Raw genomic sequence first — 57,671 nt, 5'->3', positions numbered from 1 at the left:
ACATATCCTATTGCCTCATCAGACTGTTCAAACTAAATTTCAAGCAATTCATGTTTCGATTTCTAATATTCCTTGCTGTTGGGGGAATCTTCTTTATAATCTACACCCTATTGTACATAGGAATTCTATATCTAAATGGAGACATGCATTACCTCTTCGAGGATTAAATAGATAACATAAAAAAGAAAAGGATTAAGAAGCTACTTCCTCTTTCATAAACTGCACTTCATACAGATTTTTATTTATTGCATACCGTATAGTTGAGCGATATCAGTCTCATGTTTTTTAGCAATGACCTTTCTTTTGATTTTCATACTTGGAGTTAGTTCACCTTTATCAACAGTCCATTCTTCCGGCAGCAGTACAAACTTTTTAATTTGCTCCACATGGTTGAACAGTGGGTTGTAACGGTCTATGATACTTTGGTAAAGCTTGGTAATATTCTCCGATTTTAGGGCAATTTCTTTGCCTACGTATGGGATAGAATGCTTTCGGCACCAATCGGCTAAACCGGAAAAGTTAGGGACAATCAATGCCGAGACAAATTTTTGGCCATCTCCAACCACCATGATCTGTTCAATTAGAAAACTCTCTTTCATTTTGTTTTCTATAGGTTGCGGTACCACATACTTACCACCCGAAGTCTTGAACATTTCCTTTTTGCGATCGGTGATTTTTAAATATTTCGAATCCACCATTTCTCCAATGTCACCAGTGCAGAACCAACCATCTTTCATGACTTTTTCTGTTTCTTCAGGCTTTTTAAAATAGCCTACCATAATATTGTCCCCTTTGCAGCAGATTTCACCATCTTCCATAAATTTAATCTCCACCGATTTTAAGGGCATGCCAACAGTACCTGGTCTAATATTGTTAACGCGGTTAAAGGCTAGGATGGGAGAAGTTTCCGTTAGTCCATAACCTTCTACAACTTTAATTCCTGCGGCTCCAAAGACACGTATCAACCTTTGTTGGCAAGCGCCACCACCCATAATAATGGCTTCTATATTGCCGCCAAGGGCTTCTCTCCATTTTGAATAAATGAGTTTGTCGGCTAGCTTCAATTGAAGTTTATAGGAAAGGCTGAATTTTTGGTTATATTCATAGCGATTGGCCAATTTAACGGCCCAAAAGAAGATATTTCTTTTAAACCCTCTTTGAGATTCACCTATGGAAAGGATTTTTTCATAAACCTTTTCTAGTAGCCTTGGCACGGCGCAGAACATATAAGGTTTTACTTCCCTTAGATTCTCGGCTACCTTTTCTACGCTTTCGGCAAATGAAATTTTGAAACCATTATAGGCATATACATACATGGCCATTTTTTCATAAACATGGTTCAAAGGCAAAAAGCTTAAGGCATGTTTTTCTTCTAAAATCAGTTCTTCAAACACTTCATCAGAAGTGGCTTTCATATTGGAAAAGATATTTTTATGGGAAAGCATCACACCCTTGGGGGTTCCTGTGGTCCCAGATGTGTAGATAATCGTGCACACATCGTTTTCTTGAACTTTCCCAGAGTAGCTTAAAACTTCTTCATAGATTGTGTTGGAATAAGGTTGTATCAATGGTTTCCAACTAAGATGATCGTTGGAGGTGTTGATAACATATATTTCTTTAAGCTTAGGGATTTCATGTTGGATGGAATGTAATTTTTCATAAAGTTCCATATTGTCCACAAAACAGATTTCAAGAGCAGCTTCATTAAAAATAGCACTTAACTCCTTGCTGGAAATGTTGGGGTATAATGGTACGAGAACAGCTCCTGTAAGCTGTACGGCTAAATCTACAACCAGCCAATTGGGTGAAGAAAAGCAAATCAAACCAACTTTAGATTGTTCCTCTATCGAGTCTCCATTGCCGTTGATATTTTTTTCTAACAGGGACTTTGCTAATCCGAAGGCCATTTCCTTTAGTTGGATTGGTGTATAATGGTCCCAAACACCGTCTTTTTTGTATTGTAAGAAGTTTTCTGGCAACGTTTTGATATTGTCACCTAATAAAAAATCAAACAGTCTATGTTGTTCGTTATCTGTAGTATTCATCATAGCGTAAATTTAGCGAGGTGCCCTAGTGGAAAATTCCAATTTAGATGATTATTCCACTTTGATGCAAAGTCTAATGTGGTTTAAAGGTCTTTTACATTGTTTTCCTCACATTTTTTTTAAAATCCCCATCAGCGAAACCCATAAAAAGATAAGTGATAAAAGAGATGTCAAAAATACAACAACCTTTAAAAATGATGTTGTGAAAGATGGTTTAAATGTGGTGTAATTTTAATAATACATGAATGTGAGGTGTAGGGTAGTTTATTATGGATATAAATTAAAATAAATAATCATTACATTTTCAAAATCAAAGGTCGTAAAACCCGTTGGATATCTATAGTGTCTTTTTGCGGAATCAAAAATGTTTCAAGATCTGAGCTGTGCATAATTTGTTCTGATTTATCCACAAAGCCATAACCTCTATAGGAACCGTTCTGAATGAGAATAAAACTCTTCTCTTCAGGGTGTCTCCCTGTTTGTTTGATGACGATATCTTTAGTGCTGTTCTGTATCTGCTCGATGGCCTCAGTAACCCTTTGGTTGTATTTGGTAACAGTTTCTTCTTGTCGGCAAATACCATGGCAAGTGTGTATGGCATAGTGGGAACATTCCGAAACACCTTCCTGTAAATGGCAATATTTTGGGCAGAGCTCGTAGGTTCTACATAAAGTTTCCAAATAGCTTCTACATTCCCTAATGCCATGGAATATCTGAATGGGATTGGGTGCCGATTTTAATGTGTTATAGGCTAAATGTAAAATGCCCTGACGGTCTTGATATGAAAATACAGCATAGCTTTTTGGTGGCCGTTTGGCCGCTTGGTTGTATGCCGGGAAATGATGTTTGATAGCCGCATCTTCCATTAATAGGGCAATGGTTTCGCTACCGGAAAGTTCAAAATCAATATCTGCAGTGTCTCGGCAAAGATCTAGTTCTTTTTGGCTTTTGTTGTAGAAATGTCCCAAAACCCGTTTTTTGAGGTCTTTGGCCTTTCCAACATAAATAATTTTGCCCTTTTTGTTTTTGAAATAATAAATACCGGGGGCATTGGGAATCCTATTGAAAACCTGACTAGGTAAATGAGGCGGAAGTGTCGCCTCTTTGGAGGTCTTGCGTAAAAAATCCTGAAAGACATTTTCCGATCCGTCTTGAGCCAATAACATTTCGAACAATATCACCGTGGCATCGGTATCTCCCTTGGCACGGTGCCTATTTTGGATGTCTATATTGAGGGCTCTGCATAGTTTGCCCAAACTGTAGGAAGCGTGCCCAGGCAATAGTTTTCGAGATAGGCGTATGGTACAAAGTTTTTTTCTGTTGAAATCAATGCCTAGTGTTTTAAACTCATTCCGAATGATGTTGTAATCGAAATTGACATTGTGGGCCACAAAAACACTGTCTTGGGTAAAGTTTAAAATAGTCTCGGCAATTTCGGAAAAGGTAGGTGCTTCAGCTACCATGGCGTTGTCAATCCCTGTTAATGCCGTGATGTAATCTGGGATATAGGCTTGTGGATTCACCAAAGTACTGTAACTGTCAATAATTTTGGAGCCGTCATGACGGCACATGGCAATTTCGGTGATGTTTTGACCTCCAGTGGTTTCAATATCGATAATAGTGTAGTGCATCACAAGGCTTTTTTTAGGGCTTCCAATTCCACACCCAAACTGTTGAACATTTCCAAAATACTACTAATTTTTAGTTCGTGCGGATCGTATTCTTGGGTGTTGATACTGCAGGTAAATTCCCAAAGTTCCAGGACTTCATCAATAGGCACTTCATAGGGCTGGTACTGTGGATTGTCCGAAATCAACAACAAGGTATTATTGTCTTTAATCTGGTCTTTTATCCGTTTGTACACCATTCCGTCATTTTGGGTCAACAAGATATACGAACGCCCATCCATGATATCCCGTCGGTCCTCAATAAATTTTCCCACCACATAACTGCCAGGTTTCAGGGGCAGCATAGAGTCTCCTTTTATAGGGAAGGCTCGGTGCTTGCCAGTGGGTAAAAAAGGAAGCTTTATTTTTTCCAACTGCTCAATATATTCGGGGTCGTCATAACCTGCCAAATACCCTGCTGAGGTTTTTACGGGAACCACTTCAATCAAATCATCGCCCTCAGAGTTTATGGTAATGGGGAACAGTACTCGTTGATTCCGTAGTTCAATAAAGGAATGTTCGCTCCCTTTGGTAAGGTCGTGCCGTACCAACACATCAATGGGCAATTTAAAATAGTCCGAAAGTTTGATAAGTAGCTCAATGGGTGGGGCCGAACGCCCTTCTTCATACGAGCTCACTCGGGATCGGGTAATACCAAGATCTTCCGCAAGGGTTTCTTGGGTAATGCGTTTAAGCTCCCGCAAATGACTGATATTTCTAGAAAGTGCTGTCATGGCTACATCGTAAAAAGGAGGTTGATTTTGTTTGCTACAAATATAAGCAATAACTGCTCAAATATGTAGCTAACTTTGCAAAATGAACAAAAATATTCTGCATTTGGACCTCGATACCTTCTTTGTTTCCTGTGAACGCCTCATAGACAGTCGCCTTCAAAAAAGGCCCTTATTGGTAGGCGGAACGGGGGATAGAGGGGTTGTGGCGGCATGCAGTTACGAGACCAGACGCTTTGGTATACATTCTGGAATGCCCATGAAAATGGCAAGACGGCTGTGCCCTGAAGCGGTGGTCATCCGTGGGGATGCTTCCATCTATACTAAACAATCACAAATGGTCACCGAAATTATAAGGGAAAGGGTGCCCGTGTTTGAAAAGGCCAGTATCGATGAGTTTTATGCCGACCTTAGTGGGATGGACAAGTTTTTTGGAAGTTACAAATACGCTACAGAGTTAAGAAGGAGTATTATGAAGGAAACAGGTTTGCCTATTTCCTTTGGACTTTCAGCTAATAAAATAGTATCTAAAATGGCTACAGGAGAAGCAAAACCCAACAACCAATTGCGTATAGAGAACGGCTTTGAAAAGCCCTTTTTGGCGCCCTTGTCAATTAAGAAAATACCCTCTGTAGGTGAAAAGACTTATCATACCCTACGAAATTTGGGCATCGATAAAGTGGCTACGGTACAGCAAATGCCCTTGGAAATGATGGAAACGGTATTGGGCGCCAATGGGCGTACTATTTGGAGAAGGGCGCAGGGTATCGACAATCCACCACTCATCCCGTTTCATGAACGCAAATCCATTTCCACCGAGCGTACCTTCAATAAGGATACCATCGACATGCTCAAGTTGAGGACTACCATTTTTGCCATGGCAGAAAACTTGGCCTTTCAGCTAAGGAAAGGGGAAAAGTTAACGGCCTGTATTGCGGTCAAGATTAGGTATTCCGATTTTAATACCCATACCAAACAGTTGAAGATTCCCTATACCAGTGCAGACCATGTTATCATTCCCAAGGTCATGGAACTTTTCGACAGGTTGTACGAACGTCGCTTGCTCATCAGGTTGGTGGGTGTTAAGTTCAGTGATTTGGTTAGTGGTAATTACCAGATCAACCTTTTCGATGATACTGAGGAAATGTTAAGACTCTACAGTGCTATGGACCATATCCGCAACCGCTTTGGGGAACTCAGTATCCAAAAGGCTGCTTCCATGGGGGCTAAAACCATCGGACGCTTCAACAATCCATTCAATGGCGAGCCGCCTATTGTATTGGCGCATCGCAATCAATAAGGCTTTGTTATGTATATCAATTGTCATACTTATTATTCCCTGCGCTATGGAACGTTTTCCGAAGCAGAACTCTTGGAGTTGGCCGTTCAAAATGGCGTGCAAGCAATGGCTTTAACCGATATCAATAATACCTCTGCCTGCCTAAATTTTATCCGGACGGCCAAAGCATACCATATCAAACCAATTGTGGGTATCGACTTTAGGAATGGTGTGTCACAGCTGTTTGTAGGCTTGGCTAAAAACAATGAAGGCTTTAGGGAACTCAACAGTTTTTTGTCCCAGCATACTCACCAAAACAAGCAGTTTCCCGAACAGGCGTCATGCTTTGCCAATGCCTTTGTGGTCTATCCTTTTGAACAGGTCATGCAAATGGAAAAGGAATCCTTTGCAACCAATGAGTTCATTGGGATCAGTGTCCAGGATTTGAGAAAACTGCCCTTTAGCCATTACAGGGATTATAAGGATAAATTGGTCATGCAGCAGCAGGTTACCGTGAGGAACAAAAAAGATTTCAATGCTCACAGATTGCTAAGAGCCATCGATAACAATACACTGCTTAGTAAGTTGCCTAAGTCTGAAGAATGCAGCGAAAATGATAAGATGCTACCCTTAGACCAATTGTGTGAAGCGTTTCAAGAATATCCACATATCATCAAAAACACACAACAGCTCTTGGATGAGTGCAGTATAAACTTTGAATTTGGAAAGGCACGTAGCTCCCAAAACCAAAGCCTGTATTTAGATAGTGCCGAAAAGGATTTTGAAATGCTGAAAGATCTCAGCTATCAAGGGCTTTCAAAACGCTATGGCAATCCGTCCAAACAAGTATTGGAACGCTTGGAGGTAGAGCTCAATACCATTAGGGATATGGATTTTGTGTCTTATTTCTTGATCAATTACGATATTGTGAATTATGCCAATCAACAGGGCTATGTTCATGTGGGCAGAGGGAGTGGGGCCAATAGCATCGTAGCCTATTTAATTGGGATAACCGATGTAGACCCTATTGAGTTGGATCTTTATTTTGAAAGGTTCATTAATCCCTATCGGACCTCGCCTCCAGATTTCGACATCGATTTTTCATGGAAGGAACGCGAAGATATTACAGCTTATATCTTCCAAAGGTTTCCGCATACAGCCCTTTTGGCTACCTACAACACCTTTAAATACCGTGGCGTAGTAAGGGAAATAGGGAAAGTCTTTGGTCTGCCTAAGGAAGAGATTGATAAACTGAGTGGTGGTAAAGTGCCTCAGGACCAATTGGACGACATGGCAAAATTGGTACTAAAGTATGGTCAATTGATAAAGGGGTTTCCCAACCATCTCAGTGTTCATTCCTGTGGCATTTTAATTTTGGACAGGCCCATCCATTATTACTCCGCTACTGACATGCCGCCAAAAGGATTTCCAACGGTACAGTTCGACATGATTATTGCTGAGGATGTGGGCATCTTCAAATTCGATATTTTGGGCCAACGGGGTCTTGCAAAAATCAAGGATGCCTTGGAGCTTATCAAACAGAACAATCCCAATCTACCTCCCATAGACATCACCGATGTGGAAAAGTTCAAACGGGATCCCAAAGTCAATGACCTTCTCAAACGGGGCAAAGCCATTGGGGCTTATTATGTAGAGTCTCCCGCTATGAGGGGCTTGATGCAAAAATTACAGACACAGGACTATTTGGGGTTGGTGGCGGCAAGCTCTATTATCAGGCCAGGAGTATCCAGTTCCGGAATGAAACAGGAATATATCATCCGTCAACGTCACCCCGAAAGGAGGAAGGAGGCCAATCCTATGCTGCTCAAAATCATGCCTGAAACCTATGGCATCATGGTTTATCAAGAAGATGTATTGAAAGTGGCCCATCAATTTGCGGGGTTAAATTTTGGAGAGGCAGATGTGTTGAGAAGGGGGATGAGTGGTAAGTTCCGTTCGAGGGCCGAGTTTTTGGAAGTGGAGCAAAAGTTTATTTCCAATTGTAGGGAAAGGGGGTATCCCGATAGCCTCACCATAGAGGTTTGGGAGCAGATTAAAAGTTTTGCTGGCTACGCCTTTGCTAAGGGGCATTCTGCTTCCTATGCTGTGGAAAGTTATCAAAGTCTCTATCTCAAATGTTACTATCCGTTGGAATTTATGGTAGCGGTGCTCAACAATGGTGGTGGTTTTTACAGCACCGAACATTACATCCACGAAGCCCAGATGTGCGGAGGTAAAGTACATCCTCCTTGTGTTAATACAAGCGACCATCCCACAACCATTCAAGGAGATAACATCTATTTAGGCTTGGGGTATCTTAAGCAATTGGAACACTATACTATAAGGAGGGTTCTTTCAGAGCGCCAACTCTATGGACCTTATAAATCCTTGGATGATTTTATTGATAGGGTGCATGTTAGTATAGAGCAGCTGTCCATCTTGATTAGGATAGATGCTTTTAGGTTTACGGGGCAGCCTAAAACGGAATTGTTATGGCAGGCCATGTTTAAACTCAATAAAAACAAGTTGAAGTCTTCTCAGGCATTGTTGTTTAAACCTGAGCACAAAACCTATAAACTGCCAAAGCTAAATGGCAATTGGTTGGAAAATGCCTATGACCAAATGGAGTTGTTAGGCTTTCCTCTCTGTGGGTATTTTGATTTGGTGGAAGAGACTTTGATGCCTCATATATTGGTTAAAGATTTTAAAAAGTATGTCAATAAAAAGGTGTTGTTGTATGGTGCTTTGGTACATACAAGGTTTCATAAAACATCCCAAGGGAAGCGTATTCGGTTTTGTACTTTTATTGATGGGGAGGGTCAATATTTTGATACAGTACATTTTACAAAAGTGGTCGATTTGTATCCTATTCACGGCGTTGGGGTATATGCTTGCTATGGCACTGTCACGGAAGACCATGATTTTTGTAGTTTGGATATCCTGTGGAGTAGGAAATTGAGTTTAAAACAAAGTCTAAAAGGAGCTTAGTTTTTTGTGATGAACACAAGGAGTGTATTTTGTAATAGTTGTACTTATAGTTTTAAATAAGCTTAATTACTAATAGTAAACAAAGATAAGTGATTAAGATGTGGGGTGGGAAGATATAAAAAAAACCTTGCATTAAATGCAAGGCTTTTCGCGGAGAAAGAGGAACCCACCAACACTTTTTTAGTATAATACATATTTACCCAAAACCTCGTGAAACCCCTGTGTATAAAGGGGTTTAAGGATATTTGAATCAAAAAATAATTAAGTAAATATGCCATAAAAACAGTAATTGTGGGGATAATGTGGGGATAGTTTTGTATCTTTATAAGGCTCACTTTTAAGATGTTTACATTATGGCCACTCTCAATTTCCTTGTCAAAGGCACTAAGGGATATTCCAATATTCTTGTGCGTTTTAAGAACGGTAGAAAATTCGATTATACCGCTTCCACCGATTTAAAAATTCAACCTTCTCATTGGAGTACTGCAAAACAAAGGGTGAAAAATATTACAGGAGTAACCTATAAGGATGAAGTAAACGACCATTTATTTAACCTGGAGAACTTCATAATCTCTGAATTTAATTCCGACAACTCCAAAGGCATTTATATTGACCGTGATTGGTTAAAAACCAAAATAGCCAAACATTTCAACAGACCGGTAAACGATGATGCCATAGACCAAGTGTTTTTCTTACCATTTGTAAAACGCTTTATTGAGCTTGCACCATCACGAATTATAAAAGGAAAAAATAAGCCTGTTAGTTCTGCAACCATAACAAAGTACAATACCACTCAAAAGAAGTTAGAGCAATACGAAGCCAAATTTAAAACCAAACTTAAATTCACCGATTTAAACCTCACCTTTTACGATAGGTTTGTACATCACCTAACGCAAGACCAAAAGATAAATTTAGGTACAGTAGGTAATTATATAGGCACAATTAAAACAATTGCTAGAGAAGCCAAATTACAGGGCTTGCCGGTTCATGAGCATATCAACCACCCTAAATTCTTTGCGCCTAAAGTAAAAGCTGATAGTATCTATTTAAGGGATGCAGATATCAATAAAATTTACAACCACGACTACAAAGGTGTTGAACGTCTGGAAAACGCCAGAGACCTATTTATTATTGGTTTGCGTACAGGTTTAAGAGTGTCAGATTTCTTACGCCTGAAAGATACCAATATCAAAGAAGGCTTTATTGAGGTAGAAACCCAAAAGACAGGCCAAAATGTGGTAATACCCATGCACCCACAAGTAAAAGCAATTTTAGAAAAACATAATGGTTTCCCAAGAAGTATTTCCGACCAAAAGTTTAATCTACATATAAAGGATGTTTGCAAGGAAGCTGGATTCACACAAGAAATTGAAGGCAGTTTAATAAACCCCGAAACCAGCAGAAAGGAAAAAGGCGTTTACCCAATGCATAAATTGGTGTCGTCGCATATTTGCCGCCGTAGTTTCGCATCAAATTTGTATGGCAAATTGCCTAATATGGTAATTATGGCGATTACAGGACATCAAACCGAAGCCCAGTTTTTAAAGTATATTAAAATTACCCCTAAAGAAAATGCGAAAATGTTACAACAGTTTTGGTTAAAACAAAATCAAGAAAATAATTATGAAAAAATTCCTATAAGGAAGGTTTAGTAAGATAAGGTTTGTTAAATTTAAAGCTTTTGCTAATTATTTTTAAATGAATAAATCGATTGTTACCCCGTTTTGTAAAATTTTAAATGATAATAATATCCTAAAAACGCACTCTGTTTTAGGTGTGATAAGTAAATTAAAAAAGTCTTATAGTAAGACTAAATCTGATTTACTACTAAATTTTTCAGAATTTGAATACGACGATAACTATATAGAATACTTCATAAACGAAATTGAAAGGCAGGATTATATAAAAGATTATGGTATTGATAAAATAACCCCTTGGTTAAAACAAAACAATCTTACCGAAAAACAACTGGAAGATTTAACCGTACCGGTTAAACTCCAAGAAGTTATAGGTATTCCTTTAGATCCTTCAGAATATATTGAGGATATGGATACTAAACGCCTTATCCAAGAAAGTATATTGTTTTATTTTTTAAATAAATATGCAACAATGTTAATTGAGTTTCTAGAGTCCAAAAAAGTCAATTTAACTCCTGTACGCACTAAACAAGCTACAACAACGACACAAGGCGCACCTCAAATCTTATCAAGTAGCGAAGAAATTGTAAAAGAAATTAGCGGTAAATACTTTGAGATTAATAAACTTAATGAGCAATTAAATCAAGAAAAGAATTTAGCATACGGTAACGATGCTTGGGCAGACACATCTCATATTGATGATGAATATGAACCTGAATTTGCTGAGCTAACTTATGATATGAAAGGTTTGTTGGATAAACTATATTATGCTTCAAACGATGATAATTACTTTTATTTCGATTGCTCCTTAAAGGTTTATGAGCATCATTATAATTCCAGAAAAGAAGAATATTTAAAAAAAGTTTTGGATTCATCTGAGGAAGATTTTATTTCCGCAGAAGTCAAATTCCTGACTCAAACTTCCAATAGAAAGTTTGATATGGAATTTTGTGATATTCCTTATGATTCCTATATAGATTATAACGACAAGTACAGAATACCTATGTCTAGAAAATTGAAATTTTTAGACACCAAAATTAGGAAGTTCGATAAAGCCATTATTATTGAAGAAATTGAATCTGAATTTGATATTCATGGGGGCTTTTATGGAGGTTATACTACTGCTAATATTATAGAAAAAAGAAGAGCTAATGATACTAGTCCTCAAAATAATAGTAAACACGAATCTCTTGAATTATCCGAACCCAAAACGGAAAAACAACTCACCATAAATCAAATAGTATTGTTGCTCCAGGAAATAGGTTTCTTTACACATCCCAAAATTGAAAACGCATCAAAAGTGAAGCAATCGGAGTTGATAAGTAAGATATGTGGTTTAAACTCAAAAAACATAAAAATTAAAATTCAAAATTTAGATAAAACTCTAAAGGAATTGGGAGATAATCATCAAAAGGATATTGATAAAATAGATACTATTTTAAACAGCTTGGAGTAACCCCTGGAGTGCCTTTTGGAGTTACTCCAATGGGCTGAATCCGTTAACTACAGTATAGTTTAGCATCGTTGAACCACAAAAACATACAACGATGGAACAAAGTAAAATTACCCAAGTATTTGGCATTACGCCTTCAGAATTAAAAGAAGACATCATCAACGATGTAAGAGCAGAACTTAGCATCATAGCTCAAAATTTCCAACCCGTACAGCCACCCGAATATCTCACACGTCAGGAGGTGGCTAAAATCCTTAAAGTATCCTTGGTAACCCTTACCGACTGGAACAAAAAAGGAGTACTAAAACCGTATCGCTTAGGAAACCTCATCAGGTATAAAAGTGAAGAAATAGACAAAGCGCTTATTGCTGTGTATAACTCTAAAAACAAGCAATAATGAAGCATTTAGAAAACATTTCAATTCAAGAATGGCGCAGTCTTTACCAACGTTTGGAAACCCTTGTAAACAGACTCGAAAGCAGTGTGTCGCATAAACCAGAACTCGTACTACTCGATAATGCCGACTTACTGCAACTCTTCAAAATAAGCCAAAAAACAGCACAGAACTGGAGAGACAATAACCTCATAGCATTTTCGCAAATAGGCAATAAAATCTATTACCGCCTAAGCGATGTTCAGGAACTGTTAAATGCCAATTACAAAACCACTAAAAATAAATAGTACTCACTTTTAAAATAGTTTAAGATGCCACAAGTTTCAATTTTTAAGGATTTCACCGCAAAGGTGGAAGACACACATATAGCACGAGTAATTACCCAAATAAAAGAAGGGAAATATAAAGATCAGGTAGAAGCTATTCGCAAGCTACTCAATCAAGGCAAAGACCAAGAGGCTGCCGAATTAAAAAAACGACTGTTAGCCTTTACGGCTTCAGGAACCTTTAACGGAACAAGAACCGCAGCAACTATTGCAGAATATAGTGGCTTTGTAATTTTGGATATAGACAAATTATCCGCTGCCGAATTAAAACGTATCATTCCAATAGCACATTTAGCACCTTACACCTATGCGGCCTTTGTAAGTCCTAGTGGAAAAGGATTAAAGATTCTTGCTAAAGTAAATAGCAAAACAGAACACCATAAAGAAGCCTACAAGCAAGTTGTAGCCTATTACGAACAGGCTTTAAATATCGACATTGACACCTCTGGGAGCGATATTTGCCGCCTATGCTTTATGTCTTACGACGAAGAATGTTATACCAATTCCAATGCCGCCATATTTGAGGTTGTTTTAAAAAAGGAAGAACCGGTAAAACCATTAACTACAAACAATCAAACCTCTAATGATATTGAAGTATATATTTCTAATATCGAGAAAACCGCTACAGATATAACAGGCGATTATCAAACATGGCGTAATTTAGGTTTTGCCTTATCCGAAGCATATGGCGAAGCAGGTAGGGATTATTATCACAGAATTAGCAGATTCTACCCAAAATACAATTATCAAGAATGCGATAAACAGTTCACCAACTGTTTAAAAGCAAAGGGATCGGGTGTTAATATTTCTACCTTTTATTATTTGGCACATCAAAACAACATAAAACCTTTTGAAGCTGCTATTAGTCAAGAACCTTTAGATATCCCGGAACAAACAAAGGAAAAAGAGCAAACAGACACACCAACATTCTCAACTTCCTTAATTCCCCAACTTCCGCAATTCCTTCAGGATGTTGTTAAATATGCAAATACAGACCAAGAGAAGGACATTATGATTTTGGGAGCTATCACAGCTATTAGTGCCTGTTTACCTAAGTTGTTCGGCATTTATGATGGCGACAAGGTGTTTTCTAATCTGTATTTGTTTATTACCGCAGCAGCGGCTTCTGGTAAAGGAAAGTTGAAATTTTGTAAACGTCTAGTCTATAAAATTCATGCCACCATGCGTGAAGAAGCGCAACTTATGGAAGCCGAATACGATAAAGATTTAGCACACTACAATAAAAACAAAGCTAAAAATGACAGTCTAAAGAAACCGCAAAAACCACCAATACGCATGTTGTTCATTCCTGCAAACAACAGTTCTACGGGCATGTTTCAGTTGTTGAACGACAGTAAAGGCCGCGGATTGATATTTGAAACCGAAGCCGATACTTTGGCAAAGAATTTTAAAACCGATTACGGCGATTATTCCGATGGCTTTAGAAATGCATTCCACCACGAAACCATAAAATACTTTAGACGAACCGATAGAGAATATGTCGAGATAGAGCAGCCTTGTTTATCCTGTGCCTTAACAGGCACGCCAAAACAAGTATTGGCATTAATGCCCAACGCCGAAAATGGCTTGTTTAGTCGCTTTATGTTTTATCAAATGCCTACAAATACAGGTTGGAAAAACGTATTTGCTATAGACACTAAAAAAGGATTGAATGAATATTACGATCAATTGGGAAATCAATTTTACGACCTGTACCGGCATTTAATGTCAAATCTCGAAATACAGTTTTCCTATACACCAGAGCAGCAAGAAATTTTTAACGACTTTTTTTCCAAAATCAATTTGTATTACCTAAATGTAAATCCTATAGAATACAATTCATCTATTAAACGAACGGGTATTATAGCCTTTAGAATTAGTATGGTGCTGTCAGCCTTAAGAATATTGGAAACTGGCGATATGTCAAATCCTCTGTATTGTACAGATGAAGACTTCAATACCACCCTTACAATGGTTAAAGTACTTGTAAAGCATAGCAGTAAAGTGTATTCCAGCTTACCCGAAGATAAAACCGCTATTAACTATAAAAACAAAAAGGAGCAATTTATAGAAGCATTACCGCATCGGTTTACGACCCAGGATTATGTAGTTTTAGCTAACAAATTGAGTATTACCCAAAAAACAGCCGAACGTTATATAACCAATCTATGTAAAACCAATTTTTTACTTAGGGAAGCACATGGGCACTATATCAACCCCTCAAAAGAAGAAGATGAGGAAAGTGAGGGAAATGCGTAAAACCATAATGTAAAACCGAGATATATTTTTATTTTTAACACTTCAAAATCTAGATAAAGTCTTCACTGTGTCTAAATCTAGATAAAACGCATAAACTCAAAAAATGACTAGCATAGCACAAAGAGCTGAATTACACGCTCAAATATGGAAAATTGCCAATGATGTTCGTGGTTCTGTAGATGGATGGGATTTTAAACACTTCGTATTAGGGACACTTTTTTATCGCTTTATAAGTGAGAATTTCACTGATTATATTGAAGCAGGTGATGAAAGTATTAATTATCCGTCATTGCCTGATGACGTCATTACGTCCGAAATAAAAGATGATGCTATAAAGACCAAAGGGTATTTTATTTATCCAAGCCAGTTGTTTGTAAACGTAGTTAAAACTGCGTCTAAAAACGAAAATCTAAACACAGACTTGGCAGCAATATTCTCTTCAATAGAAAATTCTGCTATTGGTTATCCTTCAGAAGAAGATATAAAAGGCTTGTTTGCAGATTTTGACACCACAAGTAACCGACTTGGGAATACTGTCGAAAATAAAAACAGTCGATTAGCAGATGTTTTAAAAGGTGTGGCAGGTTTAAAGATGGGGAGCGATTTTAAAGATAGTAAGATAGACTTCTTTGGTGATGCTTATGAGTTTCTAATTCATAAATATGCAGCAAATGCAGGTAAGTCTGGGGGCGAATTTTTCACACCAACAAACGTATCACAATTGATTGCACAATTGGCAATGCACAAGCAAGATAAAATTAATAAAATATACGATCCTGCTGCAGGCTCGGGTTCATTACTTTTACAAGCTAAAAAACACTTTGATAATCATATTATAGAAGAGGGGTTCTTTGGTCAAGAAATAAACCATACCACCTACAACTTAGCACGTATGAACATGTTTTTACATAACGTAAACTACGACAAGTTTCATATTGTATTAGGTAACACCTTAATGAATCCGCAATTAGGAGATGATAAACCTTTTGATGCCATCGTATCTAATCCACCATATTCTATAAAATGGAAAGGTAGTGACGACCCAACACTAATTAACGACGACCGTTTTGCCCCTGCAGGTGTATTAGCGCCAAAATCAAAAGCAGACTTTGCTTTTGTGTTACATGCACTCAGTTACCTATCAAGTAAAGGTAGAGCAGCCTTAGTATGTTTTCCAGGTATTTTTTACCGTGGGGGTGCAGAACAAAAAATTAGAAAGTATTTGGTAGATAATAACTATGTAGAAACTATTATTGATTTAGCACCCAATTTATTTTACGGCACTACCATAGCGGTTACACTTTTGGTGTTATCTAAAAGTAAAACCGATACCAAAACACAGTTTATTGATGCAACAGGTGAAGACTTCTTTAAAAAAGTAACCAACAACAATGAAATGACGGATGCTCACATTGGGAAGGTTATGCGAATTTTTGACACTAAAGAAGAAGTTGCACATGTAGCTACCACAATAGATAACAAAAAAATTGCCGAAAACGATTATAACCTTTCTGTTAATAGCTATGTGGAAGCTAAAGACAATCGAGAGAAGATTGATATTGAAAAGCTGAATTTTGATGTAGTTAATATTGTAAGAAAGATAGACAAACTACGTGCCGATATTGATAACATTATAAATGAAATTGAAGCATGAGTTTTTTAGAAAAATTATTAGAAGAAGTTGATGTTGTATGGAAACCTCTTATTGAAGTTGCTGATTATGTTCGAGGTTTGACATATAGTAAGCAAAATGAAAGTAAAACTGATGAAGGTTATAAAGTACTTCGAGGTAACAATATTACTTTATCAACCAATACTTTAAATTTTGATGATATTAAATATATAGATTATAGCACAAAAGTTAAGAATACTCAAAAGCTATATGAAAATGATATTTTGATAAGTGCAGCTAGCGGAAGTAGAGAACATGTTGGTAAAGTTGCTTTTATTCATTCTGATATTGATTTCTTCTTTGGAGGTTTTATGGGAGTTGTTAGAGCTAAAAATGAAATTGAATCGAGATTTCTTTTTCATTTGTTAACTTCAAATCTGTTTACAAACTATCTTGAAAGAGTATTAAATAGTTCTACTATTAATAACCTGAGTTCAAAGGTAATTAATGGTTTCCAAATACCAATACCTTGCCCTGATAACCCTAAAAAATCTCTAGAAATTCAACAAGAAATAGTTGACATCCTAGATAAATTTACAGAGCTTACAACAAAGCTTACAACAGAGCTTACAACAGAGCTTACAGCTCGTAAACAGCAATACGAGTATTACCGCGAGCAATTGTTGAATTTTGATGGAACAGAAGTAAAACATTTGCCTATGGATGATGAAAATGTAGGTGAATTTATAAGAGGTAAACGCTTCGTAAAAACCGACATGATTTCTGAAGGTGTTCCATGTATCCACTATGGTGAAATGTATACACATTATGGTACTTGGGCAAACAAAACAAAATCGTTTGTAAGTAAAGAACTTGTAGATAAGAAAAATTTAAGGCGAGCAACAAAGGGAGATGTTGTAATTGTAGCAGCAGGAGAAACCATTGAAGATATTGGCCAAGGAACAGCATGGTTAGGTGAAGAAGGTGCTGTTATTCACGATGCTTGCTTTTATTACAAAAGCAATTTAAATCCTAAATATGTCGCGTATTTTACAAGAACGAGGCAGTTTCATGACCAAATAAAAAAACATATTCGTACCGGTAAAATTTCAGCTATTAACTCAAAAGGATTAGGTAAAGCAATAATTCCTATTCCATCGCCAGAAGAACAAGAACGTATTGTAAACATCTTAGATAAATTTGATACGCTAACGACGTCCATAATCGAAGGGTTACCAAAAGAAATAGAGTTAAGGCAAAAACAGTATGAGTATTACCGTGAACAATTACTAACATTCCCTAAAGAAACTATAGAAGTATAAATACATGGCGCAAACATTAACACAAATAGCTGAGAAACTAAGAGCTGATAACAAAAAAGTACAATTAATCTATGCTTTTAATGGTACAGGTAAAACACGCTTGTCTGGTGAGTTTAAAAAATTAATATCTCCTAAAGACCCTGAATCGGAAGAAGATTATCAATCTAAAGTGTTGTATTATAATGCGTTTACAGAAGATTTGTTTTATTGGGATAATGATTTAGATGCAGATAAAAACAGAAAATTGACAATACGTCCGAATGGATTTACAAATTTAACCTTACAGTTCCTTAAAGATCAAGGGTTAGATAATAATATTGTAACTAATTTTCAGCATTTCACCAGCGATTCAATAACACCTAAATTTAGTGCTGATTTTTCAGAAGTAACATTTTCTGTAACTAGTGGCGATAACCAAAGTTTAGATAATATTAAAATATCTAAAGGAGAAGAGAGTAACTTTATTTGGTGTATATTTCATAGTTTGTTCGAACAAATTGTTGAAATTTTTAATACAGAACCTGAAGACCGCTCTACCAACCAGTTTGACCATTTAGAATATGTGTTTATTGACGACCCTGTTAGTTCATTGGATGATAATCATTTAATAGAACTTGCGGTAAACTTAGCCGAACTTGTAAAGAAATCTAATGGATTGAAGTTTATTATTTCAACACACAATCCGTTGTTTTATAATGTACTTTTTAATGAAATTGGCAATAAAAATTGCTACATGTTAAATAAACTTGAGGATAGCACTTATGAATTAAATGAAAAAAAAGGTGATTCAAATAAAAGCTTTTCATACCATTTATATCTTAAGCATATCATTGAGGAAGCCATAAGTTCAAATGCTATAGAGAAATATCATTTTATATTACTTCGTAATTTGTACGAGAAAACTGCTAATTTTTTAGGGTATCCAAAATGGTCAGATTTATTACCAGATAATAAACAAACATATTATAATCGGGTAATTCAATTTACAAGTCATTCAACCTTATCAAATGAAGTTGTTCCCGAGCCAACAGAACAAGAAAAAAAGACTGTAAAGTTTTTACTAGACCATTTAGTTGATAATAATTATTGGAAAGAAGAAATAGTAGCAGCAACACCAGTAGCAGCTGAAGCCTAAACCACAAAACCAACACATGTCACAATACAAAACCATAGCAGAATCCAACAACTTTATTGTTTTAGATACCTATAAAAAGTTCTCAGAACTTCATGAAGCACCAGCAAGCTATCAAACAGAGGCAGATTTAGAAAGAGAATTGGTTCAGGATTTAAAAAACCAAGGCTATGAATTTGTGCAGCAAATCACCAATCAAGTGCATATGTTGGCTAATGTGCGTGTGCAATTGGAGGAACTTAACAACATGCAATTCTCAGATAAGGAATGGCAGCGTTTTATAATAGAATATCTAGACAAACCCAGTGATAACCTTACAGATAAATCAAGAAAGATACATGATAATTACATCTATGACTTTGTGTTTGATGATGGGCATATTCAAAACATCTACTTAGTAGATAAGAAAAACATCACACGTAATAAACTTCAGGTCATTTCACAATTTGAACAAAAGGGTACTCATGCCAACCGTTATGATGTGACTATTTTGGTTAATGGTTTACCTCTGGTGCAAGTAGAACTAAAAAAACGAGGGGTGGCTATTCGGGAAGCTTTCAATCAGGTACATCGCTACACTAAAGAAAGTTTCAATACTAATAATTCACTATTTAAATATTTACAGCTGTTCGTCATATCTAATGGTACAGACAGTCGCTATTTTGCCAACACGGTACAACGTGATAAAAATAGCTTCGATTTTACCATGAACTGGGCAAAAGCCGATAATGCCTTGATAAAGGATTTAAAGGATTTTACCATTACATTTTTTGAAAAACGAACGTTACTGAATGTACTTTTAAACTATTCGGTATTTGATGTAAGCGATACCCTGCTTGTCATGAGACCGTATCAAATTGCCGCAACTGAACGGATGTTATGGAAAATAGAAAGCTCCTTTAATACTAAAAATTGGTCTGATACAGAAAGTGGCGGGTACATTTGGCATACTACAGGATCGGGTAAAACCCTTACTAGCTTTAAAGCTGCAAGATTAGCAACGCAATTGGATTTTATTGATAAGGTGTTTTTTGTGGTAGACCGTAAAGATTTAGACTTTCAGACCATGAAAGAATACCAGCGTTTCTCTCCAGATAGTGTAAATGGTTCTGATAGTACGGCCGGATTAAAAAGAAACATAGAAAAGCAGGATAATAAGATTATTGTTACCACCATTCAAAAACTGAATAATCTTATGAAAAGTGAAAACGATTTGGATATCTACCAAAAACAGGTCGTTTTTATTTTTGATGAAGCACACCGCTCCCAATTTGGTGAAGCACAAAAGAACCTGAAAAAGAAGTTTAAAAAATACTATCAGTTTGGGTTTACTGGTACACCTATTTTTCCCGAAAATGCTTTAGGTGCGGAAACTACCGCAAGTGTTTTTGGTCGTGAACTACATTCCTATGTAATTACCGATGCCATTAGAGACGAAAAGGTATTAAAGTTTAAAGTAGACTATAACGACGTTCGTCCACAGTTTAAAGGTATAGAAACAGAACAGGATTTAACCAAGTTAAGTGCAGCGGAAAACAAAAAGGCATTACTGCATCCTGTGCGCATCAAAGAAATTTCGCAATACATCTTAAAGCATTACAGACAAAAAACACACAGAACCAAAGGAGGTAACAGTGGTTTTAATGCCATGTTTGCCGTTAGTAGTGTAGATGCAGCAAAATGTTATTATGAAGAATTAAATAGCCTGCAAAAAGATAGTGATAAGCCTTTAAGAATAGCGACTATATTTTCTTTTGCAGCCAATGAAGAACAAAATGCCATAGGTGAAATCCCTGATGAAACCTTTGAGCCAACGGCAATGGATTTAAGCGCTAAAGAGTTTTTAACTCAGGCAATCAGCGATTACAACGCCATGTTCAGGACAAGTTATGGGGTTGAAAGCAAAGAATTTCAGAACTATTATAGAGACCTTGCAAAACGAGTTAAGAATAAGGAAATAGACTTACTAATTGTAGTAGGGATGTTTTTAACAGGCTTTGATGCACCAACCCTGAATACATTATTTGTTGACAAAAACCTGCGTTATCATGGCTTAATGCAAGCCTTTTCACGTACCAATCGTATTTACGATGCAACAAAAACCTTTGGAAATATTGTAACCTTTAGAGATTTAGAACAAGCCACCATTGATGCAATAACCCTTTTTGGGGATAGCAGTACAAGAAATGTGGTGTTAGAGAAGAGTTATAAAGAATACCTAGAAGGGTTTACTGATATTGCAACGGGTAATGCTCGTCGCGGTTATATTGAAGTAGTTAAGGAATTAAGAGAAAAATTCCCTGATCCGGATGCCATTGTAACAGAGAAGGACAAAAAAGAATTTTCAAAACTCTTTGGTGAATATTTACGCGTAGAAAATATACTCCAGAATTACGATGAGTTTGCCAACCTGAAAGCATTTCAGGAAATAGATATAAACGACCCGGAAGCTGTGGAAGCATTCAAGGAAACCTATTTTGTTTCGGATGAAGATATTGAGGTAATGAAACAAATTGAATTGCCGGCAGAACGAACCATCCAAGATTATCGCTCTACCTATAACGACATTCGTGATTGGTTACGACGCGAGCGAAAAGGCAAGGAAGCAGAAGAATCTGAGATTGATTGGGATGAGGTGGTTTTTGAAGTCGATTTATTAAAGTCACAGGAAATCAACCTAGACTACATTTTGGAATTGATTTTTGAGCATAATAAGAAAACAAAAAACAAATCAGAATTAGTAGAAGAAATAAGACGCATCATTCGTGCAAGTGTAGGCAATAGAGCAAAAGAAAGCTTAGTAGTCGATTTTATCAATGAAACAGATTTAGATAAAATAAAAGAAAAAGCAACGATCATAGATGCTTTCTTTTCTTATGCACAAGGCAAACAGAAAACAGAAGCTACCGAATTAATTACAGATGAGAATTTAAATGAAGAAGCAGCAAAACGTTATATCACAGCCTCATTAAAACGTGAATACGCCAGCGAGAACGGCACAGAACTAAATTCCATATTACCAAAAATGAGCCCATTAAATCCTCAATACCTAACTAAAAAGCAAAGTGTATTTCAAAAGATTTCATCCTTTATCGAAAAGTTTAAAGGAGTAGGTGGGCAATTGTAAGGCCTTAAAATGGTTTAATTTGCTATGCATTATACATCTTCATAATAATACTGAAACGGGATTTTTAGATTTTGTTATTGTGTATGCTTTATATAATGAATAGTTAAATTAAAATAAATTTCACTTATAAGTAAAAAAAATAATTATATTTGCAAGCCATATGTTCTCGAAATGTCAATTAATAAAAATACCTCAATTTAGTGGACCTATGGGTTCTGTGTATACTGTGTTAGTTGACGAAGAAGAGATTAATGCGTTTAAAAACTTTGTGTTAAGCAATAAGGTTTCATTTAAAAGTGAAATAAAAGATATTGTTGGACGTTTAACAACTATGGGGTTTAAAACTGGAATGAGAGAAGACTTTTTTAAGCTTTATGAAGGCAATCCCGGAGATGGCGTATGCGCTCTCTATGACAAAGAAGACAGCAACCTAAGATTATATTGTATTCGTTATGGTTCTCAAATTATTATCCTCGGTGGTGGTGGCCACAAACCAAAATCTATTAGAGCTTTTCAAGAAGACAAAAATTTAGAAAAAGAAAACCTTATTCTAAGAGACTTATCAAAACTAATTACGGAAAAAATGCAGGACAAAGAAATCTGGTTTAGTGAAGATGGCTTAGATTTTGAAGGAGACTTAACTATAGAAAACATTAATTATGAATAAATCAGCTCAAGAGAATTTCGATTTTATAGATGATATTTTAGAGGAAATGTCACCTGTGGAAATGAAAAAAATTGAACAACGTATGCTTAATGCGGAAAAAATCCGTAAAGCTATGGATGTCAAAGGGTGGAATAATACTATGCTTTTAGAGGCTTTGAATATGAAAAGTCCAAGTATTATTACTAAATGGTTAAGTGGTACTCATAATTTTACTCAAGACACTTTGGTTGAAATTGGAGAGGTTTTGGATATTAACTTCTTTGAGAATGAAGAGAGGCAAATTGTTCTGCAGTTTCATTTTCCTGTTATGGAGAATAAAACAAGTGGTTTTGATTCTTATAGTAGTCTGGATTATATTCTCAATTCCCATAAAATAAATTTTTCAGGTTCTAAAAGTAATAATTGTACAGAATGTCAAGCTTAATTATGTCAGAAGAAAAACCATTTAATTTTCAAATAAAAGGTGTGGAAATCCTTGAAACAAGTATAGTTGCGCCAAAAAATAAAATTGATGGTAATACTGTTTTTGGTTTCGATTTACAATTACAACATAGTTTTAATTTAGAAAAAGAATTGGTAATTGTTAATTGTAAGATAGATGTGCTTAATAATGATACGAAAGATAAGTTAGGTCATATTAGTGCTAGTTGTTTGTATTATGTGGAGGAAATAAAGCAGTATTTTGATAGAGATACAAATGTGCCAAATTTACCTGATGGAGTGATAGTGATGCTGAATTCTATCTCTATTTCAACAATTAGAGGTGTAATGTATGGTATTTTTAGGGGAACATTCCTAAATGGGGCTATATTGCCTGTTGTTAATCCAAATATGCAAATTAAAAAGTAAAACGTTATATTTCATTTAATTCCATTCTATTAGCATATCGTCTAACTGAAAGTGTAGGAGGGGCAGGTAATAAGGTGTTCGTCAGTCACTCCATTTAGTTCCACAAAACATATCTGCAAGCCAAATATCTGTTTTATAATTGTCATTGCGAACGCAGTGAAGCAATCTATTTCATTATTATATAGTCTTAAAAAAAGGCTTGCATATACCATCCATAGCACCACTGCGGCGGCACGTCCTCGTTGGCGCTCTGTATTTGTTTTGTTACACACATTACATGCCTTCCTCACCCGTAGCTACTCTTGCACCCCAAACCCCAATAAGGAGTTCGCTAGGCGCTCACAGTATTTAAATTGGGGTACAACCGCTACTTAATGTTGTGCGAGCCTGCGGGTCGCATCGGGCTAATCAGGCTGTCACATTTTTTGGGGCTACCCAAGGGCAAATAAGATAACCGCAGTACGGCTTCTGATTAATAGTGCTACAATCTATAATATCACTTATCCACAATAATTAGAACATATTGGAACACGGCGGATTATCCCATTTGCTGAAAGATCCAAGAGCAGCTCATTCAGTCGGCAATCTCAGCACCCCTCCAATAGTTTTTACATTACGGTTTGGCGTATTATCCATTAAACAAACATGCCCTCAAACCCTCAAAATCCGCAATGCTCTTGAAAGTAGATAAACGCCAAAACCTTAAATGAAAACTATTCCCAAACCTTCCATTGCCTCCTTCAATCCCTGCACTTGCCTAAGCCTGAATATTTCGCCATCCCAATAAACTTAACATCCGGCTATTGAAAAAGTCAAAAAATGCGCCACCCTTGCGGTAAACCGTTGCTGTGGCACGCACTTTTGCAAGTGTGCAACGTGCTTCCACCACAGCACCCTTGCTCATCTCGCAGTCGGCTCGCGCCTTTTAGATTACCTGCCGAAACAATATCTTTAGGTAAATTGAAAATTAAAACAATCATGAAAACAAAAACCATCGAAATTACAGAAGTAACCGTTGATGAATTAGCCGATAAAGTAGCCGACAAATTAATGGATAAAATCAAAGTTTACCTTGATGAATTAAAAACCAATGAAAGCGATGTTTATCTAACCAGCCAAGAAACTGCCGATTTTCTTAATATCAGTATTACAACCCTTTGGCATTGGACTAATAGAGGTGTAGTTAAAAGTTATGGCATTGGCAATAGGAGATACTACAATAAAAAAGAACTTATAGACCTCTTAAAGAAAAACGAATTAAGACATTAGTACCTACCTCCATTTTAAAGGATGCTTCATAATATAATCAGCAGCTTTTTGTTCAATTTCAGCTCTGGTTGAAACCCTATATTGTTTAATCCAGTCATTAATCTCTTCTTTATCGAAATAAAGCATTTTACCTCGTTTATAAAAAGGTATTTCTCGTTTCGATGTCAATTTGTACACGTAACCTTTTGTAATGCCTAAATAGCTGGATAATTGGTTCATATTCATGATTTCGGAAATAGCCGAACCATCTGTATTACTTACTTTAATTTGTTTAAGTAATTTTTCAATACGTTCTAATCTTTCATTGATAATTTCAAAAGGATTTTCCATAGCATTAGTATTTAGAAATTAATAAAAAAAGGCTGCAAAGTAATGTGGCTTCCCACGGCCCACGCTTATGCCTATCAAGGTCAAGCCCTCCGGGTTTTGAAAAAAATCTCCACCCTTAATTTTAAATTGTACAGTCTAAATTATCAATTGGCATTGGGTAGTATTTTTTCCAAAAACCTTGACAGCCACCCCACACCACATAAACTGTAGGCTTTCTTTTTTTATTGTTTTTTCTTTTGAAAAATTATAGGCGCGAAGCGTAGCGAAGCAAATTTAAATTGGATAGCTATGCAAACTTTTGAAATGAAAACCCATCGCCCCGGAAGAACCTACACCCAGCCCCATTTTTATATCTTAAACAAAGGGCTTAACAGCGGAAAACCCTTAAAAACAGCTTGCCCTAATTGCTTTGTTGTTACCACGCCCACCGAAGCCCATAAAGAAACAATTTTCATGTTGTGTATGATGTTGCAAATAGGCGGTTATTACGCCTACTATTTAAAAGGGAGTGTGATTCCATTCATTTCTATAAATGATTGTTTGAAGGTTTTAAAACAAGGCCTAAATACAGACAACTACCCAGATCATGACTTGCAAAAGCAATTACAAATAATGACAACCATTCACAATAAGCAAATGCAACTTCAAAACACCCTAGCCAAACTAACCGATTTGAAGAAAGCTTATATCATGGCTTACTTTAATTCAAAGTAAACAAGGGAAATACAAGGCATTCAAGCCCTAAAGGAGACTTACCGACTTATTCTATAGTATATTTCGTTAGAATTTAATCTAAATAGGGTTTAAACCTATGCTAAGTCCGTACCAAGTCCAAGTGAGTATTAATTAAATATGCATATGTTATGGCAGTAATTTCAAAAGGAATCCTGGGAGGTATCTCAGGTAAAGTAGGCACAGTGGTAGGTGCGTCTTGGAAAGGTATTGACTATATCAGAAGTAAGCCTGCTTCTGTAGCCAATCCAAGAACCGAAGGACAGGTTAACCAAAGAAATCGTTTCTCTACGACTTTGGATTACCTACAACCCAATTTAGGGTTTATTAAAATTGGATATAAAGGCTATGCAGTTCAAAAAACTGCTTTTAATGCCGCAATGTCTTATGTGTTGAACAACGCAATTACAGGAACAGCTCCTGACTTTGAAGTAGACTATTCTTTAGCGCTTCTAAGTAGAGGTAGCCTTTCTGGACCTTTGAACCCAGATGTAGACTTAACGACTCCAGGACAAGTATCATTCTCTTGGGACGATAACTCAGACGAGGGAAATGCAAGCGCAACGGACAAGGCGATGTTGTTAGTGTACAACCCATCTAAAAAAGCTTCAGTTTCCATTTTAGGAGGTGCTGACCGAACCGCAGGTTCTCAAGCAGTGCCAATCCCAGCTTTATATGTTGGTGACACTGTAGAGCTTTTCATGGCCTTTGTTTCAGCAGAGAACAATACAGTATCAAATAGCGTTTATTTAGGTAGTGGTACGGCATCTTAAAGTGATCCTAAATTAATAGCGATGAAACCGTTACATTAAATTGTAGCGGTTTTTTTATGCTTTTTTAATAAAAATATTGTGGGGATTATGTGGGGATTTTAGAGCAATAAAAAACCGCAAAGGCTTTAAAATCAAGCGATTGCGGTTTCAAAAAGCGGAGAAAGAGGGATTCGAACCCCCGGAGGTGTGACCCTCAACAGTTTTCAAGACTGCCGCATTCGACCACTCTGCCATTTCTCCTTGAGTGTCTCATCAGGTATTTCCTGATTGCGGGTGCAAATATAGTAACCTTTTTCATTACTATCAAAGAAAAAATGAGAAAAAATTTAAAAGATTTTTCAGTCATTCAATATAAAATTGATTTTGTGTTGGTTAAAGGAATTTTCAAATGCTACATTTGTGGAGAAAATTTAAAAAGACTTATGGAAATCATTAATTTTTTAAAATGGCGCTATGCAACCAAGGCCTTTGACATAACTAAAGAGGTGCCTTCTGAAAAATTGAACATCATAAAAAAGGCCTTCAATTTAACGGCGACCTCATATGGACTTCAGCCAATAAAATTGGTAATTATAAAGAATAAGGAATTGCAGCAGGAACTCTTGCAATATTCCATGAACCAAAAGCAAATAGTTTCTGCTTCCCATGTATTGGTATTTTGTATACAGACCAATATTGATAAGTCTTTTGTAAATGAATATTTCAAAAGGGTACATGATTTGAGGCAAACTCCGAAAGAGATCTTAAAACCTTTTGAAGACTTTCTAGTGGATGATTTTGAACAAAAATCTCAACAGGAAATTGAGGAATGGGCTACTAAGCAGGCGTATCTTGCTATGGGGAATATTATGACGGTTTGTGCCTTGGAACAAGTGGATTCTTGCCCTATGGAGGGATTTCTCTCAGAAGAATATGATAAAGTTTTAAAGTTAGGTGAACACAACCTAAAATCGGTACTGCTATTGCCTATTGGGTATCGGTCTGAAAATGATATGTTTGCCTCTATGACTAAGGTGAGAAAGCAGGATGAGGACGCTGTTTTGGAGCTGTGATTAATTCTTTTTCTTTTTTTTGGACAAAACATCGAATAGCTTATATTTGTTTTTTAACATAACTTTTTAACTTTTTAATTTATTCCTGATGAAAAAACTATTACTAGTTCTTATTTGCTTATTTAGTGTAGGCATTTATGCGCAAGACGCCCAGTGGACAACCGATTTTGAGCAAGCCATGAAAACTGCAAAAGCTCAAAACAAACCTATCTTAATGTACTTTAAGGATTCCCAGAATTGCGATGCGTGTAAAAAAATGGAAGCTACGGTTATCAATGCACCAGAGTTTGCTCAAATTGCAGATAGAGTGGTATTGGTAGCAGTGGATAATGCTGATGAATCAGATGCTGCACAACGCAAAATTATTCACTATAATAAAACAAAAACCTTCCCAGCATTTGTAACTTTAAATGCTCAAGGTGCGCCGATGAATGAGGTGAAAGTATTTAGTGAAGAAACAATTGAAGAATACATAGGTTTTTTAAAGCAATTATAGTTTATTGATATATGCCCGGATTTGAGCACTTCGGCGATGCCGAAAGAAAAGAAGTGAATGATGTTTTGGAAACTGGAGTGTTAATGCGATATGGCTTCGATGCCATGCGTAACGGCCATTGGAAAGCAAAACAGCTAGAGCATGATTTACAGGAATATTTCCAGGTGAATCATGCTCAGTTGGTTTCTAGTGGTACCGCGGCGGTTTCGGTAGCCTTGGCTGTAGCAGGAGTAGGAGCTGGCGATGAAGTTATCATGCCTACCTTTACTTTTGTAGCCAGTTTTGAGGCCGTTATGATGTTGGGGGCCATTCCTGTTTTAGTGGATATTGATGATACCCTTACCTTGGATCCTCAAGCAGTAGAAGCAGCTATTACTGCAAAAACCAAGGCCATTATGCCTGTCCATATGTGTGGAAGTATGGCCAATTTGGATGCCTTGCAACAACTATGCAAGGAGCATAATTTATTACTTATCGAAGATGCTTGCCAGGCTATAGGGGCTACCTATAAAGGAAAAACTTTGGGAAGCATTGGAGATGTTGGGTGTTTTTCCTTCGATTTTGTAAAGACCATAACTTGTGGAGAAGGAGGAGCTGTTCTTACCAATAATGAAGCCTATTTTAAGAATGCCGATCATTTTAGTGACCATGGGCATGACCACGTAGGTTACGATCGTGGTGCAGAGGGTCATCCATTCTTGGGTTATAACTTTAGAATTTCAGAACTGAATGCTGCCGTTGGTGTGGCTCAGTTAAGGCGTTTACCTGAATTTTTAGAAATTCAGAAACAACACTTCACAATATTACGAGAGGCTTTATCCTCAATTCCCGAAATTACATTTAGAAGGATACCTGAAGGAGGCGAAGAGAACTATTCTTTTTTAAGTTTCTTTTTACCAGATACAGAAATTTCCCTTAAGGCATCGGCAGCTCTTAAGGAAGCAGGTATTGATGGTTGTTTTCAGTACTATAACAACAACTGGCACTATATCAGAAAGTGGGAGCACCTAAAGGAATTTAAGACGCTGTATCCCTTATCTCAAGAGGTGAAAGAAGGATTATACTACCTTCAAACCAAAACTTTTGAACAGTCCGATCATTATGTGGGAAGAAATATTTCCTGTTTGATCAAACTATCTTGGACGGAGCAAGAAGCCAAGGACAGAGCTTCAAAAATGGTTCAGGTTATTAAAGAAGTTCTGGGTTAAAGCTTTTATTTTCAGAATAATTTATTGGGTTTATTTTAGTAGTACCAAAGGTCTTATTTCTCTGACTTTAATTTGGTTAGCTCTTAATTTAGTATCTTTAAAGGGTAACCAGTTAAAATACAGTGAATTATGAAGGCTAATCATAGTGTAAGTTTAGGACTTTTATTTGTTTTTATTTTATTTCTTAACTGCAAAGGAGATAAAAAAACGAATGAAGTGAGGGAAGAAGTAACAATTGAAGCAGAAAAGCCAAAAGATCAGGTGGCAGAGTACTATACCGAGAGTATGGAATTTATTGGTCCCGATTCGTTATCATCTGGCTGGACAACCTTTAGATACTCCAATAAATCATTCGAAACCCATTTGTTTTTATTAGATAAATATCCTGAAGGGAAAACCATAGCTGACACAAAGAAGGATATTTTCCCGCCTTTCGATAAGGGGATGGATTTAATTAACGAAGGGAAGGTGGAGGAAGGTTATGCCGCCTTTGGAGCTTTACCAGAATGGTTTCAGAATGTCGTGTTTACAGGCGGAGCTGGATTGATTTCTCCTAATCAAACTACAGAACTAACCATTAAATTGGATCCTGGATATTATATAATGGAATGCTACGTAAAGATGTCCAATGGAAAATTTCACACCTCTATGGGAATGATAAAACCGATTATAGTGACCTCCGAAGTGTCTGATCTTTTACCTCCGATTTCTACTGTTAATGTATCTATTTCAAGTACTGAAGGTATCATGTTTGATGATGTTATCAAAGCAGGCGAAAATACGATAAAGGTGACTTTTGTAGATCAAAAAAAGCATGAACACTTTTTGGAGCATGATGTGAATCTTGTGAAACTGGATGATACAGCCGATTTGGCTGCTTTGGAAGCATGGATGGATTGGTCCAATCCGAAAGGGCTTATCAATCCAGCCCCAGCGGGTGTTACCTTTTTAGGTGGGATGCAAGAAATGCCCGCAGGAAGCGAGGGCTATTTTAAGGCGACACTTACTAAGGGCAAATATGCATTTATTTCCGAAGTACCTAAGGCCAGCGAAAAAAATATGTTGAAAGTTTTTGAAGTAATCGATTAGTACTTCACGTAATCCATGATTTCCAACCCGTAGCCAATCATTCCTACACGTTTGGTTTGCTCGCTATTGGAAATCAATTTAAGCTTATGGATGTTTAAATCGTGAAGGATTTGTGCCCCAATTCCAAAATCTTTAGAGTCCATTTGAATCCCAGGTGCCTTAACGACATCCTTATGGTTTTGCTGCTCTTTCAAAATAGACAATCTATGCAGTAAATTGGTAGATTGGTTTTGCTGATTTATAAAAATGATGGCGCCTTTTCCTGCTTCGTTAATCAATTGGAACATGTCGTCCAGTTTCTTATCAGCATTGTTGGTCAAGGTTCCTAGAATATCGTTGTTTACCAAAGTTGAATTTACTCTGGTCAATACATGTTCATTTGTATTCCAAGTCCCTTTTGTTATGGCAATATGTACCTGGTTATTGGTAGTTTGTTGGTAAGCACGCAATCTAAATTCCCCAAAACGGGTCACGATTTCAAAGTCTTCTTTCTTTTCAATCAATGAATCGTGTTGCATACGGTAGGCCACTAAATCTTCAATAGAAACGATTTTAAGATCGAATTTCTTTGCTACTTCCATTAGCTGTGGCAAACGTGCCATGGTACCATCTTCGTTCATGATTTCAACAATCACACCAGCAGGTTGCAATCCAGCCAAACGGGCAAAGTCTATTGCTGCTTCGGTATGGCCTGTTCTTCTTAAAACTCCTCCTTCTTTGGCCACAAGCGGGAAGATATGTCCTGGACGTGCCAATTCAAAAGGTTTAGTGTCTTTGTCTACTAGTGCTTTCACCGTTTTGGCTCTATCACTTGCGGAAATACCGGTGGTCACACCATTACCTCGTAAATCAACTGAAATGGTAAAGGCGGTCTCCATTGGGTCGGTGTTGTTGCTTACCATCATGCCCAGTTCAAGAGCTTTACATCGGTTTTCGGTAAGCGGGGTACAGATTAGACCTCTTCCGTGGGTAGCCATAAAGTTGATCATTTCTGGGGTCACCATTTCGGCAGCGGCAAGAAAGTCACCTTCATTTTCCCTGTTTTCGTCATCCACAACGATAATTACTTTTCCTTGACGGATATCGTTTATGGCATCTTCAATGGTATCTAACTTGAATTCAGTTGAATTGTTAACGGTTTTAAGCGTAGACATAGTAGCATTTTGTATTATGCTGCAAAGATATAGCTTATTTTATATTTTCTATGCTTGTTTTATACAACTCTTCCTTGATCCTAATTTTTAACAAAAAGTAGGTAATTGGATAGAAGGGAAGCCCAATAATTAATAGAAAAAAGTTAATCTTTTTATCGCTCTCGGGTAATGAAGCATAGAATTTGGACAGCACAAAAGAGGACACCGTAAAATAGATGACTACAAAAACGAATGAAATAATTCCCAGTTGCAGTACTATGTGTGCTAACTCAGGTAGTTTATTGTTTCTAAAAATAAAATAGAAAAGAATCAATACCGCACCAATGCCATAACTTACTATGGTGGTTAAGGAATAATCATAAAAGTCGTTGGCAATTTTCTCCGATTTAAGCAGGGTATTGTGCAATATAACGCCTTTGTCTTTGATGTCGTCTGCACTTAATCCACGGTCCAATAAAAGCTGATACGCAACAGGTTTTATTGTCTTGTCGTACTCATAGTGGGAGTAATTTTTAATGATATCAATAAGTTTATCATCTTCAAAAGTATCCAAACGTTTGTAGGCTTTGTCAAAAGCTTCTTTTTTGTTCTTGAAGCTGAAAAGTTTTCTCAAAGGATCTGTAATGGTATCAAACTCAAACAAACCTCTATCTTTGGTCGCTCTTTTAGTTAAGAAAATACTTAACGGAAGCATGATTAAGGTAGATAGCCAGGTAGCAAAAATAGGATTGAGAGAACCATCTTGTGAACTGTTTTTTGAAAAGATCCCTATAAAGTGATAGGTTAAAAACAGAAGAATAGCAATAACCATTGGAAGTCCAATTCCCCCTTTTCTAATCAAGGCTCCCAACGGTGCTCCTACAAAAAACAGGATGATACAGGCAATGCCCAAGACATATTTTTCATGCAGGGAAATGACGTGTTGGTTAAGCCATTTCTTTTGGGTTCCCAAAGTGTGTTTTTTGGTCTTGATAATTTGATTGGTACTGTTTACTGTATTGGCTGCTAGATTCAGTACTTGTAATTTGGTTCTGTTATCAAATAAATCAAGAACTTCATCGGTGTAAAGAGAATCCTTTTTTGGTTTAATGTTTGCATTTAAGGACGCTACAGCAGTGCGGTCATAAAGTGATTTGGCAAAGTTCTTATATTCGGTCTTTTCTTTGTCTTTAAGGCTGTCAATGGTGTAGCTAAGATCGCTTATATTTAACATGTTGTATCGACCTTCAAAGCTCTTGTCTTCATAATCCACATCATTCAAGCCTTCAAGGTCTACATTAATCACATATTTTTCGAAAGCACTTCGAACATGGGGTTTTTTGGCATTTTGCTTAGGATCCTTGCTAAATATTTCGTCATAGTAGTTTCCATCATATAATACCAATTGGAGAATGTTGGATTCTTCACTACTAATGAGTTCTCCTGTATTGGCAGTAATTACGGTGTAATTTCCTGTTCGGTGAGGTGTTTTTTTATGGATGTAGACCTTTTCTAGATATTGGCCTTTATCACCACTTTTCTTATCAACCTTAATATTGTAATCTGCTATTTCATTGAACTGTCCTGAGGCAATAGCCATAGCAGGTTGTGTTTTGGCAATATTTTTTCTAAGGTTATAAAAGTTGAAGTTGGCCCAAGGGATAACGTTATTGGCAAAAAAGAAGGTTACAATTGAGAGTCCAAAAATAAACACGCTTAGTCCTCTCATGGCTCTTTGCAATGAGATCCCTGTAGATTTCATTGCAGCAAACTCATAGTTTTCGGCAAAACTACCAAACACCATAATGGAGGCCAATAAAATGGTAAGGGGTAAAATTAGCGGAATTAGAGTAGGGGTAACGTACAGTAAAAATTTAAAAATGACCGAAACGGACAAATCTTTTCCCGCAAGTTCGCTTATGTACAACCAAATGGACTGTAAAACAAAAATGAGCATGAGTATAATAAACACGCTCAAAAATGTCTTTAAGTAGGTTGTAAGTATATACCTATCTAATATTTTCATTTATTGCTATAATTAGTCCAATCTATTGATGTAGTAATTTTTGTATTTGGACTGGTCAAAAGTAAAAAGTGTTTTTGAAATAGGTTCATTTGTTTTAAACATATTAACGGTTAAAGTTGTTTTTGTACCGTTTTTACCTATTTCAATTAAATTATAGATGTGCTTGGTTTGCGCGTCAATCCCTAATAACACATATTTAATTTCAGAATGTGTGTCAATTGGCGTAAGTTTTACATACTGTATTTTACGACCGTTTACATTTTGAACAATATCCATGGCGTATCGGTATCCATCTTCATAAAAAGACAACATTTGACTTGGTGTTATTGTGTCTTCGTCTTCGGTGTTATTGGAAGAAATGGTTACCTCTTCATCATCAGGACTAATGGTGTAAAGGGTTTTACCATCGTAGATTCTGGTGGCTCCCAAAATGTTCAATTTGTATTTTTCACCTTGTAGTACCACATTTCCACGGGTTTCTTGGTTAATGTTTTCACTGGCATTGTTAAGTGAATACTTAAAGTCTATACTAATATTGTCATAGCTTTTGATCTTGGCACTTACTTCATTCAATAAGGCTTTTGCTTTTGCAGAAGTGTCCTGTGCTAAACTGTGAAAGCCTATAAATAATGTAACTGCTATCAATAATTTTTTCATTGTAATGTGTGTTTTATATCGCTATATATTTTCGTTATCCAATAGTTGTTCCAAAGCTATAAGGTCTGGAACAAGTACCTGTCTGGCCTTGCTGCCTTCAAATCCTCCTACGATTCCAGCTGCTTCCAACTGATCAATCAATCGTCCGGCACGATTGTATCCCAATTTAAGTTTTCTCTGTAACAAAGATGCTGAACCTTGTTGGGCCGTAACAATAATTTCGGCTGCCTCTCGGAATAGGGAATCCCTTTCGGAAATATCTATATCAAGAGCTGTGCCATTGCCGTCTTCTCCCACATATTCTGGTAGAAGATACGCGTCTGGATAGGCTTTTTGACCTCCAATAAACTCGGTAATGGTTTCTACTTCAGGAGTATCAACAAAAGCACATTGAATCCTGATAATATCATTTCCTTGGGTATAAAGCATATCTCCACGCCCAATCAATTGATCGGCACCTGGACCGTCCAAAATGGTTCTGGAATCTATTTTAGAGGTTACCCTAAAGGCAATACGTGCAGGGAAGTTGGCTTTGATAATCCCTGTAATAACGTTCACCGAAGGACGCTGGGTGGCAATGATTAAGTGAATTCCAATAGCTCGTGCCAATTGAGCTAGACGTGCAATAGGCGTTTCTACCTCTTTACCTGCGGTCATAATCAAATCCGCGAACTCATCGACTACAAGCACAATGTAAGGTAAAAACTGATGCCCATCATTTGGATTCAATTTTCTAGCCTTGAACTTCTCGTTGTACTCCTTGATGTTACGACACATGGCATTTTTAAGCATCTCGTAACGGTTGTCCATCTCAATACAAAGGGAATTCAAAGTGTTGATTACCTTGGTATTGTCTGTAATGATGGCTTCTTCGCTATCGGGAAGTTTTGCTAAATAGTGGCGTTCTATTTTGTTGAATAAGGTTAATTCTACCTTTTTAGGGTCTACCAATACAAATTTTACTTCGGCAGGGTGCTTTTTGTAAAGTAATGATGTCAATACAGCATTTAACCCAACAGATTTACCTTGTCCAGTTGCACCAGCCATTAAAAGGTGGGGCATTTTAGCTAAATCTACCACCATGGTTTCATTGCTGATGTTTTTTCCGAAGGCAATTGGTAATTCCATATCAGATTTCTGGAATTTCTGCGAAGCAATTACCGAACGCATGGAAACAATGGTAGAATTTTTATTAGGTACCTCAATACCTATGGTTCCTTTTCCTGGAATAGGGGCAATGATACGAATACCCAAAGCAGAAAGCGAAAGGGCAATGTCATCCTCTAAGTTTTTGATCTTGGAAATACGTACACCAGCTTCAGGAACAATTTCGTAAAGGGTCACGGTAGGACCTATGGTAGCTTTAATACTGCTGATTCCTATTTTATAGTTGCTAAGGGTTTCAACAATACGGTTTTTATTTTCTTCAAGCTCTTCCTGGTTGATGGTAATCCCTTCGGAATCGTATTTTTTAAGAAGGTCTAAAGGTGGAAATTGGTATTTGCTCAACTCTAATGTTGGATCAAATTGACCAAAGTCGGCTACCAATTTATTGGCTAAATTGTCACGTTCAGAAACTTCTTCTTCAACCTGTTCTATCTCCATTTCAAAATCCTCTTCAGGAGCATTGTTCACTTCAACTTGAAGGTCGTTGTTGTTCTGGGTAGTAATGCTAGGTTCAAGAGTGATTTCAGGTTCTAATTCCTGCTCAATTTCTTCTTCCTCAAATTCTTCTGCTTCCTTTTCTTTTTCAATTTGGTTTAAAAGGGCCGCAATAGGGGCGGGAGTTTCTTCATCCAACTCAAAAGCAGATTTGATGTTTTCCGCTTCTTCCGTTAAATTGTTGTCAATCGGAACAGCAATATTGTCACCTGCAAGAATAGGACCATCAGTGGCAAATTCCGTTTTGATATCCTTTTTAGCACTTTTAAAAAGGTTCACAAATGTATGTCCTGTAACATTGAAGCGAAGGGCCAAATAAGTGATCAATCCAAAGAGCAGGACTAGGGAAGTGCCAATTTTTCCAATATAATCTTGGATGAAACTGTTCATTTCAAAACCAACGGTACCGCCTAAAGCATCGTATTTATGAGTGAAAAATCCAAAGAGAATGGAACTCCAAATAACGATCAATGTACCCCAAATCCAATGGGAGCGTAGTTTTGCTTTATTGATATCCAAAGCAATATAAATCCCAGAAAGAAAGGAAAGGCCAGCAAAGATAAAGGAGGCCACTCCAAAGCCTTTAAGGATAAACAAATCGCTTACCCAGGCGCCAACTTTATTAAGCCAGTTTTGAGCTTTGACTTCTCTAGTGCCCAAAGCATCCAAAGTGCTTTGATCTGCTTTGCCTGTGAAGAAAAAGGATAAAAAAGCTATAAAAAGCAATACCCCAAGAATCATCAACAAACTCCCATAAATCAATTTTTGTTGACTTGTTAGTTTGAATGAGGGTTTGCTAAAGGTAGAGGTTTTACTGTCTTTGGTTTTAGTTTTCTTCTTCGCCATCAACGCTTAGTTAGATTGAAACAAAAATACAAATTACTAACGTTTATCCTAACGGAAAAAGTATTAAAACAGCTTAGGGATGTAAATGACCAAAGCCCCTGCAACTGCGGCCATAGCAGCAATAAATACAGCTCCCGCTGAAATGTCTTTTATGTGGCCAATGGTTTTGTGGTACTCGGGATGGATGAAATCCGCAATGTACTCAATGGCAGTATTGATACCTTCGGCAGTCATGACCAAACCAATAAAAGCAATTTGGAACAACCACTCTGTATTGGTGATATTGAAATAGAAACCGGCTAGTGTCACCGAAATAGCGACAAACAATTGCACTTTAATACTGGCTTCGGTTTTAATTAAGTATAGGGCGCCTTTGTAGGCAAACCCTATACTTTTTATTCTGTTTTGTACAAAAGATTCTTTTTTGCTCATGCTTGGGGGCAAACTACAGGGCTTGTAGGGCAGCTTCGTAATTAGGTTCGTCAACGATTTCAGAAACTTGCTCGGTGTAGGTAACCTCGCCTTCTGGATTTACAATAACAATGCATCTGGAAAGCAAACCTTCCAATGGCCCGTCAACAAAATCCAATCCGTAACTTTTTCCAAAGTTTCCGTCTTTAAAATCGGAAAGGTTGACTACGTTGTCCAATCCTTCAGCACCACAAAATCTAGCTTGTGCAAAAGGAAGGTCTTTGGAGATGCAAAGCACTTTGGTATTCTCTAATTTGCTGGCCTTTTCATTGAAAGTTCTTACTGATTGGGCGCAGGTTCCTGTATCAACACTAGGGAAGATGTTGAGGATTAAGTTTTGTCCTTTAAAATCAGCTAGGGTTTTTGCTCCCAATTCTGAAGTAGTTAAAGTGAATTCTGGAGCTTTGCTGCCTACTTTAGGTAATTCCCCAGACGTGTGTATCGTGTTTCCTTTTAAAGTGATTGTTGCCATAATACGTGTTTTAAATTAATGGAATTTAAAATTAGTAATTATTTGATGCAGCACCGTATGATTTCAGTAATTTTTATTCACCTTACTATTGTAAGAATAACATGAAAAGACATCTAACTACAATTGGGTATTTTTTTAACATATTGATTATAAATTCATTTTCAATTGCTATATTTAATATGAAATAAAATTAATTAAGTCTTCAAATCATGGAAAATTCACAATTAAAACTTAGCTTTTTTATGATGGTTCTACTGCTTTCTTTCTCATGTGGAAGTGATGATGATGGTGGTGGGTGGAAATGTGGCGATGATATAGTCGATGCAGATGGGAACATTTATTCTACAGTCAAAATAGGAGATCAATGTTGGACACAATCCAATTTGAATACTTCAAAATTGAGCGATGGAACAGAAATTCCAAATGTTACTGTTCAAGATGATTGGTTTGACCTGACTACTCCAGGATGGTCCTATTATAACAATGATGTTTCATTTGGAGCTGTGCATGGCAAATTATATAATTGGTATACAGTTGAAACAGGCAAACTTTGCCCGGAAGGATGGCATATTCCAAGCATTTCAGAATGGAATATCCTAGTAAGCGAATTGGGAGGAACAAGTGTGGCGGGAACAGCTATGAAGTCAACTTCGGGCTGGGAAAATTCTCCGGAAAACGCTTCAAATAGTAGTGGTTTTTCTTTAATGCCTTCTGGAAATAGAGATACATGGTCATCGTTTTTAGGGATAGGTGTGAATGCATGGATGTATTCTTCTAGTGAAAATGTTGATGATCCTGCAAAAGTAGATTTATTGCATGTGGGAATAGGGCCAGAGGCATCCATTATGATGACGGTTAAAAGAGATGGTTTACCTTGTCGATGTTTAAAAGATTGATGATTTAAGAATAACAAAATAAAAAGCCTCTTTATAAAGAGGCTTTTTTGTGTGTATTATTATCTAAGTGTCGCGCCAAGCTCTTTTTCAAAATTAGCTTGAAGTTTACTCATGATTTTATCAATTTGTTTGTCTGTAAGCGTTTTTTGCTCATCTTGGATAGTGAAACTCACGGCGTAGCTCTTTTTACCTTTAGGAAGGTTTTTTCCTTGATACACATCAAAAAGGTCTACATCTTTAAGCAATTGCTTTTCGGTTTTCATTGCGATGCTGTCAATTTGCTCAAAAGTTACCGTTTCGTCCAATAACAAGGCAAAGTCTCTACGCACTTCTGGATATTTTGGAATATCCTTGAAAGAAACCGTATTCTGTTTTGCAGCTTCAATAACATTGTTCCAATTGAAATCGGCAAACAGCACATCTTGGGCGATTCCAAAATGTTTTAATACCGATTTTTTAACCAGCCCAAAATTCACCAATTGTAGATTGTTTGCAGATAAGGCAATGCCTTCTGCAATCATGTCATTTTTGGTAGGGGATACTGAGGTGTTTGTAATTCCCAAACGTTGCAAAACCACAGAAATAATTCCTTTTAAGTAAAAGAAGTCGCTTTGTTGGTGGTTGGCATTCCAGCGCTCTGCATGTCGTCTACCAGTCACAAAAAGAGAAAGGTGTTTGTGTTCTTCTCTGTTTCCGTTGTAGTTATGGTAGGTAGATCCAAATTCAAATAACTTCAGCGCATCACGCTTTCTGTTGATGTTGTGACTAACCGCTTCCAATCCTGAAAACAACAAACTTTGGCGCATTACGCTTAGATCGTTGCTCAATGGGTTCAAAAGTTCAATATTATGATCTTCCTTCAGCTGTTCACTAAGGGAAATATATTTTGGAGAAGATAGTGAGTTTGCCATAATCTCATAAAAGCCTTGAGCTACCAATTGGCTTCCAATGATGTTTTGAAGCTTGTAATCTTCAAATTTGGAAGAGTTGGAGATGGAAGCGTTAAGTTTTTCGGTGGTTTTGATATTGTTGTAACCGTAAACCCTTAGGATTTCCTCAATGATATCAGCCTCTCTTTGCACGTCATTTCTATAGGCAGGTACTGTAAGCCCTAGCCCAGTTTCGGTAACATTGTTGATTTTGATTTCCAAAGATGTCAAAATGCTTTTGATGGTATCCTTTGGGATTTCCTCTCCAATTAGTTTCTTGGCGTTTTCAAAGCTCAAACGTACCTGGAAATCCTCAATTTTCTTTGGGTACATGTCCACAAGGTCACTGGTGATCTCCCCACCAGCAATATCCTGGATCAATAAAGCAGCACGTTTCAGTGCATATTCTGTAATGTTAGGATCGATACCTCTCTCAAACCTAAAGGAAGCATCGGTGTTTAAACCGTGACGTTTTGCTGTTTTTCTAATGGATACAGGATTAAAGTAAGCACTTTCCAAAAAGATATTGGTCGTGTTTTCTGTTACTCCAGAATCCAAACCTCCTAAAACGCCAGCAATGCACATTGGTTTTTCGGCATCACAAATCATTAAGTCTTCTGCGTCCAACTCACGTTCAACACCATCCAAAGTTTTGAATTTCGTACCCTGTGGCATTGTTTTTACCACTACTTTATGGCCTTTAATTTTAGCAGCATCAAAGGCATGTAATGGTTGCCCTAATTCGTGAAGCACATAATTGGTAGCATCTACCACATTGTTCTTTGGGGTAAGCCCAATAGCTTTCAATCTATTTTGTAACCAAGAGGGAGATTCTTCAACCGTAATTCCAGATATGGCAATACCGCAATAACGAGGCGCCAATTCCTTGTTTTGAACTTCTACATCAATCTTATTGGTTCTGTTATCTACGTGGAAAGCACTCACCGAAGGAGTGATGAATTCCAAGTGAATATCCTGTTGAATCAAACCTGCTCTAAGGTCTCTTGCGGTACCAAAGTGGCTCATGGCATCTGCACGGTTAGGGGTAAGGCCTATTTCAAAAACATGGTCGTTTTCTACTTTGAAGATGTCCGAAACCGCAGCACCAACCTTCACTTTTTCGTCAAGCACCAAAATCCCATCGTGCGATTGGCCCAAGCCTAATTCGTCTTCGGCGCAGATCATACCATGGCTTTCCTCTCCTCGGATTTTTCCTTTTTTGATTTTCCAAGCTTCACCTTCAGGCGTGTAAAGCGTCGTTCCAATAGTGGCTACAGGTACTTTTTGGCCTGCCGCTACGTTTGGAGCACCGCATACAATTTGTAGTGGTTGGTCTTCTCCAATATTTACGGTGGTAACCCTTAGTCGGTCTGCATTTGGATGTTGTTCACATGTTAATACTTCTCCAACAACAATTCCTTTAAGTCCTCCTTTAACGGATTCAAATTCTGAGATGCCTTCTACTTCAAGTCCTAAATCTGTAAGTAATTCTCCAGTTTTTTCAGGGGACCAATCTGTTTTGATAAATTGTCGTAACCAGTTGTATGAAATCTTCATTTTCTATCTTTAATAAAGGCGCAAACCTACAATTTTTTTCGTTTTTCAGATTGCCAAAGTTGCGAAAAAATGCAACCCTAACAGGTCTTATTTAGGCCACAAAGATAAATATTTGCGACTAAAAATATGACCTAAAGTTGCTAGTCTTTTTGGGTGTTGTTGCCGTCCAATAAACTTTCTTGGAAAAGGTTGAAAATTCGGGTGTATTCATCGGTCCAGCTGCTTGGTTCTACAAAGCCGTGTTTTTCTAATGGATAAAGGACCATTTCCCAGTTGTGTTTTTCCAATTCAATCAAGCGCTGGTTAAGACGAACCATATCCTGGAAATGAACATTGTCGTCTACCATTCCATGTAAAATCAGCAAATCTCCTTTAAGTCCATCTGCAAAATAAATAGGGGAGCTTCTTCTATAGGCTAAACTATCGGAAACTGGCGTGTTTAGGATGCGTGCCGTATAACCGTGGTTGTAGGCTGCCCAATCGCCAACAGATCGAATGGCCGCTCCAGCTTTAAAGGTGTCGGCTTCGTTGAACATGGCCATAAGGGTGATAAATCCACCATAAGAGCCTCCGTAAATACCTACTTTGTCTTTGTCAATACCGTAGTTGTTGATTAAATATTGTACACCATCCACTTGGTCTGAAAGATCTTTGCCTCCCATATGCCTGTAAATCCCCGTTCGGCAATCTCTTCCGTAGCCAGCACTTCCTCTATAGTCAATATCCAAAACCGTATAGCCGTTATCCGCTAAAATATTATGGAACATATATTCTCTAAAATAAACACTCCACCAAGAATGGGCATTTTGTAAGTATCCAGCACCGTGAACAAACACGATGGCGGCATTGTTTTTGGTAGCTGCGGAAGGTTGGTAGAGCCTAGCCTGCACGGTGGCGCCGTCTTCTGCCTTAAAAGTGATGAGTTCTGGGTCTCTCCAAGGGTAAGCTTCAAAACCTTCCGTTGTGGAATGTGTGATTTGCTTTGGTTGCTCAGATGATTTTCCGAAAAGAGGATTTTTCTGTAGGTAAAGCTCTGTTGGTTTGTTGGAATAGGAGTGCAAAATGGCCAAATACTCTTCGTTTGGAGATAATACCACATCGTTATTACCCGTCATGCTTGTTAATTGAGTGAATTTACCTCCCTTAAGTGGCATGCTATAAAATTGACGATCTCCTGAGTGTGTTTTGTTGGAGGTAAAATACCAGTGCTTTTTGTTTTTGGAAAGGTAGACGTCATACACTTCAAAATTCCCTTCGGTAAGTGCTTTGGTTTTTCCTGAATTGACGTTGGTGGTATTTAAATGAGCAAACCCGGTGGATTCAGACATGTACCAAATGGTTTCGTTGTCTGGCAACCATCCAAGAGCACTTCCTCCAAAACTGCTAATGCCAGGGCCGTCTATCCAAGCTTCATCGCGTTGTCTTACTAAATTTTTAACAGAACCATCTTCATAGTTTAGGGATACAATCCAACGGTCTTTAAAATCATTACTGTTAATGTCCAATACCGCATATTTGCTGTCTTCACTCCAGTTTGGTCCAGTTACATAAGAAATTCTGTCGTCGTTTTTGTATGCTTTGTCAGGGTAGTCCTTTGTGTATTCAGGGATATCGTCTAGACCTTCCAAATTATCCAAAACAACAGGATAAAAAGTTCTTGCTTCTATGTTATAAATGAACATTTCATACGTGCCTTGTTCGCTACCAACTTTGGTGCGTGTGTGTTGGTCTTCGGTGTAGCCTGATTCAGTAACGTAATGAGGCACAATGGTGCCATTGGCCTCTTTAGGAGCTCGGTATAGTTCGTAGGTTACAAATTTTCCATTCGGACTTATTTGTATGTTGGTCACAATTTTCCCTTCGGTATAGATTTCAAGAGGTCTTTTGTTTAGATTTCTTTTGTTGAGTTCCTCTTTGGCGTCATTTTTAGCCTTACGCTCGCTAAGTACTTCATAAATTCCCAATTGGTCTTGGTATAGCCATTCGTCTTGCTCGCTTCGTTCAGAAGTGCTGTTTTTCTTATTTGTGAAATCGGTAATTTGTTCGGTGATTCCCGTTTCCAACGACCAAGTGAATAGATTGCCATTCTTTACATAAGCTATTTTGGAATCGTTTGCTGTAAACTGAATATTGCTTTCGGTGTCTAAGGTGTTAGTGATTTGCGTCACCGAATAGTCCTTTTGGTCAACTAAGTATATGTCGCCATGCTGTGTGTAAATGCTCTTTGATCTATCGCTATTGTAAGTGATGTGGTCATAAGGATCTACATAACTGGATTTGTTTGTGATATTGTTATTTCCACTTGGCGGTGACAGGTTGTACGACGTTTCAAAGTCTACTTTTTTGGTATTTCCACTGGAAAGTGTGTAAGCATAAAGGGAATCGCTGAAAGTCCCTTCAGGATTCCAACTGAAATAAATGGTTTTGCCATCGGCAGACCAGTGAGCATTTGAAGGCAAGTGGCCAACAAAATTGTCGCCCTGCATAATGGTTTTAATGCTTAGTGGAGATTGATTGCCAGTTTGTGCAATAGTTGTTGAAGTAATGAAAATGGATAAAACAAGCGCTAAAATATGTTTCATGCGAAATGAATTGTAAGTTTTGAAATTTCGTGCCCAAACGCACTAAATAGTAAATGTTTGCGAATGTACTTTTTTGTGGGGATAAAGGCAATTGTTTTAATAAACCTTTATCAATTACTTAAGGAATAGTTAATTAACAGGGCGCTAAAAGCTTTTAACATTGCTCTAACATGAGTGAGCTGTAATAGCTGTTAATTTTAGGGTAATCAATTTGAAATCAATTTATTATGAAGCAACTAGACGCTTTGCATAGAGCTTCCGCTTTATTCGTTTTTTTATTCGTATCTATTTTAGAGTTTCATGTCCCATCAAACCTTCCCGAGAAAAGTCAACAGGATTCAGTTGTTCAAACAAGTAGTGTTATAGATACTTGTGCACTTTCCTTAAAACCAATACCTATTGTTAAGGCACGTCATAACGAGTTTATTTCGAACTTGGAGCCTTATGATTCACATACATCAATCAATCGATCATAAAACGTACAGTTATGTTTTAGGCCCAACCGAAAGGTTGGGTTTTTTATGGTCCTAACTGATGTAATTCCAAATGTTTTTGTACTTGCTTAGTTGCTGATATGTGTGGAGGATGACTTGGTTTTCTTCTTGTTTTAGGGAAGGGTCCTTCTTTAAAAGTTCCTTGGCCATATATCTGGAGTGTTGAAGAATGGTACTGTCCTTAATAATGTCTGCTATTTTAAGGTTGAGAACACCGCTTTGCTGTGTGCCCATGATATCGCCAGGACCTCTCAATTTAAGGTCTACTTCAGCGATCTCAAAACCATCATTGGTTCTGGTCATGGTTTCCAAACGTACTTTGCTGTCTTCACTCAGTTTGTGGCTGGTCATTAAAATACAGTAACTCTGCTCGGCGCCTCGACCTACGCGTCCTCTCAGCTGGTGCAATTGCGAAAGTCCAAAACGTTCGGCACTTTCTATAATCATCACCGAAGCATTGGGCACGTTAACGCCAACTTCTATCACGGTTGTTGCTACCATGATTTGGGTTTCGCCTTTAATGAAGCGTTGCATCTCGTAATCTTTGTCGGCAGGTTTCATTTTACCGTGGACGATGGAAATTTGAAATTGTGGAGCAGGGAAGTCCCTAGCGATACTTTCATACCCATCCATAAGGTCTTTGTAGTCCATGGCGGCGCTTTCCTGAATGAGGGGGTACACGATGTATATCTGACGTCCTTTTTGGATTTCGTCCCTTATGAATTTAAAAACGTTCAGACGGTTTTTATCGTAGCGATGGACGGTTTTTATTTCCTTTCTTCCTGGTGGCAATTCGTCGATAACGGAAACATCCAAATCGCCATAAACAGACATGGCCAAAGTCCTAGGAATAGGTGTTGCAGTCATGACCAAAATGTGTGGAGGTGTAGAATTTTTACGCCACAATTTACTGCGTTGTGCTACTCCAAAACGGTGCTGCTCATCGATGATGGCTAGGCCTAGATTTTTGAATTTCACCTTGTCTTCAAGGAGGGCGTGCGTGCCAATTAAAATTTGTAAATCGCCACTTTCTAGGGCTTTATGTATCTCTTTTCGTTCTGAAGTATTAGTTGAGCCTGTTAATATTTTTATATTGATATTCAGGTTTTTACATAGTTCAGATAATCCGTTGAAGTGCTGGACTGACAAAATTTCAGTCGGCGCCATAAGGCATGCTTGAAAACCGTTATCCAAAGCGATGAGCATGGACATTAAAGCGACAATGGTTTTACCAGATCCAACGTCTCCTTGGAGCAATCTGTTCATCTGTGCATTGCTTCCCAAGTCCTGTCGAATTTCCTTGATTACGCGCTTTTGGGCATTGGTCAGATCGAAGGGTAAATGTTCTTTGAAAAAGGAGTTGAAAAGCGGTCCGACATTCTCAAAAGGGAGGCCTTTTATCTTGGTTTTATTCATCAAATTTTTGATGACCAATTGCAGCTGTATATAGAAAAGTTCTTCAAATTTTAATCTGTATTGTGCCTTCGCCAAGAGCTCTTGACTTTTGGGAAAATGGATATTGAAAAGGGCTTCTCTTTTTGAAATGAGTTGCAAATTTGTGAGAATGGAAGTTGAAAGCGTTTCGGCAAATCTCCCTTGTGTTTCTATGAACAGCTCTTGCATTATTTTGGTCATGACCCTATTTGTGATACCCTTGGTGGAAAGCTTTTCCGTAGAAGGATAAACTGCCTGCATGGCCGAGCGAAGGTTGTTTTTGTGGTCGCTCAAGAGCTCCATTTCAGGATGCGGCATGCTAAATGTACCGTTGTACCAATTGGTCTTCCCAAAAATAACATAATCGGTATTGGGCTTAATACTGTCCTTGATCCATTTCTGACCCCTGAACCAAACCAATTCCATAGTTCCGGTATCGTCCCTAAAGGTGGCCACTAAGCGTTTGCCTCTTTTTTGAGCAACTTCCTTGATGCCGGTAATTCGTCCAACCACCTGTACTTCGGAAGAATTTTGTTGCAGCTGATTAATTTTATAGTAGCGCGTGCGGTCGATATAGCGATTAGGAAACAGGTTCAATAAATCCTGATAGGTGTGAATACCAAGCTCTTTTCGCAATAAATCGGCACGGTTAGGACCAACGCCTTTTAAGTAGTCTATGGGAGTTTGCAACTTGGTATTCATGAAGACGAATATAATTGTTATCCATGAAACATAAAACCCGAATTTTTGTAAATTGGGAAACCATAACTTAACTTAATACAAAAATTACATGCGCGCATTGGTTATTTCCGGAGGCGGGAGCAAAGGTGCTTTTGCTGGTGGAGTTGCACAATATCTTATTGAAGAACTTGGTAGGGACTACGATATGTATCTTGGGACTTCTACAGGAAGTTTGTTGGTTCCTCATTTGGCGGTGAATAACATAGGGAAATTGTACAACGTTTTTACCAATGTGCAACAGCACGATATTTTCAGTATCAGTCCTTTTGTGCAGCGAAAAAAAGGAGATAGGGAGTTTGTTTCTATAGATTTTGTGAACTCCTTATGGCAATTTATCAAAATGAAGCGCACCTTCGGAGAGAGTAAATCCTTGAAGCGCCTTATTAAAAAGAACTTTACCAAGGAGGAATATCTTCAAATTTTGGCAACCAAGGAAGATGTGGTTGTTACGGTTTCTAACTTGTCAAACAATTCCGTGGAATATAAATCTATTAAGGATTTTAGTTACGAAGAATTTTGCCATTGGATCTGGATTTCCTGCAATTATATCCCTTTTATGTCGCTTACCGAAGTGAATGGCAACGAATATGCCGATGGTGGTTTGGGCTGTGTAGTGCCTATAAGGGAAGCGATTCAACGTGGCGCCACAGAGATTGATGCCGTTATTTTAAAGTCGGAAAAAATGGAAGGCAAAAAAGTGTTGGGGAAAAATCCCTTTTCCTTAATGATAAGTTTGTTTGGTCATTTGATGGACCAGTTGGAAAGCCACGACATACTTATCGGGAAGTTGGCAGCAAGTAACAAAAATGTGAAGCTTAACCTGTATTACACCCCAACAGATCTCACCGAAAATTCTTTGATATTCAGTAGAAATTTAATGGTAAAATGGTGGCAGCAAGGCTATGAGCATGCTGCCAAGAAGCACGGTGCGGATTCTGTTTTAAAAGATCTTTAAAACAAGATTACCACAATTCGCCTACTTCATGTTTAATGAATGATAGGGCAGCGTCACTTGGTGCGCGGTGGTCCATCATTTCTGTTAAAACCACTTCCCTTAACTTATTGGCGGAATCGGTTTTTTCCAACATGCTTGCCTTTCTTATCAGTTGGATTGTTGAGTTTTTAGCGGCTCCAATAATGTTCCAGCATTCATCGGTAATATAGATTTGTTGCGAAATATTGTGCTCAAATTCTTGCTCAATAGTTGCGATAAGTAAAGACTCGTAATCTTCTTTGTTTGAAGATGTTGGTTTAACTCTTACAAGTAGTTTTGATGGGCTGATGCGCTCTAAAAATAAGGCCATACGCTCATAAGCTTGCAAACGAATTGGAAGGGTATTTACCTGAATGTCTTTATGCAATAAAAAGCGTCTTCGGCCATCTTCGTTTTTGGTGTGTTCCTTAAAAAAATGGTAGGCTATTAGTCCTGTTACTAATGTTGGTATGGTAAAAAGTAGTAAGTCGATAATTCTTTCGGAATCCATGTTTATGGCGAATTAGGGTTATTTGTTATGGTAATGTCCGCCCAAATATAGGCAATCTTTTAAATCTTGCATACTTTTAAATGGGACGGGAGTTTTTTCGTAATGGTAAGTGTATTTCAATTCTTCGGAAAGATTGCGGTCATCTACATTTACGTCCACATCTGTCATTTTAAATTGGCAGGGATGCTCGTAACCTGCAGCGTGGGTGATTTCAATAAATTCCTTTCGGAAGGTTTTAAAATACTGCCCCAAGCGCTCTGATTTTAAAGGGACATTTATGCCATTTTGAAGCCATTTGTTCTGTGTGGCCACGCCGCTGGGACAACGGTTGGTATGGCAAATTTGAGCTTGAATACAACCAATGCTCATCATGGCTTCCCTTGCTACGTTAATACAATCGGCTCCCATGGCAAAGGCCATAGCGGCTTTGGCGGGAAAGCCAAGCTTACCACTGCCAATAAATACAATGCGATCGGTGAGACCTTTACTTTTGAAAAGTTTGTACAAATCGGTGAAACCATATACCCAAGGTAATGAAACATGATCGGCGAAACTTGGAGGGGCAGCACCCGTACCACCTTCACCGCCATCTACAGTGATAAAGTCTGGGCCATGACCTTTTTCAAGCATTAGGTCGGCCAATTCTTCCCATTGTTCCAATTTCCCAATAGCAGCCTTAATGCCCACGGGAAGACCTGTGGCATCTGCGATGGTTTCAATGAAATCATATAGTTCCAGTACATTGGAAAAGGCCGAATGATTAGGAGGAGAAAGCACATCCTTGCCCATTTCTACATGGCGTATTTCTGATATTTCCTTAGATATTTTCGCGGCGGGCAAAACCCCGCCTTTTCCTGGTTTTGCGCCCTGCGACAACTTGATTTCAATGGCCTTGATATGCGGGTTGTCCGTAACCAATTTCACCAGTTTTTTTAAGGAAAAATTACCCTGCTTGTCCCGAACCCCAAAATAACCGGTTCCAAAATGGAAAATGACATCACCACCTTGACAATGATATGGAGACAAACCACCTTCACCTGTGTTGTGGTAGGCACCTGCAATATGCACCCCTTTATTGAGGGATTCGATGGCTTTTGCGGAAAGCGATCCAAAACTCATAGCCGAGACATTGATTATAGAGGCGGGACGATATGGTTTTTTGCGTTTGTTGTATGCGCCCATGACTTTGGCGCAAGGCAAAAATGTTTTATCAATGGCATTTGGATGATCCTTTTCAATCTTAAAAGGAATCATGGCATTATTGATAAAGATGTGTTGGTGGGCGTAAATATCCCTATCAGTTCCAAACCCTTCGTAGTTGTTTTCTTTTTTGGCCGACGCATAGATCCAGCTTCTTTCAATTCTGTTAAAAGGAAGTTCCTCTCTATTGTTGGCGACAAAATATTGCCGCATTTCTGGGCCGATGCTTTCCAAAAGGTATCTTAAATGACCAACAATAGGGAAGTTGTGGCTAATAGTATGTTTTTTTTGAATGAAAATATCCCTAATGGCTACAAGGAATAAGGCAATAAGAATCCACATCCACCAACGAATGTCGGCAAGGGCAAATAACAGAATGTTCATAAAGGGTTTTTTGTAAAGATATTTAAAAAATATGGTTCTAAAATGATATCTTTAATGTATGGGTAAAGGCAAGAAAATCAAATTGATAGTTCTTTTGACTGTCGTTGTGTTGGCTGCTTGGGCAGCTAGTAAAGTCAATTCGGTGGTGAAAGAAAAGGTAGAGAATTATCTATCAAGTTCTTTGCCTGAAACCGTTAAATTAAAGTATTCCAATTTGGACTTGGACCTTTGGAAAGGGGCGGCTACTCTTGAAGGTATTGAGTTGGAAAACTTTCATGAAACTTCCAAAGAGCCACTCTTGAAGCTACGTTTGGACTCTCTTTCAGTTAATGATATTGGTTATTGGGCGTATTTGTTCAATGACAATATTGATATTGGACATATTCAATTGGTTCGGCCAAAATTGACTTATTTTAAGCTTCAAAATCTAGATTCTATTGAAGAGGTTCAGAAGGAACCCAAAGCATTTAAGTATAGGGTGAACCTTGGAAGGCTGGATATAAGCAAGGCAGGAATTGAAATAGTGAATACCGAAACAGATTCCATACTTCTTCATGTATCCGATTTAGATTTCGGTTTGGATAAGGTATTTGTCGATGAGACTGTTTTACAGCAAAAGATTCCTGTAGATTATGAAGGCTATCAAATAGCCTTCGATTCTCTGTTCTACACTATTGGTCCCTTCGAGAACATGGTGGTTGGACCTTCTAAATTATCCCATCAAGACATGGCTTTTGAAAATGTTAGGATCTTTTCCAAATACTCAAAGTATGAGCTTTCCAAGCATATTCCTGTAGAGAGGGATTTTGCGGATGTTGTGTTTGAATCCGTAACATTGAAAGATTACAAAATAGGTGTTGGAGATAGTGGGAGGGTGTCTTTTTCAAGTCCAAAGATGGAAATCTTAAACCCTCAAGTAGATTTTTTCAGGGATAAACTTGTGGCAGACGACCCCAAAATAAAACCACTTTATAATGAGATGCTTCGGGATTTGAGTTTTGATTTGACTATTGATTCCCTTCAAATAAAAAATGCTTCCATAGCTTATTCCGAAAGAGTGAAGCAAGATAATCACGGAGGGAAGATTACCTTTTCAAATTTGAACGCCGACATTGCCAATGTGAGCAACACCTATAAATCCCCAATAAAGACGGAGATTGAAGTTGAAGCCAATTTTATGGAACATGCGCCTTTGAAAGTCCACTGGAATTTTGATGTGAACGACCCTGATGGAACCTTTATATTTCAGGCAGAATTGGATAAGTTGAAGGTGCATGATGTCAATAAATTTTCAGAACCTAACCTCCGGATCAAGTTTGAAGGAGAAATTGAGCAATTGTACTTTACCATTTGGGGAAATACCGATGTATCGCAAGTGGATATGCGCGCCAAATATGAAGATTTTCAAATTATAGCCTTGAAAAAGGATGGTTCAACACCAAATAAATTATTGTCAGGTCTGTTGAATACTTTAGTGGCTAAGGATAGCGATAGGTTGCCCGATCATTTTAGGGAAGGCCATAAAGAGGGGGTTGAAAGAAATAAAACCAAATCGGTGTTCAATTATGTTTGGATCAATGCCAAAGATGGTTTGTTGAAAACTATGGTAAACCACAAACGAAAGCATAAAACCTAGAAATTATTCCGAATTGTTTATAATTATTAATAAATCTGACCGACTAAAACTTAGACAATGGTTAATTTCACGCCGGAAAAAAATCAGAAACTTTGGAGAAGTATTTAAGTCAGCTGAATGAAGCACAGTTAGCCCCAACCATTCAAAAAGATGGGCCAATGATAGTGATTGCTGGAGCCGGATCTGGCAAAACAAGGGTACTAACCTATAGGATTGCCTATTTAATGAGCCAAGGGGTAGATCCTTTCAATATATTGTCCTTGACCTTTACCAACAAAGCAGCACGTGAGATGAAAGAACGTATTGCCACAATTGTTGGGCAAAGTGAGGCCAAAAACCTTTGGATGGGAACATTCCACTCCATTTTTGCCAAAATCCTGCGTTTTGAAGCCGATAGATTGGGGTATCCAAGTAATTTTACCATTTATGATGCTCAGGATTCTGATAAATTGATTGGTTCCATTATCAGGGAAATGGGACTTGATAAAGATGTTTATAAAGCGAAACAGATTCGTTCTAGAATTTCTTCTTATAAAAACAACCTTATTACGGTTAAGGCCTATTTCAATAACCCTGAACTTATGGAATCTGATGCTGCAGCAAGAAGGCCAAAGTTGGGAGAGATTTACAGGAACTATGTAGAGCGCTGTTTTAAGGCAGGTGCTATGGATTTTGATGATTTATTATTGAAAACCAATGAGTTATTGACTAGATTTCCCGATGTGTTGGCAAAGTATCAAGATCGCTTCCGCTATATTTTGGTAGATGAGTACCAAGATACCAACCATTCCCAGTATTTGATTGTACGGGCCTTATCTGATAGATTCCAAAATATTTGTGTGGTAGGGGATGATGCGCAGAGTATCTATGCCTTTAGGGGAGCCAATATCAACAACATTTTGAACTTCCAAAAGGATTATGATGGTGTGAAAATGTTCCGTTTGGAGCAGAATTACCGTTCCACTAAAAATATTGTCAACGCTGCCAATTCCATTATTGATAAAAACCAAACCAAATTGGATAAGGTGGTTTGGACTGCCAATGATGAAGGAGGGAAAATCAAGGTCAATCGTTTGATGACTGATGGTGACGAAGGGCGTTATGTAGCGAGTTCTATTTTTGAAAATAAAATGAATCAGCAGCTTAAAAATAGCGATTTTGCCATTTTATACCGCACCAATGCCCAGTCTAGGGCTATGGAGGATGCCTTGAGAAAGCGCGATATTCCTTATCGCATTTACGGAGGGCTGTCTTTCTACCAACGAAAAGAAATTAAGGATATCCTGTCGTATTTACGTTTGGTAATCAATCCGGCGGATGAGGAAGCTTTAAAAAGAGTCATCAATTTTCCGCCTAGAGGAATTGGACAAACAACGGTTGATCGGTTATTGGTAGCTGCCAATGGTTACAAGCGTTCCATGTTTGAAGTGATGCAAAACTTGGATAAGGTTGATTTAAAAATCAATTCGGGAGCTAAAAATAAATTGCGTGATTTCACTTTAATGCTTGAGAGTTTTCAGGTGATGAACCAAACAGCGAATGCTTTTGAGTTGGCCGAGCACATTACCAAGGTGACTGGATTAATTAAGGAGTTCAATAAGGATGGCACCCCTGAAGGAGTTGCCAAAATGGAGAACATTGAGGAGCTCTTGAATGGTATTAAAGATTTCGTGGAAGGTCAAAAAGAATTGGCAGATGCTACAGGATCATTGACTGAGTTTTTGGAGGATGTTGCTTTGGCGACCGATATGGACAAAGACAATGAGGATGATGATAAAGTTGCTTTAATGACCATTCACTTGGCAAAAGGATTGGAATTTCCTTATGTGTATATCGTTGGGATGGAGGAAGACCTGTTTCCGAGTGCCATGAGCTCGAATTCTAGAAGCGATTTGGAAGAAGAACGCCGTCTGTTTTATGTGGCGCTTACTAGGGCAGAGAAGCAGGCATATTTAACCTATACTGTTTCGCGTTATCGATGGGGAAAATTGGTAGATGCCGAGCCGAGTAGGTTTATTGAGGAAATCGATGATCAATATTTGGAAATCTTGACTCCGGTTCAAGAACAACGCTTTAATCCAATGTTGGATGCCGATATTTTTGGAGATGTGCCGCCTAATAAGGTTAGGTTCAAAAAGCCCCCAATGAAGAAAATGTCAGAAAAGCAGCCGCCTAAGTTTATTCCGCCTGCCAAATTGAAGCCGATGGCAAAAGCTAAAGAAAATGAGGTGGCCAATTTATTTGATGGGGAGCTTACTGTGGGCAATATTGTAGAGCACATGCGATTTGGAAAAGGAGAGGTCTTGAAGATTGAAGGACAAGGTGCAGATACCAAAGCGGAAATCAATTTTGAAGTAGGTGGGGTTAAAAAATTATTGCTTCGCTTTGCAAAATTGAAAATGCTGGGATAGTTATTTCACCATCATCACAGAATTGATGTAGCCGTGGTCATCGTATTCCTTAACGGGATTGTCAGGATCTACGATCCAGTTACCATCTACAATGTATTTATAATGGTGCTTTCCACCTGAAAGGAGTACGGTCGCGGTCCATCCAGTTTTAGTTTTGCTCATTTCAATTTGCTGTTCATTCCAATCATTAAATGAGCCCGCTAAAATTACTTTTTCTGCATTAGGGTAGCCGTTAAGGATAAACGTAACATTCTCCTTAATGCTGATATGTGAATTGTATTCGCCAAACTCATTGGTGACTCTGTCTGGATTTGTAGGGTCTTCCATCCAAAGGCCATCAACAATGTAGCGGTATTGATAATCGTTTGGTCTTAGTTGCAGGATAATTTCCCAGCCTCCATCAATTTTATACATTTTAAAGGCATGCTCGTTCCACTTGTTGAAAGAGCCGGCTAAAATCACTTCTTTGGCATCTTCATGTCCTTTCAGTCTGAATGTAACATTGCCATCTTTTGAAGGGTAGGCGCCTGTAAAAAGGTTTAGATTAAGTACGTTAAGATGGTAGCCATCTTTAGTGGCTTGTACCGTGTTGCTTACCTGAGCGGAAGGTTCGGCCCAATATTCATGGTTAATGACAAATTTAAATTCCCATGAAAAGGCATCTGTAAACTCGCTTAGTTTCTTACGAAGTTCATAGGTGTTCTCATCTACTTTCTTCATTTTCCATCGATGCATCGACCAATTGTTGAATTGTCCAGCAACCACAACATTATCGATAGTGAGGTTTTCAAAAGGGATGGAGGGTTCAAAACCGTCGGGGGATACAGATTGGTAGTCGTTTCTGTTGAATGTGAACACAACCTCGTCGCCTTCAATTCTATATCCTTTAACGTTTTGATTTTGACAAAGAGCGCTTGTGCCCACTAGTACGAGCAGGATAAACGCAATATAATGAACAATTTTTCTCAATGCCGTTGTAATGGATATTGTACAAAGTAAAGTTTTTCTTTTTTATAATTGATAATTGTTCGTTTTTGTTTGAAAAATTCATATCCCAAAATGCCGTCCAAAGTTGTCCCGAAGGCTTTGTTGAGATTGTCTAAATTGGTTACAATGGTTTGCATCGGTCCTAGGTAAACAGTTTCACTTAGTTTAACACGGTGCAAATTTCCTGCCAAAACTTCAATTTGTTTATTACTGGCCCCTGTAAGCATTAGGCGTCCCTTGGGGTGGAAATACTTTAAGGCTTTTCGGGAGGCTTTGTTGTTGATTTGGTTGACTTCGGCAGCTGTATCCACTCCAAACGTCAAAGGTTGCCCATTGATGGAGGCATTTACCACAATGGTGTGGTTTTTTAGCTTAAACCCTACGCTATCAACTATTTTTTCTAAATAGCCGCGAGGATCTAATTTACCCCCTTTGTTATCAGTTTTGGATAAGGTAATTTGGTTAAGATATAGGTCGATAAAAACTTCGTAATCTTTCAAAATACTATAACCAATCACTCCTAAGAGTTTCATTTTCTTTGAAGTTTCAATATGGGACAAATCAATGACATCTGAAATTTGGTTTTCCAAAACAAGATTTTCAATGACAAAAGAATTGAGCTTTCGCTCAAAAGGATTGTCAATAATGCTCACAACCCCAGTCATTTCTTGACGCTTTTTATTGTGGGCATATTTTTGAGGGAAATGCACTTTATTGAGGATAAGGGCCTCAGAGCCTGTGTCGATAATGAAATTCCCCTTCTTTCCCATCAATTCCGCCTTAACCACAATAAGGTTGTCGATAAGTTGAAAAGGGATGCGGGAGGTATATTGATTGAGGATTTCAGCTTGAGGAAAGGAGACCTGATTGATAGCCAAATTGGCAAACGCTGTTTGAAGCCCAAAGATGAAAACTATTATAAAAATGAAAACCCTCATGTATTTAAGACTCCAAAAAGGGAAAGATGTTACAGAGTTTGAATATCTTAAGTTATGATTTTAGTAAAATGGGAATGTTGCTTAATTTTTTAGGCTAGTGAATTGGTAGTTTGGTCGGGGCTAAGGTTTGAAGTAATGTTGTTTTTTGAATTGACAAAATACATTTTCATGATGCCTCTGTTTTTTACTTCAACTTTGCCGCGATATTCGCAATCAAATTCGTCTTTTACAATTTTGTAAGTATTGTGGGAGATATTGATTTTTCCTGGTAGAGAGCAGGATTCCATTCTTGAGGCTACATTTACGGTATCTCCCCAAATATCGTAAGCAAATTTTTTGGTACCTACCACACCGGCCACCACGGGCCCAGTGTTGACTCCAACACGAATGTCGAAATTGGAAGCTAACTGTGTGTTTGTTGCTTTTGCTTGATTAACAAAGTCAACAATATCCATTGCTGCCAAAAGCATGTTATGAGTATGGTTGCTGCTATGGTTGTGCAATCCGCTAGCACACATATAAGCGTCTCCCACCGTTTTTATTTTTTCCAATTGGTACTTACCGATAATTTCATCAAATTTTGAAAAGTAGTAGTCGATGCTTTCTACCAACTGCTGAGGGGGTAAATGTTCTGAATATCTGGTGAAGCCTACAAAATCGGTAAACAATACAGTAGCGTGCTTAATTTTTTGAGCTTTTACTTTGCCGTGTTGCTTGAGTTCTTCTGCGGTTTGTTCGGGAAGAATGTTTTTGAGTAAGTCATCTGATCGCTTCTTTTCATTTTCAATAATGATTTTGGTTTTATTGATGAATTCATAACGTCTGTAAAGCCCCCAGGCTAAAAGTGAGATTAGAAATATAATAACGGCAGTGGCATAAATGGCAGCTCTTTGTCGACGTGCTTTGAGTTGGGAAATTTCGGATTCCTTTTCCATGATAGCCATTTTTGCATCTCTTTGTGAAATTTCAAAAGTTGCTCTTTCGTTTGCCATTTTTTGGATGGTTTCAAGGTTTATAATACTGTCTCTATAAGCAATATGTTGTTTGTAATTAGAATAAGAAGCCTTGAAATTTCCTTGAGCCTCATAGAGCTTGGATAATTTTAAATAGGTTTCACTTAGTTGGTCATCGAGATGGTAATCTTGAGCTAGGTTTAAACTTTTATGGGCATAGGTTAAGGCTTTTTTTATATTGCCTTTTTTTGCATAGATATCTGCTATGTATATAAGAAATTCTGAAATTGCGTAATAGTCTTGGAATTTCTCGAGTGTATTTATTGCTGAATTTATTTTTTCTAAAGCAAGTTCATCCTGGTTCATTTCAGCATAAATCTTACCAATATTTCCTTCTACATAGGCTAAGGCTCTAACATCATTTAATTTTTCAAAAATATGGCCAGCTTCTTTTGTGTGGTAAAGTGCGTTGGTTGGATTATTGGATTTTAAATATTCATCTCCAAGGTTATACAGGGCGTTTCCCAATTTTATTGAATCTCTAGTGATACGCAGTTTGTCGATACCTTTTAGATAGTATTGGTAAGTATTACTTGAATCTTTTACTTTAGAATAAGTATCTGCGATACTAATTTGTACAGCACCAATAGAAGTATCGTTCTTAATTATTTCTGCATATTTCAAACTTGTAAAGTAGCACTGCAAGGCTTCAAGGAAGTCTCCTTTGTCGTTAAGGGCATTGCCTTTTTGTAGGTTTGCTGAATACTGAAGTTGTAAGGAGTCTTTTGGAGCTTTCTGAATTAGAAGATTGGAATATTTTAGTTTTGTGTTTGGATCTATGCTGTTATTGGCAATGGCGTCAATTAGGGGGAGGCTGTCTTGATATTTTGCATTGGAATTGTATACCAAAATTAAACTATCTGCGATACGTTGATTTTGGCCAAAGCAAGAGGTTGAAGGGAGCGATAAACAAAATGAAATAAGTATACTCACCCTAAATATTCTTGAGCACATACGTAATGGTTAAAAGTAAAACGAGTTATTTCTTATTGAGAAATGTTAGTCATTTTTAGTTTTGGATCTAAGACATATGGATTAGAAGTATCATTATTGACAGTAAACACTACATAATAGTTTTCCTCTCCTTCTATATCGCTGTCATGTATTTTTCCGGAAACATTTCCGAGGCTATCTACTTCGATTATAGATTTTTTTAAAATTTTGGCACCCCCGCTATCTCCTGGTTTTCTTGCTATCAAGATAATTTGAATAGTATCTTTAGAATTAGGATCTTTTGTACGGCCTTCCCAAGTAACAGTTTTGTTTTTATCAACTTTAGAG

General features: G+C 37.7%; 45 protein-coding genes and 1 tRNA gene (2 of these 46 cut by a window edge). 26 read left to right on the top strand and 20 right to left on the bottom strand.

Annotation, left to right across the window (positions count from 1 at the left end):
* Nucleotides 1–167, top strand: partial view of a DUF3667 domain-containing protein gene (locus tag AC6I5C_RS12940; protein ID WP_497905516.1) — the 3' end only. The gene continues 607 nt to the left of window position 1, outside the view; only the last 167 of its 774 coding nucleotides appear in the window; its start codon lies off the left edge, out of view; the stop codon is at nt 165–167.
* A 75-nt stretch (nt 168–242) separates the two neighbouring features.
* Here the strand turns inward: AC6I5C_RS12940 and AC6I5C_RS12935 are convergent, their stop codons facing one another.
* The 3 genes from AC6I5C_RS12935 to AC6I5C_RS12925 all read right to left on the bottom strand — a co-directional run bounded on the left by AC6I5C_RS12935 (nt 243) and on the right by AC6I5C_RS12925 (nt 4,446).
* Nucleotides 243–2,048: an AMP-dependent synthetase/ligase gene (locus tag AC6I5C_RS12935; RefSeq protein WP_497905515.1), complete on the bottom strand. Its 1,806-nt coding sequence runs from the start codon at nt 2,046–2,048 to the stop codon at nt 243–245.
* Nucleotides 2,049–2,341: 293 nt separating this feature from the next.
* Complete coding sequence (locus AC6I5C_RS12930; RefSeq protein WP_497905599.1) at nt 2,342–3,676, bottom strand: exonuclease domain-containing protein; 1,335 nt, start codon at nt 3,674–3,676, stop codon at nt 2,342–2,344.
* Nucleotides 3,676–4,446 carry an XRE family transcriptional regulator gene (locus AC6I5C_RS12925; protein WP_497905514.1) on the bottom strand — a complete coding sequence of 257 codons (771 nt, stop codon included), beginning with the start codon at nt 4,444–4,446 and terminating at the stop codon, nt 3,676–3,678. Before AC6I5C_RS12925 ends, AC6I5C_RS12930 begins: the two co-directional genes overlap by 1 nt.
* 82 nt (nt 4,447–4,528) lie before the next feature.
* On the opposite strand from AC6I5C_RS12925, the gene dinB reads away from it, so the two are divergent.
* The 15 genes from dinB (at nt 4,529) to AC6I5C_RS12850 (ending at nt 24,757) form a co-directional block, all read left to right on the top strand.
* Nucleotides 4,529–5,743, top strand: coding sequence for a DNA polymerase IV (gene dinB, locus AC6I5C_RS12920; protein ID WP_497905513.1), 1,215 nt, complete (start codon nt 4,529–4,531; stop codon nt 5,741–5,743).
* 9 nt (nt 5,744–5,752) lie between these two features.
* Entirely contained in the window at nt 5,753–8,710 is a 2,958-nt protein-coding gene (locus AC6I5C_RS12915; protein ID WP_497905512.1) for a DNA polymerase III subunit alpha, read from the top strand.
* A 353-nt stretch (nt 8,711–9,063) separates the two neighbouring features.
* Nucleotides 9,064–10,362: a phage integrase SAM-like domain-containing protein gene (locus AC6I5C_RS12910; protein ID WP_497905511.1), complete on the top strand. Its 1,299-nt coding sequence runs from the start codon at nt 9,064–9,066 to the stop codon at nt 10,360–10,362.
* Between the two features lie 46 nt (nt 10,363–10,408).
* Nucleotides 10,409–11,803: a hypothetical protein gene (locus tag AC6I5C_RS12905; protein WP_497905510.1), complete on the top strand. Its 1,395-nt coding sequence runs from the start codon at nt 10,409–10,411 to the stop codon at nt 11,801–11,803.
* Nucleotides 11,804–11,894: 91 nt separating this feature from the next.
* Nucleotides 11,895–12,197, top strand: coding sequence for a helix-turn-helix domain-containing protein (locus AC6I5C_RS12900; RefSeq protein ID WP_497905509.1), 303 nt, complete (start codon nt 11,895–11,897; stop codon nt 12,195–12,197).
* Entirely contained in the window at nt 12,197–12,481 is a 285-nt protein-coding gene (locus AC6I5C_RS12895) for a helix-turn-helix domain-containing protein (protein ID WP_497905508.1), read from the top strand. The genes AC6I5C_RS12900 and AC6I5C_RS12895 overlap by 1 nt, the downstream gene beginning before the upstream one ends.
* A 24-nt stretch (nt 12,482–12,505) precedes the next feature.
* Nucleotides 12,506–14,779, top strand: coding sequence for a DUF3987 domain-containing protein (locus AC6I5C_RS12890; protein WP_497905507.1), 2,274 nt, complete (start codon nt 12,506–12,508; stop codon nt 14,777–14,779).
* A gap of 103 nt (nt 14,780–14,882) precedes the next feature.
* On the top strand, nt 14,883–16,433 hold the full coding sequence (locus tag AC6I5C_RS12885) for a type I restriction-modification system subunit M (RefSeq protein ID WP_497905506.1): 1,551 nt from the start codon (nt 14,883–14,885) through the stop codon (nt 16,431–16,433).
* Nucleotides 16,430–17,713 carry a restriction endonuclease subunit S gene (locus AC6I5C_RS12880; RefSeq protein WP_497905505.1) on the top strand — a complete coding sequence of 428 codons (1,284 nt, stop codon included), beginning with the start codon at nt 16,430–16,432 and terminating at the stop codon, nt 17,711–17,713. Before AC6I5C_RS12885 ends, AC6I5C_RS12880 begins: the two co-directional genes overlap by 4 nt.
* 4 nt (nt 17,714–17,717) lie before the next feature.
* Nucleotides 17,718–18,848 (top strand): anticodon nuclease, encoded by a 1,131-nt coding sequence (locus AC6I5C_RS12875; protein ID WP_497905504.1) that lies wholly within the window; start codon nt 17,718–17,720, stop codon nt 18,846–18,848.
* A gap of 16 nt (nt 18,849–18,864) precedes the next feature.
* Nucleotides 18,865–21,972, top strand: a complete 3,108-nt coding sequence (locus tag AC6I5C_RS12870) for a type I restriction endonuclease subunit R (protein ID WP_497905503.1) — start codon at nt 18,865–18,867, stop codon at nt 21,970–21,972.
* Between the two features lie 208 nt (nt 21,973–22,180).
* Entirely contained in the window at nt 22,181–22,639 is a 459-nt protein-coding gene (locus AC6I5C_RS12865) for a hypothetical protein (protein ID WP_497905502.1), read from the top strand.
* Nucleotides 22,632–23,063, top strand: a complete 432-nt coding sequence (locus AC6I5C_RS12860) for a helix-turn-helix domain-containing protein (protein ID WP_497905501.1) — start codon at nt 22,632–22,634, stop codon at nt 23,061–23,063. Before AC6I5C_RS12865 ends, AC6I5C_RS12860 begins: the two co-directional genes overlap by 8 nt.
* Before the next feature lie 2 nt (nt 23,064–23,065).
* The gene (locus AC6I5C_RS12855; RefSeq protein WP_497905500.1) at nt 23,066–23,488 is read left to right on the top strand and encodes a hypothetical protein; all 423 of its coding nucleotides are present in this window, start codon (nt 23,066–23,068) and stop codon (nt 23,486–23,488) included.
* A 978-nt stretch (nt 23,489–24,466) separates the two neighbouring features.
* Nucleotides 24,467–24,757 carry a helix-turn-helix domain-containing protein gene (locus AC6I5C_RS12850; protein ID WP_497905499.1) on the top strand — a complete coding sequence of 97 codons (291 nt, stop codon included), beginning with the start codon at nt 24,467–24,469 and terminating at the stop codon, nt 24,755–24,757.
* Nucleotides 24,758–24,760: 3 nt separating this feature from the next.
* Here AC6I5C_RS12850 and AC6I5C_RS12845 read toward each other — a convergent pair whose 3' ends face one another.
* Nucleotides 24,761–25,087, bottom strand: coding sequence for a helix-turn-helix domain-containing protein (locus AC6I5C_RS12845; RefSeq protein ID WP_497905498.1), 327 nt, complete (start codon nt 25,085–25,087; stop codon nt 24,761–24,763).
* 288 nt (nt 25,088–25,375) lie between these two features.
* Here AC6I5C_RS12845 and AC6I5C_RS12840 point away from each other — a divergent pair, with 288 nt between their 5' ends.
* Both AC6I5C_RS12840 and AC6I5C_RS12835 read left to right on the top strand, forming a co-directional pair.
* On the top strand, nt 25,376–25,801 hold the full coding sequence (locus AC6I5C_RS12840) for a DUF6943 family protein (RefSeq protein ID WP_497905497.1): 426 nt from the start codon (nt 25,376–25,378) through the stop codon (nt 25,799–25,801).
* A 149-nt stretch (nt 25,802–25,950) separates the two neighbouring features.
* The gene (locus tag AC6I5C_RS12835) at nt 25,951–26,592 is read left to right on the top strand and encodes a DUF6266 family protein (RefSeq protein ID WP_497905496.1); all 642 of its coding nucleotides are present in this window, start codon (nt 25,951–25,953) and stop codon (nt 26,590–26,592) included.
* Between the two features lie 155 nt (nt 26,593–26,747).
* On the opposite strand, the gene AC6I5C_RS12830 is transcribed toward AC6I5C_RS12835, so the two are convergent.
* A tRNA-Ser gene (locus tag AC6I5C_RS12830) sits at nt 26,748–26,832 on the bottom strand.
* Between the two features lie 74 nt (nt 26,833–26,906).
* On the opposite strand from AC6I5C_RS12830, the gene AC6I5C_RS12825 reads away from it, so the two are divergent.
* The 4 genes from AC6I5C_RS12825 (at nt 26,907) to AC6I5C_RS12810 (ending at nt 30,437) form a co-directional block, all read left to right on the top strand.
* Nucleotides 26,907–27,644 carry an NAD(P)H-dependent oxidoreductase gene (locus tag AC6I5C_RS12825; RefSeq protein WP_497905495.1) on the top strand — a complete coding sequence of 246 codons (738 nt, stop codon included), beginning with the start codon at nt 26,907–26,909 and terminating at the stop codon, nt 27,642–27,644.
* Between the two features lie 88 nt (nt 27,645–27,732).
* Nucleotides 27,733–28,140 (top strand): thioredoxin family protein, encoded by a 408-nt coding sequence (locus tag AC6I5C_RS12820; protein WP_497905494.1) that lies wholly within the window; start codon nt 27,733–27,735, stop codon nt 28,138–28,140.
* An 11-nt stretch (nt 28,141–28,151) separates the two neighbouring features.
* The gene (locus AC6I5C_RS12815) at nt 28,152–29,348 is read left to right on the top strand and encodes a DegT/DnrJ/EryC1/StrS family aminotransferase (RefSeq protein ID WP_497905493.1); all 1,197 of its coding nucleotides are present in this window, start codon (nt 28,152–28,154) and stop codon (nt 29,346–29,348) included.
* 129 nt (nt 29,349–29,477) lie between these two features.
* Nucleotides 29,478–30,437: a hypothetical protein gene (locus AC6I5C_RS12810; protein WP_497905492.1), complete on the top strand. Its 960-nt coding sequence runs from the start codon at nt 29,478–29,480 to the stop codon at nt 30,435–30,437.
* On the opposite strand, the gene ribB is transcribed toward AC6I5C_RS12810, so the two are convergent.
* The 6 genes from ribB to tpx form a co-directional block, all read right to left on the bottom strand.
* Complete coding sequence (gene ribB / locus AC6I5C_RS12805; RefSeq protein WP_497905491.1) at nt 30,434–31,591, bottom strand: 3,4-dihydroxy-2-butanone-4-phosphate synthase; 1,158 nt, start codon at nt 31,589–31,591, stop codon at nt 30,434–30,436. The genes AC6I5C_RS12810 and ribB overlap by 4 nt on opposite strands.
* Before the next feature lie 34 nt (nt 31,592–31,625).
* Entirely contained in the window at nt 31,626–33,596 is a 1,971-nt protein-coding gene (locus tag AC6I5C_RS12800) for an LptF/LptG family permease (protein WP_497905490.1), read from the bottom strand.
* Between the two features lie 12 nt (nt 33,597–33,608).
* Nucleotides 33,609–34,253, bottom strand: a complete 645-nt coding sequence (lolA1, locus tag AC6I5C_RS12795) for an outer membrane lipoprotein periplasmic chaperone LolA1 (RefSeq protein ID WP_497905489.1) — start codon at nt 34,251–34,253, stop codon at nt 33,609–33,611.
* A 21-nt stretch (nt 34,254–34,274) separates the two neighbouring features.
* The gene (locus tag AC6I5C_RS12790; RefSeq protein WP_497905488.1) at nt 34,275–36,761 is read right to left on the bottom strand and encodes a DNA translocase FtsK; all 2,487 of its coding nucleotides are present in this window, start codon (nt 36,759–36,761) and stop codon (nt 34,275–34,277) included.
* Between the two features lie 63 nt (nt 36,762–36,824).
* Nucleotides 36,825–37,193 (bottom strand): diacylglycerol kinase, encoded by a 369-nt coding sequence (locus tag AC6I5C_RS12785; RefSeq protein WP_076664705.1) that lies wholly within the window; start codon nt 37,191–37,193, stop codon nt 36,825–36,827.
* A gap of 13 nt (nt 37,194–37,206) precedes the next feature.
* A complete protein-coding gene (tpx, locus tag AC6I5C_RS12780) occupies nt 37,207–37,704 on the bottom strand; it encodes a thiol peroxidase (protein WP_497905487.1) in 498 nt (165 codons plus the stop codon).
* Nucleotides 37,705–37,946: 242 nt separating this feature from the next.
* Here tpx and AC6I5C_RS12775 point away from each other — a divergent pair, with 242 nt between their 5' ends.
* Nucleotides 37,947–38,600, top strand: coding sequence for an FISUMP domain-containing protein (locus AC6I5C_RS12775; protein WP_497905486.1), 654 nt, complete (start codon nt 37,947–37,949; stop codon nt 38,598–38,600).
* Nucleotides 38,601–38,659: 59 nt separating this feature from the next.
* On the opposite strand, the gene pheT is transcribed toward AC6I5C_RS12775, so the two are convergent.
* From pheT to recG, 3 genes are all read right to left on the bottom strand, one after another.
* Nucleotides 38,660–41,086, bottom strand: a complete 2,427-nt coding sequence (gene pheT, locus AC6I5C_RS12770) for a phenylalanine--tRNA ligase subunit beta (protein WP_497905485.1) — start codon at nt 41,084–41,086, stop codon at nt 38,660–38,662.
* Nucleotides 41,087–41,226: 140 nt separating this feature from the next.
* Nucleotides 41,227–43,668, bottom strand: a complete 2,442-nt coding sequence (locus tag AC6I5C_RS12765; RefSeq protein WP_497905484.1) for a prolyl oligopeptidase family serine peptidase — start codon at nt 43,666–43,668, stop codon at nt 41,227–41,229.
* A 527-nt stretch (nt 43,669–44,195) separates the two neighbouring features.
* The gene (gene recG, locus AC6I5C_RS12760; protein WP_497905483.1) at nt 44,196–46,298 is read right to left on the bottom strand and encodes an ATP-dependent DNA helicase RecG; all 2,103 of its coding nucleotides are present in this window, start codon (nt 46,296–46,298) and stop codon (nt 44,196–44,198) included.
* Nucleotides 46,299–46,386: 88 nt separating this feature from the next.
* Between recG and AC6I5C_RS12755 the strand changes: the two genes are divergently transcribed.
* Nucleotides 46,387–47,292, top strand: coding sequence for a patatin-like phospholipase family protein (locus AC6I5C_RS12755; RefSeq protein WP_053977191.1), 906 nt, complete (start codon nt 46,387–46,389; stop codon nt 47,290–47,292).
* 7 nt (nt 47,293–47,299) lie between these two features.
* Here the strand turns inward: AC6I5C_RS12755 and AC6I5C_RS12750 are convergent, their stop codons facing one another.
* Together AC6I5C_RS12750 and AC6I5C_RS12745 are read right to left on the bottom strand one after the other, a co-directional pair.
* Nucleotides 47,300–47,821 carry a DUF7935 family protein gene (locus AC6I5C_RS12750; protein ID WP_053977190.1) on the bottom strand — a complete coding sequence of 174 codons (522 nt, stop codon included), beginning with the start codon at nt 47,819–47,821 and terminating at the stop codon, nt 47,300–47,302.
* Nucleotides 47,822–47,839: 18 nt separating this feature from the next.
* On the bottom strand, nt 47,840–49,405 hold the full coding sequence (locus tag AC6I5C_RS12745) for an FMN-binding glutamate synthase family protein (RefSeq protein WP_497905482.1): 1,566 nt from the start codon (nt 49,403–49,405) through the stop codon (nt 47,840–47,842).
* Nucleotides 49,406–49,463: 58 nt separating this feature from the next.
* Between AC6I5C_RS12745 and AC6I5C_RS12740 the strand changes: the two genes are divergently transcribed.
* Nucleotides 49,464–51,041: an AsmA family protein gene (locus AC6I5C_RS12740; protein WP_497905481.1), complete on the top strand. Its 1,578-nt coding sequence runs from the start codon at nt 49,464–49,466 to the stop codon at nt 51,039–51,041.
* A gap of 92 nt (nt 51,042–51,133) precedes the next feature.
* Complete coding sequence (locus AC6I5C_RS12735; protein WP_497905480.1) at nt 51,134–53,452, top strand: ATP-dependent helicase; 2,319 nt, start codon at nt 51,134–51,136, stop codon at nt 53,450–53,452.
* Here the strand turns inward: AC6I5C_RS12735 and AC6I5C_RS12730 are convergent, their stop codons facing one another.
* The 4 genes from AC6I5C_RS12730 to AC6I5C_RS12715 form a co-directional block, all read right to left on the bottom strand.
* On the bottom strand, nt 53,453–54,376 hold the full coding sequence (locus AC6I5C_RS12730) for a hypothetical protein (RefSeq protein ID WP_497905479.1): 924 nt from the start codon (nt 54,374–54,376) through the stop codon (nt 53,453–53,455). It abuts the gene before it with no gap.
* 41 nt (nt 54,377–54,417) lie between these two features.
* Nucleotides 54,418–55,377 carry a retropepsin-like aspartic protease gene (locus AC6I5C_RS12725; RefSeq protein ID WP_497905478.1) on the bottom strand — a complete coding sequence of 320 codons (960 nt, stop codon included), beginning with the start codon at nt 55,375–55,377 and terminating at the stop codon, nt 54,418–54,420.
* A gap of 89 nt (nt 55,378–55,466) precedes the next feature.
* Nucleotides 55,467–57,323, bottom strand: coding sequence for an adenylate/guanylate cyclase domain-containing protein (locus AC6I5C_RS12720; RefSeq protein ID WP_497905477.1), 1,857 nt, complete (start codon nt 57,321–57,323; stop codon nt 55,467–55,469).
* Between the two features lie 53 nt (nt 57,324–57,376).
* Nucleotides 57,377–57,671, bottom strand: partial view of a hypothetical protein gene (locus AC6I5C_RS12715; RefSeq protein ID WP_497905476.1) — the 3' portion only. It continues 149 nt past the right edge of the window; 295 of the gene's 444 nt are visible here — the last part of the coding sequence; its start codon lies off the right edge, out of view; it ends in the stop codon at nt 57,377–57,379.

It is taken from the genome of Mangrovimonas sp. sgz306409 (assembly GCF_059735265.1).
Note: the sequence above shows the minus strand (reverse complement) of the source record. Positions and strands in the feature narration are given on the sequence as shown.

Bases quoted from the DNA above. Each gene is read 5' to 3' on its own strand.
- AC6I5C_RS12885 (WP_497905506.1), top strand. From the start codon at position 14,883: ATGACTAGCATAGCACAAAGAGCTGAATTACACGCTCAAATATGGAAA.
- AC6I5C_RS12880 (WP_497905505.1), top strand. From the start codon at position 16,430: ATGAGTTTTTTAGAAAAATTATTAGAAGAAGTTGATGTTGTATGGAAA.
- AC6I5C_RS12855 (WP_497905500.1), top strand. From the start codon at position 23,066: ATGTCAGAAGAAAAACCATTTAATTTTCAAATAAAAGGTGTGGAAATC.
- dinB (WP_497905513.1), top strand. From the start codon at position 4,529: ATGAACAAAAATATTCTGCATTTGGACCTCGATACCTTCTTTGTTTCC.
- ribB (WP_497905491.1), bottom strand. From the start codon at position 31,591: ATGTCTACGCTTAAAACCGTTAACAATTCAACTGAATTCAAGTTAGAT.
- pheT (WP_497905485.1), bottom strand. From the start codon at position 41,086: ATGAAGATTTCATACAACTGGTTACGACAATTTATCAAAACAGATTGG.
- AC6I5C_RS12905 (WP_497905510.1), top strand. From the start codon at position 10,409: ATGAATAAATCGATTGTTACCCCGTTTTGTAAAATTTTAAATGATAAT.
- lolA1 (WP_497905489.1), bottom strand. From the start codon at position 34,253: ATGAAAAAATTATTGATAGCAGTTACATTATTTATAGGCTTTCACAGT.
- AC6I5C_RS12800 (WP_497905490.1), bottom strand. From the start codon at position 33,596: ATGAAAATATTAGATAGGTATATACTTACAACCTACTTAAAGACATTT.
- AC6I5C_RS12860 (WP_497905501.1), top strand. From the start codon at position 22,632: ATGAATAAATCAGCTCAAGAGAATTTCGATTTTATAGATGATATTTTA.
- AC6I5C_RS12915 (WP_497905512.1), top strand. From the start codon at position 5,753: ATGTATATCAATTGTCATACTTATTATTCCCTGCGCTATGGAACGTTT.
- tpx (WP_497905487.1), bottom strand. From the start codon at position 37,704: ATGGCAACAATCACTTTAAAAGGAAACACGATACACACGTCTGGGGAA.
- AC6I5C_RS12850 (WP_497905499.1), top strand. From the start codon at position 24,467: ATGAAAACAAAAACCATCGAAATTACAGAAGTAACCGTTGATGAATTA.
- AC6I5C_RS12810 (WP_497905492.1), top strand. From the start codon at position 29,478: ATGAAGGCTAATCATAGTGTAAGTTTAGGACTTTTATTTGTTTTTATT.
- AC6I5C_RS12910 (WP_497905511.1), top strand. From the start codon at position 9,064: ATGGCCACTCTCAATTTCCTTGTCAAAGGCACTAAGGGATATTCCAAT.
- AC6I5C_RS12835 (WP_497905496.1), top strand. From the start codon at position 25,951: ATGGCAGTAATTTCAAAAGGAATCCTGGGAGGTATCTCAGGTAAAGTA.
- AC6I5C_RS12755 (WP_053977191.1), top strand. From the start codon at position 46,387: ATGCGCGCATTGGTTATTTCCGGAGGCGGGAGCAAAGGTGCTTTTGCT.
- AC6I5C_RS12820 (WP_497905494.1), top strand. From the start codon at position 27,733: ATGAAAAAACTATTACTAGTTCTTATTTGCTTATTTAGTGTAGGCATT.
- AC6I5C_RS12815 (WP_497905493.1), top strand. From the start codon at position 28,152: ATGCCCGGATTTGAGCACTTCGGCGATGCCGAAAGAAAAGAAGTGAAT.
- AC6I5C_RS12930 (WP_497905599.1), bottom strand. From the start codon at position 3,676: ATGCACTACACTATTATCGATATTGAAACCACTGGAGGTCAAAACATC.
- AC6I5C_RS12875 (WP_497905504.1), top strand. From the start codon at position 17,718: ATGGCGCAAACATTAACACAAATAGCTGAGAAACTAAGAGCTGATAAC.
- AC6I5C_RS12840 (WP_497905497.1), top strand. From the start codon at position 25,376: ATGCAAACTTTTGAAATGAAAACCCATCGCCCCGGAAGAACCTACACC.
- AC6I5C_RS12825 (WP_497905495.1), top strand. From the start codon at position 26,907: ATGAGAAAAAATTTAAAAGATTTTTCAGTCATTCAATATAAAATTGAT.
- AC6I5C_RS12895 (WP_497905508.1), top strand. From the start codon at position 12,197: ATGAAGCATTTAGAAAACATTTCAATTCAAGAATGGCGCAGTCTTTAC.
- AC6I5C_RS12890 (WP_497905507.1), top strand. From the start codon at position 12,506: ATGCCACAAGTTTCAATTTTTAAGGATTTCACCGCAAAGGTGGAAGAC.
- AC6I5C_RS12870 (WP_497905503.1), top strand. From the start codon at position 18,865: ATGTCACAATACAAAACCATAGCAGAATCCAACAACTTTATTGTTTTA.
- AC6I5C_RS12785 (WP_076664705.1), bottom strand. From the start codon at position 37,193: ATGAGCAAAAAAGAATCTTTTGTACAAAACAGAATAAAAAGTATAGGG.
- AC6I5C_RS12900 (WP_497905509.1), top strand. From the start codon at position 11,895: ATGGAACAAAGTAAAATTACCCAAGTATTTGGCATTACGCCTTCAGAA.
- AC6I5C_RS12740 (WP_497905481.1), top strand. From the start codon at position 49,464: ATGGGTAAAGGCAAGAAAATCAAATTGATAGTTCTTTTGACTGTCGTT.
- AC6I5C_RS12765 (WP_497905484.1), bottom strand. From the start codon at position 43,668: ATGAAACATATTTTAGCGCTTGTTTTATCCATTTTCATTACTTCAACA.
- AC6I5C_RS12935 (WP_497905515.1), bottom strand. From the start codon at position 2,048: ATGATGAATACTACAGATAACGAACAACATAGACTGTTTGATTTTTTA.
- recG (WP_497905483.1), bottom strand. From the start codon at position 46,298: ATGAATACCAAGTTGCAAACTCCCATAGACTACTTAAAAGGCGTTGGT.
- AC6I5C_RS12790 (WP_497905488.1), bottom strand. From the start codon at position 36,761: ATGGCGAAGAAGAAAACTAAAACCAAAGACAGTAAAACCTCTACCTTT.
- AC6I5C_RS12750 (WP_053977190.1), bottom strand. From the start codon at position 47,821: ATGGATTCCGAAAGAATTATCGACTTACTACTTTTTACCATACCAACA.
- AC6I5C_RS12925 (WP_497905514.1), bottom strand. From the start codon at position 4,446: ATGACAGCACTTTCTAGAAATATCAGTCATTTGCGGGAGCTTAAACGC.
- AC6I5C_RS12725 (WP_497905478.1), bottom strand. From the start codon at position 55,377: ATGAGGGTTTTCATTTTTATAATAGTTTTCATCTTTGGGCTTCAAACA.
- AC6I5C_RS12775 (WP_497905486.1), top strand. From the start codon at position 37,947: ATGATGGTTCTACTGCTTTCTTTCTCATGTGGAAGTGATGATGATGGT.
- AC6I5C_RS12745 (WP_497905482.1), bottom strand. From the start codon at position 49,405: ATGAACATTCTGTTATTTGCCCTTGCCGACATTCGTTGGTGGATGTGG.
- AC6I5C_RS12845 (WP_497905498.1), bottom strand. From the start codon at position 25,087: ATGGAAAATCCTTTTGAAATTATCAATGAAAGATTAGAACGTATTGAA.
- AC6I5C_RS12865 (WP_497905502.1), top strand. From the start codon at position 22,181: ATGGGTTCTGTGTATACTGTGTTAGTTGACGAAGAAGAGATTAATGCG.